Origin of the sequence: Streptomyces sp. NPDC048352, assembly GCF_040651895.1 — a bacterium.
GTDB lineage: Bacteria > Actinomycetota > Actinomycetes > Streptomycetales > Streptomycetaceae > Streptomyces.
On record NZ_JBEZKZ010000050.1, the window covers coordinates 1 to 52,610 of the forward strand.

40 protein-coding genes are annotated in these 52,610 nt (G+C 74.0%); 19 read left to right on the forward strand and 21 right to left on the reverse strand.

Annotation, left to right across the window (positions count from 1 at the left end):
- Window positions 1-144 precede the first annotated feature (144 nt).
- A complete protein-coding gene (locus AB0D45_RS23580) occupies window positions 145-1,542 on the reverse strand; it encodes an STM4012 family radical SAM protein (RefSeq protein WP_362462211.1) in 1,398 nt (465 codons plus the stop codon).
- Between the two features lie 236 nt (window positions 1,543-1,778).
- Between AB0D45_RS23580 and AB0D45_RS23585 the strand changes: the two genes are divergently transcribed.
- Window positions 1,779-2,891 (forward strand): DUF1152 domain-containing protein, encoded by a 1,113-nt coding sequence (locus AB0D45_RS23585; protein WP_362462214.1) that lies wholly within the window; start codon window positions 1,779-1,781, stop codon window positions 2,889-2,891.
- Window positions 2,892-2,949: 58 nt separating this feature from the next.
- Window positions 2,950-4,956 carry a DNA helicase RecQ gene (recQ, locus tag AB0D45_RS23590; protein ID WP_362462217.1) on the forward strand — a complete coding sequence of 669 codons (2,007 nt, stop codon included), beginning with the start codon at window positions 2,950-2,952 and terminating at the stop codon, window positions 4,954-4,956.
- A 273-nt stretch (window positions 4,957-5,229) separates the two neighbouring features.
- Here the strand turns inward: recQ and AB0D45_RS23595 are convergent, their stop codons facing one another.
- Both AB0D45_RS23595 and AB0D45_RS23600 read right to left on the reverse strand, forming a co-directional pair.
- The gene (locus AB0D45_RS23595) at window positions 5,230-7,611 is read right to left on the reverse strand and encodes an excinuclease ABC subunit UvrA (RefSeq protein ID WP_362462219.1); all 2,382 of its coding nucleotides are present in this window, start codon (window positions 7,609-7,611) and stop codon (window positions 5,230-5,232) included.
- A gap of 133 nt (window positions 7,612-7,744) precedes the next feature.
- Window positions 7,745-8,776: a saccharopine dehydrogenase NADP-binding domain-containing protein gene (locus AB0D45_RS23600; protein WP_362462222.1), complete on the reverse strand. Its 1,032-nt coding sequence runs from the start codon at window positions 8,774-8,776 to the stop codon at window positions 7,745-7,747.
- A gap of 97 nt (window positions 8,777-8,873) precedes the next feature.
- On the opposite strand from AB0D45_RS23600, the gene AB0D45_RS23605 reads away from it, so the two are divergent.
- The 3 genes from AB0D45_RS23605 to AB0D45_RS23615 all read left to right on the forward strand — a co-directional run bounded on the left by AB0D45_RS23605 (window position 8,874) and on the right by AB0D45_RS23615 (window position 14,191).
- Window positions 8,874-9,821, forward strand: a complete 948-nt coding sequence (locus AB0D45_RS23605) for a helix-turn-helix domain-containing protein (protein WP_362462225.1) — start codon at window positions 8,874-8,876, stop codon at window positions 9,819-9,821.
- A 96-nt stretch (window positions 9,822-9,917) separates the two neighbouring features.
- Window positions 9,918-10,859 (forward strand): NAD-dependent epimerase/dehydratase family protein, encoded by a 942-nt coding sequence (locus AB0D45_RS23610; protein WP_362462228.1) that lies wholly within the window; start codon window positions 9,918-9,920, stop codon window positions 10,857-10,859.
- Window positions 10,856-14,191, forward strand: a complete 3,336-nt coding sequence (locus AB0D45_RS23615; protein WP_362462231.1) for an aminotransferase class I/II-fold pyridoxal phosphate-dependent enzyme — start codon at window positions 10,856-10,858, stop codon at window positions 14,189-14,191. The genes AB0D45_RS23610 and AB0D45_RS23615 overlap by 4 nt, the downstream gene beginning before the upstream one ends.
- A 7-nt stretch (window positions 14,192-14,198) precedes the next feature.
- On the opposite strand, the gene AB0D45_RS23620 is transcribed toward AB0D45_RS23615, so the two are convergent.
- The 10 genes from AB0D45_RS23620 to AB0D45_RS23665 form a co-directional block, all read right to left on the reverse strand.
- Window positions 14,199-14,774, reverse strand: coding sequence for a toxin (locus AB0D45_RS23620; protein ID WP_362462234.1), 576 nt, complete (start codon window positions 14,772-14,774; stop codon window positions 14,199-14,201).
- Window positions 14,771-15,223, reverse strand: a complete 453-nt coding sequence (locus tag AB0D45_RS23625) for a helix-turn-helix domain-containing protein (protein WP_361609143.1) — start codon at window positions 15,221-15,223, stop codon at window positions 14,771-14,773. Before AB0D45_RS23625 ends, AB0D45_RS23620 begins: the two co-directional genes overlap by 4 nt.
- Before the next feature lie 305 nt (window positions 15,224-15,528).
- The gene (locus tag AB0D45_RS23630; protein ID WP_362462237.1) at window positions 15,529-16,683 is read right to left on the reverse strand and encodes an MAB_1171c family putative transporter; all 1,155 of its coding nucleotides are present in this window, start codon (window positions 16,681-16,683) and stop codon (window positions 15,529-15,531) included.
- Between the two features lie 38 nt (window positions 16,684-16,721).
- Window positions 16,722-17,450 carry a TetR-like C-terminal domain-containing protein gene (locus AB0D45_RS23635; RefSeq protein WP_362462241.1) on the reverse strand — a complete coding sequence of 243 codons (729 nt, stop codon included), beginning with the start codon at window positions 17,448-17,450 and terminating at the stop codon, window positions 16,722-16,724.
- A 112-nt stretch (window positions 17,451-17,562) separates the two neighbouring features.
- A complete protein-coding gene (locus tag AB0D45_RS23640) occupies window positions 17,563-18,972 on the reverse strand; it encodes a serine/threonine-protein kinase (protein ID WP_362462244.1) in 1,410 nt (469 codons plus the stop codon).
- Between the two features lie 11 nt (window positions 18,973-18,983).
- Window positions 18,984-19,781: a serine/threonine protein kinase gene (locus AB0D45_RS23645; protein WP_362462247.1), complete on the reverse strand. Its 798-nt coding sequence runs from the start codon at window positions 19,779-19,781 to the stop codon at window positions 18,984-18,986.
- A gap of 105 nt (window positions 19,782-19,886) precedes the next feature.
- The gene (locus AB0D45_RS23650; protein ID WP_362462250.1) at window positions 19,887-21,911 is read right to left on the reverse strand and encodes a glycosyl hydrolase family 32; all 2,025 of its coding nucleotides are present in this window, start codon (window positions 21,909-21,911) and stop codon (window positions 19,887-19,889) included.
- A 13-nt stretch (window positions 21,912-21,924) separates the two neighbouring features.
- The gene (locus AB0D45_RS23655) at window positions 21,925-23,391 is read right to left on the reverse strand and encodes a hypothetical protein (protein WP_362462253.1); all 1,467 of its coding nucleotides are present in this window, start codon (window positions 23,389-23,391) and stop codon (window positions 21,925-21,927) included.
- A 13-nt stretch (window positions 23,392-23,404) separates the two neighbouring features.
- Window positions 23,405-24,916 carry a peptidoglycan DD-metalloendopeptidase family protein gene (locus AB0D45_RS23660; protein WP_362462256.1) on the reverse strand — a complete coding sequence of 504 codons (1,512 nt, stop codon included), beginning with the start codon at window positions 24,914-24,916 and terminating at the stop codon, window positions 23,405-23,407.
- Window positions 24,917-24,930: 14 nt separating this feature from the next.
- Window positions 24,931-25,920 carry an esterase family protein gene (locus AB0D45_RS23665; protein WP_361610000.1) on the reverse strand — a complete coding sequence of 330 codons (990 nt, stop codon included), beginning with the start codon at window positions 25,918-25,920 and terminating at the stop codon, window positions 24,931-24,933.
- Between the two features lie 276 nt (window positions 25,921-26,196).
- On the opposite strand from AB0D45_RS23665, the gene AB0D45_RS23670 reads away from it, so the two are divergent.
- The 5 genes from AB0D45_RS23670 to AB0D45_RS23690 all read left to right on the forward strand — a co-directional run bounded on the left by AB0D45_RS23670 (window position 26,197) and on the right by AB0D45_RS23690 (window position 31,759).
- Entirely contained in the window at window positions 26,197-26,619 is a 423-nt protein-coding gene (locus tag AB0D45_RS23670; RefSeq protein WP_362462259.1) for a CBS domain-containing protein, read from the forward strand.
- A gap of 58 nt (window positions 26,620-26,677) precedes the next feature.
- Window positions 26,678-26,914 carry a DUF6213 family protein gene (locus tag AB0D45_RS23675; protein WP_362462262.1) on the forward strand — a complete coding sequence of 79 codons (237 nt, stop codon included), beginning with the start codon at window positions 26,678-26,680 and terminating at the stop codon, window positions 26,912-26,914.
- 102 nt (window positions 26,915-27,016) lie between these two features.
- The gene (locus tag AB0D45_RS23680; RefSeq protein WP_362462265.1) at window positions 27,017-28,447 is read left to right on the forward strand and encodes an amidase; all 1,431 of its coding nucleotides are present in this window, start codon (window positions 27,017-27,019) and stop codon (window positions 28,445-28,447) included.
- A 150-nt stretch (window positions 28,448-28,597) separates the two neighbouring features.
- Window positions 28,598-30,142, forward strand: coding sequence for an alpha/beta fold hydrolase (locus tag AB0D45_RS23685; RefSeq protein WP_362462268.1), 1,545 nt, complete (start codon window positions 28,598-28,600; stop codon window positions 30,140-30,142).
- A 12-nt stretch (window positions 30,143-30,154) separates the two neighbouring features.
- Window positions 30,155-31,759, forward strand: a complete 1,605-nt coding sequence (locus AB0D45_RS23690; RefSeq protein ID WP_362462271.1) for an alpha/beta hydrolase — start codon at window positions 30,155-30,157, stop codon at window positions 31,757-31,759.
- A gap of 6 nt (window positions 31,760-31,765) precedes the next feature.
- Here AB0D45_RS23690 and AB0D45_RS23695 read toward each other — a convergent pair whose 3' ends face one another.
- The 3 genes from AB0D45_RS23695 to AB0D45_RS23705 all read right to left on the reverse strand — a co-directional run bounded on the left by AB0D45_RS23695 (window position 31,766) and on the right by AB0D45_RS23705 (window position 34,088).
- Entirely contained in the window at window positions 31,766-32,977 is a 1,212-nt protein-coding gene (locus tag AB0D45_RS23695; RefSeq protein ID WP_362462274.1) for a PP2C family protein-serine/threonine phosphatase, read from the reverse strand.
- A 217-nt stretch (window positions 32,978-33,194) separates the two neighbouring features.
- Complete coding sequence (locus AB0D45_RS23700; protein ID WP_362462277.1) at window positions 33,195-33,425, reverse strand: DUF6480 family protein; 231 nt, start codon at window positions 33,423-33,425, stop codon at window positions 33,195-33,197.
- Between the two features lie 99 nt (window positions 33,426-33,524).
- Window positions 33,525-34,088 carry a hemerythrin domain-containing protein gene (locus AB0D45_RS23705; protein WP_361606213.1) on the reverse strand — a complete coding sequence of 188 codons (564 nt, stop codon included), beginning with the start codon at window positions 34,086-34,088 and terminating at the stop codon, window positions 33,525-33,527.
- Between the two features lie 154 nt (window positions 34,089-34,242).
- Between AB0D45_RS23705 and AB0D45_RS23710 the strand changes: the two genes are divergently transcribed.
- The 5 genes from AB0D45_RS23710 to AB0D45_RS23730 all read left to right on the forward strand — a co-directional run bounded on the left by AB0D45_RS23710 (window position 34,243) and on the right by AB0D45_RS23730 (window position 42,402).
- Complete coding sequence (locus AB0D45_RS23710) at window positions 34,243-34,767, forward strand: hypothetical protein (RefSeq protein ID WP_361606210.1); 525 nt, start codon at window positions 34,243-34,245, stop codon at window positions 34,765-34,767.
- A gap of 438 nt (window positions 34,768-35,205) precedes the next feature.
- A complete protein-coding gene (locus tag AB0D45_RS23715; RefSeq protein ID WP_362462280.1) occupies window positions 35,206-36,729 on the forward strand; it encodes an FAD binding domain-containing protein in 1,524 nt (507 codons plus the stop codon).
- Window positions 36,726-39,119 carry a xanthine dehydrogenase molybdopterin binding subunit gene (gene xdhB / locus AB0D45_RS23720; protein ID WP_362462282.1) on the forward strand — a complete coding sequence of 798 codons (2,394 nt, stop codon included), beginning with the start codon at window positions 36,726-36,728 and terminating at the stop codon, window positions 39,117-39,119. The genes AB0D45_RS23715 and xdhB overlap by 4 nt, the downstream gene beginning before the upstream one ends.
- Before the next feature lies 1 nt (window position 39,120).
- Window positions 39,121-39,930: a xanthine dehydrogenase accessory protein XdhC gene (xdhC, locus tag AB0D45_RS23725; protein ID WP_362462285.1), complete on the forward strand. Its 810-nt coding sequence runs from the start codon at window positions 39,121-39,123 to the stop codon at window positions 39,928-39,930.
- Window positions 39,931-40,902: 972 nt separating this feature from the next.
- Complete coding sequence (locus tag AB0D45_RS23730; protein WP_362462288.1) at window positions 40,903-42,402, forward strand: DHA2 family efflux MFS transporter permease subunit; 1,500 nt, start codon at window positions 40,903-40,905, stop codon at window positions 42,400-42,402.
- A 57-nt stretch (window positions 42,403-42,459) separates the two neighbouring features.
- Here AB0D45_RS23730 and AB0D45_RS23735 read toward each other — a convergent pair whose 3' ends face one another.
- Complete coding sequence (locus AB0D45_RS23735; RefSeq protein ID WP_361606196.1) at window positions 42,460-43,983, reverse strand: aldehyde dehydrogenase family protein; 1,524 nt, start codon at window positions 43,981-43,983, stop codon at window positions 42,460-42,462.
- Window positions 43,984-44,038: 55 nt separating this feature from the next.
- Window positions 44,039-45,325: a GAF domain-containing protein gene (locus AB0D45_RS23740; protein ID WP_362462291.1), complete on the reverse strand. Its 1,287-nt coding sequence runs from the start codon at window positions 45,323-45,325 to the stop codon at window positions 44,039-44,041.
- Between the two features lie 196 nt (window positions 45,326-45,521).
- Between AB0D45_RS23740 and AB0D45_RS23745 the strand changes: the two genes are divergently transcribed.
- On the forward strand, window positions 45,522-46,172 hold the full coding sequence (locus AB0D45_RS23745; protein WP_362462294.1) for an MOSC domain-containing protein: 651 nt from the start codon (window positions 45,522-45,524) through the stop codon (window positions 46,170-46,172).
- Window positions 46,173-46,205: 33 nt separating this feature from the next.
- Here the strand turns inward: AB0D45_RS23745 and AB0D45_RS23750 are convergent, their stop codons facing one another.
- Both AB0D45_RS23750 and AB0D45_RS23755 read right to left on the reverse strand, forming a co-directional pair.
- Window positions 46,206-46,667, reverse strand: a complete 462-nt coding sequence (locus AB0D45_RS23750; protein WP_362462297.1) for an SAM-dependent methyltransferase — start codon at window positions 46,665-46,667, stop codon at window positions 46,206-46,208.
- A gap of 44 nt (window positions 46,668-46,711) precedes the next feature.
- A complete protein-coding gene (locus AB0D45_RS23755) occupies window positions 46,712-47,500 on the reverse strand; it encodes a hypothetical protein (protein ID WP_362462300.1) in 789 nt (262 codons plus the stop codon).
- A 134-nt stretch (window positions 47,501-47,634) separates the two neighbouring features.
- Between AB0D45_RS23755 and AB0D45_RS23760 the strand changes: the two genes are divergently transcribed.
- Window positions 47,635-48,549 (forward strand): oxygenase MpaB family protein, encoded by a 915-nt coding sequence (locus AB0D45_RS23760; protein ID WP_362462303.1) that lies wholly within the window; start codon window positions 47,635-47,637, stop codon window positions 48,547-48,549.
- A 64-nt stretch (window positions 48,550-48,613) separates the two neighbouring features.
- On the opposite strand, the gene AB0D45_RS23765 is transcribed toward AB0D45_RS23760, so the two are convergent.
- Window positions 48,614-49,222: a methyltransferase domain-containing protein gene (locus AB0D45_RS23765; protein ID WP_362462312.1), complete on the reverse strand. Its 609-nt coding sequence runs from the start codon at window positions 49,220-49,222 to the stop codon at window positions 48,614-48,616.
- A gap of 169 nt (window positions 49,223-49,391) precedes the next feature.
- On the opposite strand from AB0D45_RS23765, the gene AB0D45_RS23770 reads away from it, so the two are divergent.
- Both AB0D45_RS23770 and AB0D45_RS23775 read left to right on the forward strand, forming a co-directional pair.
- Entirely contained in the window at window positions 49,392-50,246 is an 855-nt protein-coding gene (locus AB0D45_RS23770; protein WP_362462306.1) for an MHYT domain-containing protein, read from the forward strand.
- Between the two features lie 66 nt (window positions 50,247-50,312).
- Window positions 50,313-52,610 (forward strand): ATP-binding protein (locus tag AB0D45_RS23775; protein WP_362462309.1); only part of this gene is annotated, 2,298 nt, incomplete at its 3' end.

The following is a 52,610-nucleotide window of genomic DNA, read 5'->3' on the forward strand; positions in this document are numbered from 1 at the left end:
GGGGGCGGCGGGCGCGGCGCCCCGGGTGCGCGGGCTGGACCGGGTGTCCCTGCCGGAGCGGCGCCGCGCCGGCCGGCCGCGCCCGGCCGGACCGGAGCCGGAACCGCGCGCGGTCCAGGCCGTCTCTTCCGGACCGGAGACGGCCTAGCGGTCCTGGTAGGTGCTCATCCGGGTGCGGACGCGGTCCGAGAAGAACATCGGGCCTATCGCGTCCGCCCACGCCATGCCGTCCGGGGTCAGCGCCAGGGTGCCGCCCTTCTCCCGCAGCCAGTTCCGCTTCAGCAGGGAGTCGAGCTGCGGTCCGAAGTCGTCCTCGAAGCGCGTCGCGAACTGCTGCTCGTAGGCGGCGGTGTGCAGGCCCGTGGACTCCAGCAGGTGCTGGAGCACGTACATCCGGCGCCGCTCGCCCCCGTCCATCCGGAAGGCCCACTGCGCGCGCCGGAACCGGTCGGTGGGGGTGGCGATGTAGTCGTCGATGATGCGCCGGACCTCGGGCACCGCGACCGCGTAGTCGGTGGTGTAGTGCAGGTCGGTGGTGAAGGAGCGGGCGCCGACGCCCAGGCCGACCATGCCGGCCTGCTGGTTGTACTCGCTGATGCTGCTGCCGTCGGTGTCCTCGACGGCGGCCGTGCCGGTCCGGCGGAAGACCCGCATGGAGGTCTGCTCGTACCCGGCGGAGAGCAGGTGGTCGCGGCCGTAGCGGTACAGCCGCAGCCGCTGGTCGTTCCACTCTTCGAGCGTCTTCGCGTGGCGGGTGATCAGGCCGGTCAGCGGGCGCACGTACAGCGGGTAGAGGTAGACCTCCTCCGGCTCCCAGGCGAGGGCCGCGTCCAGCGAGACCTTGAAGGTGCGCTCGGTCTGGCCGTCGATGCCGTAGATGAGGTCGATGTTGAGGATGGGGAAGTCCGCCTCCTTGAGGCGGGCGAGCGAGGCCTCCACCTCCGCGCGCTTCTGGGGCCGTACCGCCGCGCGGGCCTCCTCGTCGATGAAGCTCTGCACGCCGATGCTCAGCCGGGTCGCGCCGCGTTCGGCGAGTACGGCGATCCGGTCGGCGGTGGCCGTCGCGGGTGAGGTCTCCACCGACCAGGAGGCGGCCTTGAGGTCGGCCCCCATGATGTTCTCGCTGATGTCGCACAGGCGGGTGAGCTCGTCCGCGGTCAGGTAGGTCGGGGTGCCGCCGCCGAACGCGGCGAGGGTGAACCGGATCGGCTCGCCCTTGGCCTCCAGCGCCTCGCGGGTCACGCGGGCCTGCCGCTCCAGGGTCCCGAGGAAGTCGCGGGTGACCTCCTCGGGGGCGCCGGTGCGGGTGAAGAGGTTGCAGAAGCCGCAGCGCATCTCGCAGAAGGGGATGTGCACGTAGAGGGAGAGCGCGTCGAGGCGTTCCCCGGACCACAGCTCGCTCAGCAGCGGGCCGTCCTCCAGGAGGCGGTAGGCCTTCTGGTGCGGGTAGGCGTACACGTACTGCTCGTACGGCGTTTCCGGGTCCGTGCCGGGAGCGGTGCCGGGAACGGTCGGCGTCGGAAGCAGAACAGGCGCGTTCATCAGGGGAATTGACCCTCTCTCAGGAAACGGGCGACGCGTCACCCTTCGTGACAAGGCGTCACCTTAGGGTCGTGCCCGGTCCGATTTCCGTAGTGCAATTCCCATGAGATGGGTTCCGGCGTGTAGAGGTTCATATGTACTTTTTTGCGGAAGAGTTGATTCCGTACCGGTTCGCCCCCTTCTGTACGGATGGCTGGTTCGCGGCGGCGGGGCGCACTGGGGTATCCGTGTCCGGCATGGAGAACACGAAGAACACGAGGAGACTCCTCATCGCCGCGGGCGGCGGCGGCGACGCGATCACGGCGGCCATGGTCCACGCCGCCCTGTACGGCGCGGACACCCCGGCGCTCGTCCTGACCTACGCGTGGGAGCGGCTGGTCGTCGACCCGGTCCCGGGACCCCGGCGGGCCACCGACTTCCACGGCACGGAGCCGGCCGCGCCGGACCTCGCCCTGGTCACCCCCGCGACCCGGCCCGTCGCCCCGGCCGGCTCGCTGCTGCCGCGCCTGTCCGGCGAACTGCGGCCGCGGCTCGGGCTGCTGGACCCCTACGGCGGCACGCTCGGCCTGGCCCGCCAGATCGCCGCGGCCGCCCGCTGGTGCCGGGCCGACCGGATCGACCTCGTCGACGTGGGCGGCGACATCGTGGCCCGCGGGGACGAGCCCACCCTGCGCAGCCCGCTGGGCGACGCCCTCGCCGTCGCCGCCGTCGCGGCCACGGGACTGCCCGCCACCGTGTACGTGGCCGGGCCCGGGCTGGACAACGAGGTGCCCCTGACCGCCCTGCTGCCGAGGCTCGGCGACCCCCTGTTCACCCTGGACGCCGCGCACACCGGCGTCGTGTCCGGGGTCTTCGGCTGGCACCCGTCCGAGGCCGGAGCCCTGCTGGTCGCCGCCGCCCGCGGGGTGCGCGGGGTCTGCGGCACCCGCGACGCGCCGCAGCCCGTCCACCTGGACGCCCCGGCCGCCGGCCTCCACAGGCTCACCCTCGACCGTGTCCTCGCGCTCAGCCCCCTGGCCAGGGCGCTGGCCGGCACCACCGGCCTGGAGGAAGCCGAGGAGGCCTCCCGCGCCGTGTGCGGCTTCTCGGAGATCGAGCGCGAACGCCACCGCGCGGCGGCCCTGCCCGCCGCCCCGACCGCCCCCCGCCCGGACCGCCGCCCCGAAGAGGTCCGGGCCGGTTTCGCCGCCTGGGAGCGGGCGGCGCGGGCGGAGGGGCTCGCGTACGTCACCACGCGCAGGATCGTCGAGGAGCTCGCCCTGAGCGCCGGGGAGGCCCGTGCCCTGTTCGCGGCCCTGGGCGACCGCGCGGCGGCGCCGCTGTGGCGGCTGGGGCCCGCCGCCGGGTAGCCGACGGGCTGCCGCCGTCCCGGGCGGAGGTGTCGGTGCGGGCCGCTAGGCTTCTCGAATGGCCCTTCCGGACGCTTCCCCCGAGATCTCCGACTCCCTGCAGGTGCTCCACCGCGTATTCGGATACAACTCCTTCCGCGGCGAGCAGCAGGAGATCATCGAGCAGGTCGCCGGGGGCGGCGACGCCCTCGTGCTGATGCCGACCGGCGGCGGAAAGTCGCTCTGCTACCAGATCCCGGCGCTCGTCAGAGAAGGCACCGGCATCGTCATCTCGCCGCTGATCGCGCTGATGCAGGACCAGGTGGACGCCCTCACCGCCCTCGGGGTGCGGGCCGGGTTCCTGAACTCCACGCAGGACCCGTACGAGCGCCAGGCCGTCGAGCAGGCCTTCCTCGACGACGGGCTGGACCTGCTCTACCTGGCCCCCGAGCGGCTGCGCTCGGAGGGCACGCAGCGGCTGCTCGACCGGGGCAAGGTGTCCCTGTTCGCGATCGACGAGGCGCACTGCGTCGCCCAGTGGGGCCACGACTTCCGGCCCGACTACCTCGCCCTGTCGATGCTGCACGAGCGCTGGCCGAAGGTGCCGAGGATCGCCCTGACGGCGACCGCCACCGAGACCACCCACGCCGAGATCGCCTCCCGCCTGGGCCTGCGGGACGCCCGGCACTTCGTCGCCAGTTTCGACCGGCCGAACATCCAGTACCGCATCGTCCCCAAGAACAACCCGCTCAAGCAGCTGCTGGAGCTGATCAGGACCGAGCACGACGGGGACGCCGGCGTCGTCTACTGCCTCTCGCGGGCCTCGGTGGAGAAGACCGCCGCCTTCCTGGTGGAGCAGGGCATCGACGCCGTCGCCTACCACGCCGGCATGGACGCGCGTACGCGCGCGGCGAACCAGGCGCGCTTCCTGCGGGAGGACGGGGTCGTGGTGGTGGCCACGATCGCCTTCGGCATGGGCATCGACAAGCCGGACGTGCGCTTCGTGGCCCACCTGGACCTGCCGAAGTCCGTCGAGGGCTACTACCAGGAGACCGGCCGGGCCGGCCGCGACGGCGAGCCGGCCACCGCCTGGCTGGCGTACGGCCTCCAGGACGTGGTCCAGCAGCGCAAGCTCATCGACGGCTCCGAGGGCGACGAGGCGCACCGCCGCTCCCTGGCCGCCCACCTGGACGCGATGCTGGCGCTGTGCGAGACCGTCGACTGCCGGCGGGTGCGGCTGCTCGCCTACTTCGGGCAGTCCGGCGAGCCCTGCGGCAACTGCGACACCTGCCTGACGCCGGCCGAGTCCTGGGACGGGACGGTCGCGGCGCAGAAGCTGTTGTCCACGGTGTGGCGGCTGGCGCGGGAACGGCGCCAGAAGTTCGGCGCCGGCCAGATCATCGACATCCTCCAGGGCAAGAAGACGGCCAAGGTCATCCAGTTCGACCACGACGGGCTGTCGGTGTTCGGCGTCGGCGCGGACCTGAGCACCGCGGAGTGGCGCGGCGTCGTACGCCAGCTGCTGGCGCTCGGACTGCTGGCGGTGGAGGGCGACTACGGCACCCTCGTCCTCACGGACGCCAGCGGCGAGGTGCTGGGCGGGCGCCGCACCGTCCAGATGCGCAAGGAGAAGGCGCCGGCCGCCCCGGCCCGCAAGGAGTCCGGTTCGCGCTCCGGCAAGGGCGCCCGAGTGCCGGTCGACCTGCCGGCGGCCGCGGTACCGGTCTTCGAGGCCCTGCGCGCCTGGCGGGCCGCGACGGCGCGCGAGCAGGGCGTCCCGGCGTACGTCGTCTTCCACGACGCCACGCTGCGGGAGATCGCGACGCGCCTGCCCGGCACGGTCGAGGAGCTGGCCGGCATCGGAGGGGTCGGCGAGGCCAAGCTCACCAAGTACGGCGAGGGCCTCCTGGAGGCCCTGGCCGACTGCTCGGCCACCGCGACGGCCACCGCCACCGCGGGCGCGACCGCGACCGCGACCGCCACCGGTGTGGCCGGGCCCCCGCCCCTGCCCGAGCAGGCACCGCCGTACGACGAGGAGCCGCCGTACGACCTGGACGAGGACCCGCCCTGGGACGACTGGCGCTGAACGGCGTACGTCAAGGGAACGTCAAAGATCGGTCTGCATGTGCAAGGGGCACGTCAGGAAGTACCCCCTGGGGAGTCGGCCGGGCACAGACTGGTGATGCGACGGAGCCGGACGACGGCCGGCGGCACGCCGACCGGAGCACGGTCCCACCGTGGGGGTACGGACCGGGGCGCCGGGAGTGCGCGCCGTTTCCGTCGCACAGCAGGGGCCGTCCGGCCGCCCGGTGTGGGGATACCGGGGACCGGACGGCCCCTGTGCCGTCTCGGAGGAGCGTCACGCGCCGGTGTAGGCCGCGAGGTGCTCGGCGGTGAGCGTGGACCCGGCGGCGACGAGGGCGGCGGGCGTGCCCTCGAAGACGATCCGGCCGCCGTCGTGGCCGGCGCCCGGCCCGAGGTCGATGATCCAGTCGGCGTGGGCCATGACCGCCGGGTGGTGTTCGACGACGATGACCGACTTGCCGGAGTCGACCAGCCGGTCCAGCAGGCCGAGCAGCTGCTCGACGTCGGCCAGGTGCAGGCCGGTGGTCGGCTCGTCCAGGACGTAGATCCCGCCCTTGTCGGCCATGTGGGTGGCCAGCTTCAGCCGCTGCCGCTCGCCGCCGGACAGCGTGGTGAGCGGCTGGCCGAGGGTCAGGTAGCCCAGTCCGACGTCGGAGAGCCGGCCGAGGATGCGGTGCGCGGCCGGCAGGCGCGCCTCGCCGGACCCGAAGAACTCCTCGGCCTCGCGCACCGGCATCGCCAGCACCTCGCTGATGTCGCGGCCCGCGAGGCGGTAGTCGAGCACGGCCGCCTGGTAGCGCTTGCCCTCGCAGTCCTCGCACGTGCTGGAGACGCCCGCCATCATGCCCAGGTCCGTGAAGACGACCCCGGCGCCGTTGCAGCCCGGGCAGGCCCCCTCCGAATTGGCGCTGAACAGGGCCGGCTTCACGCCGTTGGCCTTGGCGAACGCCGAACGGATCGGGTCGAGCAGTCCCGTGTACGTCGCCGGGTTGCTCCGCCGGGACCCGCGGATGGCGCCCTGGTCGACGCGGACCACGCCTTCCTCCGCGGGGATCGACCCGTACACGAGCGAGCTCTTGCCGGAGCCGGCGACACCGGTGACCACCACCAGCACCCCGAGCGGGACGTCCACGTCGACCCCGCGCAGGTTGTGCGTGTCCGCCCCGCGGATCTCCAGGGCGCCGGAGGGCGTCCGTACGGTCTTCTTCAGGCCGGTGCGGTCGCCGAGGTGGCGGCCGGTGACGGTGCCCGCGGCGCGCAGCTCCTCCACGGTGCCCTCGAAGCAGACGATGCCGCCGGCCGTGCCCGCCCCGGGGCCGAGGTCCACGACGTGGTCGGCGATCGCGATCGTCTGCGGCTTGTGCTCCACGACGAGCACGGTGTTGCCCTTGTCCCGCAACCGCAGCAGCAGGCCGTTCATCCGCTGGATGTCGTGGGGGTGCAGGCCCGTGGTGGGCTCGTCGAAGACGTAGGTGACGTCGGTGAGCGAGGAGCCGAGGTGGCGGATCATCTTGACGCGCTGCGCCTCGCCGCCGGACAGCGTGCCCGCCGGGCGGTCGAGCGCGAGGTAGCCCAGCCCGATCTCCACGAAGGAGTCCAGGGTGTGCCGGAGCTTGTCGAGCAGCGGCGCCACCGAGGGCTCGTCCAGGCCGCGGACCCATGCGGCCAGGTCGCTGATCTGCAGGGCGCAGGCGTCGGCGATGCTGATCCGCCCGATCTTCGACGACCGGGCTTCGGCGGTGAGCCGGGTCCCCGCGCACTCCGGACAGGTGGCGGAGGTCGTCGCCCGTTCCACGAAGGCCCGGATGTGCGGCTGGAGCGCGTCGACGTCCTTGGACAGCATCGACTTCTGGATCTTCGGGATCAGTCCCTCGTAGGTGAGGTTGACGCCGTCGACCTTGATCTTGGTCGGCTCCTTGTGCAGGAGGTCGGCCAGCTCCCTCTCGGTGAACTCGCGGATCGGCTTGTCCGGGTCGAAGAAGCCGCAGCCGCCGAAGATCCGGCCGTACCAGCCGTCCATGCTGTAGCCGGGGATGGTGAGCGCACCCTCGTTGAGGGACTTGGAGTCGTCGTAGAGCTGGGTGAGGTCGATGTCGGATACGGAGCCGCGGCCCTCGCAGCGCGGACACATGCCGCCCGTGCGGTTGAAGGTCGCCTTCACCGTCTTCTTGGAACCCTTCTCGACGGTGATCGCCCCGCTCGCCCGGACCGAGGGGACGTTGAAGGCGTAGGCGCCGGGCGGACCGATGTGGGGCTCGCCGAGGCGGCTGAAGAGGATGCGCAGCATCGCGTTGGCGTCGGTGGCGGTGCCGACGGTGGAGCGCGGGTCGGCGCCCATCCGCTGCTGGTCGACGATGATCGCCGTCGTCAGGCCCTCCAGTACGTCGGCGTCGGGCCGCGCCTGCGTGGGCATGAAGCCCTGCACGAAGGCGCTGTAGGTCTCGTTGATCATCCGCTGGGACTCCGCGGCGATCGTGTCGAACACCAGCGAGCTCTTGCCCGACCCCGAGACGCCGGTGAAGACCGTCAGCCGGCGCTTGGGGATCTCGATGCTGACGTCCTTGAGGTTGTTCACCCGTGCGCCGTGGACGCGGATGAGCCCGTGGCTGTCGGCGATGTGCGGCGCGGGCGGCCGCGTGTCCGTCCCTTTGGGCATGCTCTTCGTGTCTCCGTCGTTCGATCCGGCACCGTAGGCCGCCACGCTATGCGGGGTGGGCCCCCGGCGCTTCTCGATTCCTGATCCGTGTGACGGCCGGTTCCCGCGGGGGCCGCCGGGTACCCGTCGGGGATCAGTGCGGGATCTCCACCGACACGTGTGGGGCCAGTGCCCCGAGGAAGTCGGCCGCGTCGAACAGCGCGCCCGCGGAGGCCACACCCGTCGTGCGCGTCCGCCCGGTCAGGACCCGTTCGAGGGCCTCGGCCACCAGCGGCGCCGTCACCGCGTAGATGTCCCGGCCGCGGGCGGTGGCGCGTCGCTCGCCCCCCTGCGCGCCGACCACGACGTCCACCACGAACGTCTGGTCCGAGCGCCCCAGCGCGTCGGCCGCCTCCGGCGCCGGGGTGTCCGCCCCGGCCAGGTCCCGCGCGGCCTCCACGGCCATGTAGGTCCGGACCTCGGGCACGGCCAGGTGGCTCGGCACGGTCACGACGTCGGCCATCGTGAACTCCGCGATCACCTCGCGCCGCCCCAGCGGCTCCGGGAAGTGCCACTCCTGCAGCGCCGGCTCCTCGTCGTGGTAGCGCAGCGCGCCGTCCGCGAAGCGCACCCGGCGGCCGCCGCGCCGCTCGTGGGACACCGCCCCGGCGGCCCGCGTGCCCGCCGTGGGGTGCCAGCTGCTCAGCCCGTACGCGACGTGCGCCACGTCCGCCGAGGTCCGCCCGCCCAGCGCGGCGGTGACCAGCAGGTCGCCCAGCCCGCCGAAGAACGCCATCGCCGGCACCACCGGCGTACCGGCCTCCCGCGCCGCCCGGGCGTACTGCGTGAACATCGCCGCGTTCGCCTCGATCTCCGCCGCGACGTCCAGGTACGGGATCCCCGCGCGCAGGGCGGCCTCCACGACCGGTCCCGCCGTCACGGCGAACGGACCGGCGCAGTTGACGACGGCGGCCGTCCCCGCGAGGGCCCGGTCCAGCGCGGCCGGGTCGTCCACCACCGCCGGTCGCACCACCACGTCCCCCCAGCGCGCCGCGAGCGCCTCCAGCCGCGCCGCGTCCCGGCCCGAGACGACCGGTACGAAGCCGCGCCGGCGCAGTTCGGCGACGACGAAACGGCCGGTGTGCCCGGTCGCCCCGTACACCAGGACCGCAGTGTCCTTGCTCATGTCTTCCCCGCTCTCGATGTGCTGGTGAGCCCAGTGTGGCCGCGGGCGGAGGCCGTTCGTGAGCGTCCGGAACGACACCGCCCGTACACTTTCGGACATGACCACCGTCGCGTTGCTGACCGCCGGTCACCTGCTGCACTTCGAGCTGGCCGTGGCCCACGAGATCTTCGGAAACCCCCCGCGGGAGGCGGTGCGGGGCTGGTACGACGTACTGCTGTGCGGGCCGGGGCCGGTACGGGCCGGTCCCTTCACGGTCGAGCCCGACCACGGCCTGGAGCGCGCGGTCGGCGCCGACCTGGTGATCGTGCCCGCGCTGGCGGACATCGACGTACCCCCGCCGGCGGAACTGGTGGACGCCGTACGCGCCGCCCACGCCTCGGGCGCCCGCGTCGCCTCCCTGTGCACCGGGGCGTTCGTGCTCGGCGCGGCGGGCCTGCTGGACGGCCGGCGGGCCACCACCCACTGGGCCCACGCCGCCGAGCTGAGCGCACGCCATCCGCGGGCCGAGGTCGACCCGGACGTGCTGTACACGGACAACGGCAGCGTGCTCACGGCCGCCGGCAAGGCCGCCGCCCTGGACCTCTGCCTGCACGTGATCCACCTCGACCACGGCGCCGGCGTCGCCAACGCCGTCGCCCGCCGCCTCGTCGTGCAGCCGCACCGGCCGGGCGGCCAGGCACAGTTCGCCGCCACGCCCGTGCCGGTCACGGGCGACCACACCCTCTCCCACGTCCTCGCCTGGGCCCGGCAGCGGCTGGACCGGCCCCTGACCGTGGCCGACATGGCGCGCCGGGCCAACACCAGCCCGCGCCACCTCGGACGGCAGTTCCGGGCGACGGTCGGGCAGACCCCCCTGCAGTGGCTGCTGACCCAGCGCGTCCGCCGCGCCCAGGAGCTGCTGGAGTCCGGCGACCAGACCGTCGAGGCGGTCGCCGCCGCCACCGGCATGGGTACGGCCACGACGCTGCGGCGCCAGTTCAAACGGATCGTCGGGGTGCCGCCCGACACCTACCGGCGCGCGTTCCGCAGCGCAAAGCCGGACTGAACGCCGCGGCTCCCAGGGCGTGTTCCGGCCAAACGAACCGGTGCGACCCAAGGGCACCGTGCGGGGTGGGGACACCGCTCGCGCTAGTGTGCGTCCGTGAACTCTCATGTCGTCATAGGTTTTGGGCCCGCCGGGGCCGCCACCGCGCGGCTGCTGGTCGAACGGGGCCATTCAGTAAGGGTCGTCACCGCCTCAGGCCGGGCCCCGGAGCCCGGTATCGAACACGTCGCACTGGACGCGAGGGACGGCGAACGGCTGACCGAGGTGGCGCGCGGCGCGGCCGCCCTCTACCACTGCGCGGCGCCGCCCTACCACCGCTGGGCGGCCCAATGGCCGCCGCTGACCGCGTCGGTGTGCGCCGCGGCCGAGGCCACCGGGGCGGTTCTGGTCATGCTCGGCAACCTCTACGGCTACGGCCCGGTGGACGCCCCCATGACGGAGGAGCTGCCGCTCGCCGCGACGGGCCCCAAGGGGCGGGTGCGCGCGGCCGGCTGGGAGCGGGCGCACGCCCTCCACGCACAGGGCCGCATCAAGGCCGTCGAGGTGCGGGCCTCGGACTTCTTCGGACCCGGTGTCACCGACGGCGGCCACCTGGCCGCCCGGGTGGTGCCCCCGCTGCTGCGCGGCAAGCCGGTCTCCACCCTCGGCGACCCGGACGCCCCGCACAGCTGGACCTACCTGCCCGATGTGGCCCGGGCCCTGGTGGAGGTCGCGGGGGAGGAGCGGGCCTGGGGCCGGCCCTGGCACGCGCCGACCGGACCGGCGCTGTCCGTGCGGGAGATGACCCGCCGGCTCGCCGCCGAGGCGGGAACCGCCCCGGTCCCGGTGCGCGGACTGCCCCCGGCCGTCCTCGGCGTGGGATCCCTCTTCTCCCCGCTGCTGCGCGAACTGAAGGAGATCCGCTACCAGTTCGACCGGCCGTTCGTCGTCGATGCGAGCGCCTACGAAGCCGCGTTCACGGTGCGGGCCACCCCCGTCGACGAGCAGGTGAAGGTGACCGTGGCCTGGTGGCGCGAGCGGCTGGCAGCCACCGGATGACCCCTGTGACGCGCGATGACATCGCTGTCGTCGGGATGGCGTGCCGCTTCCCCGGGGCCCGCGACGTGAACCAGTACTGGCGGCTGCTGACGGACCCGCAGCCGCAGTTCACCGCCGTACCCGACGAGCGCTGGCGCAGGGCGGCGTTCCTGAGCGACGACTTCCGCGACACCTCGGCGGCGTACACCGACACCATGGCGCTGCTGCCGGACGTGGACCGCTTCGACGCCGCCCACTACGGCATCCCGCCCCGGCGCGCGAGGGCGATGGACCCCCAGCACCGGCTGCTGATCGACCTCGCCCGCGAGGCCGTCCAGGACGCGGGGTGGGAGGCCGACGGCTTCGACCGCGAGGAGACCTCGGTGATCACGGCGCTCACCGAGAGCGGCTACCGCCAGCTCAGCACCATGCAGCTCCGGATGCGCCAGCTGGCCGGCGGCGAGTTCGGGGCCCGGGCGGCCGACCCGCGGTGGCGGGAGACGGTCCGCGCGGTCGACGGACTGCACGGCACCTCCGCCGCGGGGCTCCTGCTCAACATGGGGCCCAACACGATCAGCTCGGTCTTCGACCTGCACGGCGAGAGCTACGCCCTGGACTCGGCCTGCTCCGGCGGCCTCATGGCCGTCGCCAACGCCGTGCACGCCCTGCGCGCGGGCCGCTCCCGCATCGCGCTCGCGGGCGGCGCCCAGATGGTGCTCACCCCCGACCTGCTGGTGGGGCTCTGCCGGATCGGCGCCATCTCGCGCAGCGGCAGGTGCCTGCCCTTCGGCGCCAAGGCCGACGGCTTCGTGCTGGGGGAGGGCGCCGGGGTGCTGGTGCTGCGGCCCCTATCCGACGCCCTCGCGGCCGGCGACCGCGTCTACGCGGTGATCCGGGGCGTGGGAACGGCCAACGACGGCACCGTGCAGGGCGGCATGCACCCCCAGGCGGCCGGTCAGCTGCGCGCGCTGCGCCGGGCGTACCGGGACGCGGGCCTGGCACCGGACGCGGTGGACTACCTGGAGGCGCACGGCACCGGCACCACGGTCGGCGACCCCGTCGAGCTCGACGTCCTGCGCGAACTGCGCGGCGAAGGGGCCCGGCCCGCCTACCTCGGCGCGGTGAAGGCGGTGGTCGGGCACTCGCTGAACTCCGCCGGCCTGGCGGGACTGATCAAGGCGGTCCTGGCCGTGCACCGGGGAGTGGTGCCGCCCCAGCCGGAGTTCGAGCCGGCCGACGGCTCCCTCCTCGACGCCGCACGGCTGACCGTCCCCGCGGCGCCCGTCTCGTGGCCGCGGACCGGTGCGCCGCGGCGGGCCGGAGTGAGCGCGTTCGGGTTCGGCGGGACCGGGGTGCACCTGGTGGTGGAGGAGCACGCCGCGGCAGCGGCCCCCGCCGCGGCGGGAGAGGGGCCGCACGTGCTGGTGCTCAGCGCCCGCGACCGGTCCGGGCTGGCCCGGTACGCACGGGAGCTGGCCCGGACCATCGCCGAGGACCGGCCGGAGCCGGCCGCGGTGGCGGACACCCTGGCCCGCCGGGCGCCGCTCGGGGAACGCCTCGCGGTGGTGGTGGAGGACGCCGACGACGCCGTCGCGAAGCTGGTCCGGGCGGCGGCGGAGGTGGAAGCCGGCCGTACGGGCGACCCCGGAGCGCAGCCGCGCGCGGTGCGGGGGGAGCGCGTCCCCCCGTGCACGCTGCCGCCGAGCCCGCTCGCGCCGCGCCGCCACTGGGCCGTGGACGAGTCGGCCCGGGAGGCCGCCGGCCCGGACGCGCGCGGGGACGCGTACGGGTGGGGGCGGCCGGAGGCGGCTGCCGCGGTCCCGTCCGACGGCGGTCCGGTCGCGGCCGTCGTGCTCGAAGAGGTGTCGCGGGCCGGCGTCTTCCCGCTCACCGACCTGAGCCCGCGGATGACGCTCGTGGAGGACCTGGGCTTCGACTCCCTGATGCTCCAGGAACTGGAGGTGAACATCGGCAGGCGCGTCCCCGGCTTCCGGGCCGAGGAGCTGTTCACGCCCGGCCTCACCATCGGCCGCCTGATCGCGCTGGCCGGCGGCGAGGACGCCGTGACGCCGGGCCTCGCGCCGGTGCAGTCCGCGCCGGCACCCCTCGAAGAATCGTTTCCCCTGGCCGGGCCGCCTCGGTGGGGCGCCGACACCGCGAGCGTCGACGCGTTCCCCGAGGTGACCCGCTTCGAGGAGCGGCTGGAGGAGGTCACCCGCGGTGCGGGCTCCCCGTACTTCCGCGTCCACGAGGGCACCGTCTCCGACACCACGGTGATCGGGGGCCGCCCGTACCTGTCCTTCGGCAGCTACAACTACCTCGGCATCTCCGGGCACCCGGCGGTCAACGAGGCCGTGCACGAGGCCGTCGACCGGTACGGGACCTCCGTCTCGGCGAGCCGGGTCCTGTCCGGCGAACGGGACCTCACCGTCCGGCTGGAGCGGGCGCTGGCCGGCTTCCTCGGCGTCGAGGACTGCCTGACGCTGGTGAGCGGCCACGCCACCAACGTCACCGCGATAGGCCACCTCGTCGGCCCGGGGGACCTCGTGGTGCACGACGCCCTCGCCCACGACAGCATCCTCCAGGGCTGTGCCCTGTCCGGGGCGGCCCGGCGCCCCTTCGCCCACAACGACACGGGCCGGCTCGAGCAGATGCTGAGGCTCAACCGGTCCCGGTTCCGGCGGGTCCTGATCGCCGTCGAGGGCGCGTACAGCATGGACGGCGACCTCGTCGACCTGCCCGCCGTGATCGAGCTGAAGAAGCGCTACGGCGCCCTGCTGATGGTGGACGAGGCGCACAGCATCGGCACCGTGGGCGAACGCGGCCGTGGAGTCGGGGAGTTCTACGGCGTCGACCGCTCCGACGTGGACCTGTGGATGGGCACCCTCTCGAAGGCCTTCGCCGGCTGCGGCGGATACCTCGGCGGCTCGGCCCGGATGGTGCGCTGGCTGCGGCACACCCTCCCCGGCTTCGTCTACAGCGTCGGCATGACCCCGCCGAACGCGGCCGCGGCGCTGGCCGCGACGGAGCTGATCGTCGCGGAGCCGGACCGGGTCCGTGCGCTGAGACGCAACTCCGAGCTCTTCCTGGGGCTCGCCGCCTCGGCCGGCCTGGCGACGGGCTCCAGCGCCGGCACGCCGATCGTGCCGTGCCTCCTCGGGGACTCGGCGCGGACCCTGCGCGTGGCGCGCGGCCTCTTCGACCGGGGCGTCGTCGCCGACCCCATCTTCCACCCCGCCGTGGAGGAGGGGCTGTCGCGGCTGAGGTTCTTCATCACCAGCGCGCACCGGGAGGAGGACATCCGGCGGGCCGTCGCCCTGCTGGCCGAGGAGGTGGCGGCCGCCGGGACGTGAAGCCACCTCAGATCAGGGTGCGTGCGACCCGGCTGAGGGTGGCGTCGCTCTTGGCGGGGCGGCCGTCCTCGTCCGAGTCCGGGGCCGGGCCGTGGCGCTGCTCGCCGCCGCCCATCCGCTGGGAGAGCAGGTAGGCGATGATCTCCGCCTCCTGCTCCTGGACGTCGTCGTAGGTCGCGCGCAGGAGCATGTCGCGCACGATGTCGGGGTCGAGGTCGGGGAACAGGAGGCGGGCGGCCGCCTCGTCCAGCCCGCCGGCCCCGCGGTGGCAGCAGATGATGTGACCCAGCTCGTGCAAGATGATGTGCTCCTGATGCGCGCTGGTCGTGTTGGCGTCGTAGAAGATCAGGTCCTCGTCGCGGGCGGCGACCCACATGCCGCACGGGTGCGACGAGGGCATCTGCATCGGGACCAGGATGATCGGGCGGCCGCGCACCTCGCCGAGGTGGCGGCAGAGCTCGGCCACGTCGGTGGTGTCGGGGAGGCCGAGTTCGGCGATCCGCCGGGCTCCGGCCTTCCGGAGCTTCCTGAGCCGGCTGCGGCGGTCGTGGTCGGCGGCCCGCTCCTTCCAGACGCCCTTCATCCGGGCTCGCCGGCGTCGGTGACCGGGGGAAGGCCCTGCAACTGCCGGTACTGGTCCATGATGGCCGTGATGGCCGCCAGGTTCTCCTTCTTCATCCCCGCCGCCCGCATCGCCACGGCGCGGACCCCGGACTGCCGCAGCGCCTCGATGGCGGCGACCTGGCTGAGCACGGACTCGGCGACTTTGTCGTCGAAGAAGTAGGCGACCGAGACGCCGAAGAAACGGGCGAGGGCCGCCAGGAGGTCGGGCGAGGGGTTGGAGCGCTTGCCCGTCCGCAACTGCGACAGGTACACGCCCCCGACCTTGAGTTCCGGATTGGCCCGCTTCAGCTCCTCCGCCACCTCGGCGTTGGTCCAGTGTCTGCCCTTGGGGCGGACGGTCTTGAAGAGGTCGTCGAGGCGCACTGCGAGCAGGGGCCGTTCGCAGGCCCCGGTCTCGGTCTCGTTCATGGTGATCCTTCCTCCCGTCACCTCCTCGGTATAGCCCTTGGCTATACGTCAGTTTCACAGATTAGCGGTTAGTTGACAATTGGCCGGGACTCCGCCAACGTTGGGTCTCGCCGATAGCTGGCAGCTAACTCGACTCACGGGGGGCTCGTGGGTTGGCAGCCGGTGAAAAGCGGACTGGCCCGGCCCTCGGGGGATGGGCCGGGCCAGTCCGGGCGGTGACCGCCCGTCCCGCCCCGTGCGGAGACGGGGGGCAACGGGGGAGCCACCCGCCCGGTTTGACGGGGGATGCAAACCGGGCGGGAGCTTCAACTCGCGGTGCCGAGCTTACTGTAGGCGGCCGCGACTTTGGTGAGCCATGCCACCTCCGCCGTGAAGTTGTCGGTGTCGCGGTCGTCGAAATCGCCCGCGTCCTTGTTGTCGCGGGGGACGGTGCCGGCCCGCTTGGCGAGCAGGGCCTGCTTGATCTGCGCCGCCTCCGTGAACGCCTGCCGCGACTCCTCGCCGGCCTCCTTGCCCGGGACCCCGGTGCCGGGGGCGCTGCGGTCGATGTACGGACGCAGTTCCCGCCATCCGTCGCGTATCTCCACCACCCGCCGGTGCAGACGGTAGGTCAGGTCGGAGACCGAGGCGCCCGGCGGCTCCAGCGCGATGTCGGGGGAGGACTCGTACAGGTCGCGCCAGAGCGGGTAGAGGGACCGGTAGGCCCGGTAGTGGCGCGCCCACTCCAGCAGCCTGGTGGCCGAGGGGCCCCAGGAGGAGTTGGTCAGGCTCAGCGACAGGATCGCGATGCCCGTCGCGCTGAAGACGTTCGAGGCGAGCTTCCACACCCCGATGTCGACGCCGGCCGCCGCCGTCAGGATGTTGACCGTCCGCGCCGAGCAGTACAGGAAGAGGACCACCGCGGCGACGCGGAGCATCCGCAGCGCCTGCCGCAGCGAGGCGTTGTCGGTCATCCGGGCGTAGGGGCCGCACTGGCGGAAGATCGTGACGCACGGGATGGCCTGCGACACGATGAAGGCCAGCAGGTACGTCAGCACCAGCGGCCGGCCGCTGCCGGTGTCGAAGTCGGAGGCCGGCCGGCCCGGGCCGTCCGCGAGCAGGAACAGGGCCGTCAGGAGCACGTCCAGCGCGACACCGGTGACCATCCACCAGCGCGCCCTGCGGACCGCCTCCTCGCCGGCGTCCGCCCACTTCAGCAGGATGATCTGCGAGCTCACGCAGAAGGCCACCGCCGTCAGGTGCATGCAGAGGATGGCGAGGTTGCCGACCCCGAGGAAGCTGCCGCCGCCCATGGCGACGGCGCCCATCGTGAAGGTCAGGGACTGGAGCAGGAGGGTGGTGATCAGCGCCCGGTAGGCGCTGTCCTTCCAGCTGCGCCGGGCCTGGCACAGCCGGTAGACGAGCGCCGCGTACGAGGACAGCGCCGCTATGACGAAGCAGAGGGTTCTGGTGGTGTTCACGTCCTGGATTTTCTGCGCGTGCCGCGGAGGCGGACGGTTCAGTCGGTGGGGTCGGCCAGGGGGACTTCGAGGCCGATGCCCTCGGCCGCCACGGCGATGGCGTAGTCGAAGAAGGCGGCCTCGTCGCCGACGCTGTCGTGGGTGCGGCTGAAGACCTGGAAGACCAGCAGGCCGATCAGGTTGCTCCACAGCACGATGCCGCGCTCGATGATGTCCGAGAACGGAGCCTGCGGCACCCCGCCGAACGCTTCGACGGCCGCGGGCAGGAGCAGCTGCCGCGCGGGCGGCGTCCGCCGGGGCGGGGTGAGTTCACCGGCCTCCAGCGCCGACCGGATGATGCCGGCCAGCACGGCGGGCGTCCGCGAGGCGGGCGGGACGGTGTCCTGCGGGGCGTGGTACCCCGGCACGGGTGAGCCGTAGATCAGCGTGAACTCGGCCGGGTTCTCGAACGACCACCGCCGCAGCGCCCGCGTCGCCGCGAGCAGCCGCGCGTCCGCCGAGGCGCCCTCGGCCGCGGCGGCCGCGTCGGCCCGCTCCATGGCGGCGCCCGACGCGTCGTAGGCGTCGACGACCAGGGCCGTCAGCAGGTCGTCCCGGTGCGGGAAGACGGCCTCCACGTCGGTGACGGCGAGACCGCTCTCGCGCGCCACGGTTTCCGGGGACAGTCCGGCGGCGCCCAGCTTCGCCAGCAGCTGACGCGCGGCGGCCAAGACCCCGTTCTCCGGGCCCGACTGACCGGCATTCGAACTCGTTGCGGAAACGTCCATGCCGGAACCGTACCCGCCGCCCGGCGGGCGCCGTGAGCGCGGCCTCGCGGCCACCCCGTCCGGGCGCCGGGTTCCGGCCACGGCGCCCCGCCCGAGCTGCCGCACCGTCCGGTCAGCGCGCCGCCGCAGGGGCCGGGCAGTGGGGGAGTGCCGGGCGGTCCTTCGTCCGCACCTCCGGCAGCCAGGCCCGCTCCCGGGCGTCCGCACCGGGCAGGCGGACACGGAACCAGTGGGTGGAGCGCATGTCCGACTCGTCGATGACCACCTCCCCGCGCGTCAACCGGCAGTCCGCCTCGAGGACGTCGCCGTGCCACACCCGGGCCGGCGCCACGTTCCCCGCGGTGTAGGGGCGCGTCGGGTCCACCGCCAGGCCCAGACTGCACTGCGGGTCCCGGTCCGCGCGCTCCTGGCAGGCCCGTTCGGCGTTGAACACCCGGATCCGCGAAGGGCCCGCGCCGGAGCCGTCGGCCGTGCCCGGGGCCCCCGGCCGCCCCGCGTACGACCACACGGCGGCGCCCACCGCACCGCATGCCGCAACCGCGAGGACGGCGGCCCGGGCCCACCGCCGCAGCCCCGCGGGACGCCGTGCCGGGGCGGCCTCCCGCTGCCCCTGCCGCCCGGCGGCGATGCGCGCGAGCAGGCTCTCGGCGGTGTGCTCGGCGCGAGCGGCGTGGGTCGGCGCCAGGCAGTCCGCCGCCAGATCACGCCAGAACGGCGGAACCCCGCCGTCCATGCGCAGGGGCGCGCGTCCGGCCGCGTACTCCTGTACCGCCGCCCCGCGCGCCATGGGCGTGGCACCCGGGAACAGCGGGGCCCCGGAGGTGAACACCTCGTGGATCACGATGCCGAGGGCCCAGACGTCGGCGCTGGGGCGGACCTGCACCCCGAGCTCGCCCAACGGCGCCTTCCAGCGCTCGGGCGGCAGGTAGTCCAGGGTGCCCATCGGCGGCGCGTATCCGTGCGTACCGGTCAGTTCCGTGGCGAGCCCGAAGTCCGAGAGCTTCACCGAGCCGTCGTCGCCGATCAGTACGTTCTCGGGCTTGAGGTCGGCGTGCACCCAGCCGCTGCGGTGCAGATGGGCGAGCCCCTCGCAGATCCCGGTGACCAGCCGGCCGCCCTCGGCCTCGTCCACTCCCGCGTCGAGGAGGTCCCGCAGGCTGCGCGCCGCCCGCTCCATGACGAGCACGATCGCACCGTCCAGCAGCGGGTGGTCGGGGGCGCGGAGCACGACGGTGTCCAGCAGCCGGATGAGCCGGGGATGGCCCGCCCGGCGCCCGAGTTCGACCTCCCGGCGGGCGGATTCGGCCACGCTCCGGGCCTGGCGCGGCGCGAGCCCCGCCGTCGGCAGCACCTTCAGGGCCACCTCGCCCGGCCCCGCCCCCGCCCGGGCCGGCCGCCCCGCGTAGACGGTCGCCCAGCCGCCGGCCCCGATCGGCTCGGCCACGACCCAGTCACCCACCCGGCGGCCCGGGGGCAGCAGTTCGGTGTGGTCGCTGCCCCAGGAGGCGTCCAGGCTGCGCACCCGCGTCACCTCTACCGCCCCCGCGTGCCCGGTTCGGCCCGCGGCGGCAGCAGCGCCAGGTGCTCCTCCCGTACGATGCCGAACTTCAGCGCGAGCCCGACGACGGCGTCCCGCTTGCCGTTGCGGCGGTCGCCGCGGCCGGCTTCGGGCACGCCGGGAGCCTCGATCCGCAGCTTCTCCTCGGCCAGGTAGTCGATGTGGGAGCTGACCGCGCGCGCCGTCAGCCTGCCGCAGGCCGGGTGTGCCCGCAGCCGCTCCACCACCTGCGGAGTGGTCGGCACCGACACCGGCGACTGGTCCCTCAGCCAGGGCTCGCACAGCGCGACGAGGACCAGGAAGTAGGTGGCCGTCTCGTCCAGCGAGTACGCCGTGACCGTACGGCTCGCCCCCGGACCGGCCGCGCCCCGCGGGTCCAGGTAGACGTGGTCGGGGGCGAACACCTGGAAGGAGACGGTGGTTCCGCGGCGCGTGGGCAGCACCACCCGGGCGAACTCGAACGGGATGGGCGCCCCGGCCCGTCGGGGCGGCACCCGCAGGTATTCGCCGGCCCCCTCCGGGTTCTCCACCAGGTAGCTCTGGGCCGCGCTGTGGTTGGTCAGCTGCCAGTGGTCCTCGGTGACCCGGATCTCCCCCGCCAGACGGGAGATCGCCTCGTCGGCGAGGCGCAGCTCCACCGGCGTGCGGGAGGAGCCGCGTCCGAACCGCGCGACCTCCCCTGGGCCGAGGCGTAACGTCACGGCCGCACCGCCCGGTTCCCCGCCGGCCGCGCCGCCGCTGCCCTGCGGCAGATGGACGACTATGCCGCTCACCGTTCCCCCTGTACGACGTGTTGACGGACGTCACCGCAGGGAACGTTACCGGCTGCGTGCGGGGCTGCACCGTGTGACATCAGCCAATCAGCCGGGCGGCGCGACTCAGTAGGCGGGGCTCCCGGGACGCTGCGGTGCGACCGGGCGCTCGCCGAAGGCGGTCCACGGACGCCAGCCCCCACCGGGCCGCTCCTGTACGCGGGTGCGCATCCGGCCGTCGGCGGTCACGGCGAAGAGGTGGATCCGCCCGCCGGCGTCGGCGGCGGCCGAGGGCGTCCCGGCGAGCACGACGCCGGGTTCGCCGAACTCCTCCTCCGGGCTCCAGGCTCCGCCCGGGTCGAGGTGCCGGCGGTGGCCGAGCCGGTCCCCGCCGGGGGACAGGGCGAAGGCCTCGAGCCGGCCGTCGGCACCGGGTACGAGCGTCGGGGCCGCGGCCGCCCAGCCGAACAGCGGCTGCCAGTCACCCCAGCCGCCGCTCGGTGCGGTCTGCCGCCGGTGGAACACGGCCACGCCCGACGGGGCGGTCGCGGCGACGGTGAGCCTGCCGCTGCCGTCGCGGGCCACGCGCGGCGCCGAGCCGGCCGCCGTACCGAAGACCTGCCAGGGCGACCAGGCGCCGCCGGGCGTCTCCTGCCAGCGGTGGTGGATCGCGGAGCCGCCGGGCGCGAGGGCGAACACCTCGAGCCGGCCGTCGGCGTTGGCGGCGACGACCGGCGGGGCGCCCACCGGCCCGCCGAAGGCGCCGTCCCACGCCTCCCAGGCCGTCGCGCCGGGCGCGCTCTGCCGGCGCCGCGCGAGGGAGGCACCCGCGGGGGCCGGCGCGTGGACCTCCAGCCGGCCGTCGGCCCCCGCGGACACGGCCGGGGCGGCGCCCGCCGGGCCGCCGAACTCCTCCCAGTCGTACCAGCCGCCGTCGGTCCGCTGCACCCGGTGGTGCAGGTTGGCCCCGCCCGGGGCGAGGGAGAACACCTCCAGCCTGCCCCGGGTGGTGCGGCCGAGCGCGGGAACCGCCCCGGCCGGGCCGCCGAAGGGCTCCCACTCCGTCCAGGTGTCGGACTCCGCGTCGAGCTGGACGCGCCGCAGCATCGCGCGGTCCCCGGCGTCGAGCGCGAACACCGTCAGGCGGCCGTCCGCGTCCTGGCCGGCGACCGGGTTGTCGGGGCTCTGCCAGGGCGGCGGTGTGTCCCGCCAGTGCAGCGGCGCCAGGTACAGGCCCCGGCGGAACCAGCCCGCCGCGCTGGCGAGCCAGTCCCGGCCGTCGTACAGCACCTCGACGGCATGACCGGGCACGTGGCCCGCGTACCCGCCGAGGTCGAAGCGGAAGGGGTCGCGGGACGCGAACACGTCGGTGCCGTCGTAGCCGCCCCGCGGTCCGATGAAGAGGTAGAACCAGCCGTCCCGCTCCACGACGAACGGCGACTCGGTGACCGACACCGTCGTGTCGGTGCTCGCGTCGGCGAACGCGGTGCCCGGATCACTCCAGTGCACCAGGTCGGCGGAGCGCCGGAAGGACACGACGTGCCGGCCGTGCGGGCCGGAGAGCTCGGTGTAGTACATGACCCACTCGCCGCCGACGCGCAGCACCATCGGATCACGCGCCACGAGCCCCCGGAACAGCGGGCCGGACGGCACGCGGGTCCAGGTGAACAGGTCGGTGGAGACGGCCAGGTTGACCGCGGCCCCGGTCCTGCCGCCCGCGGCGTAGAACATCCAGTGGTTCCCGCCGGCCTCGATGACGTGCGGCGCCCACAGGTGCTCCTCGCCGAAGTAGCCGGGGTCCACGGTCAGCGCGTCGGCGTGCGTGGTCCAGGGCCCGTACAGGTCGGGCGCGGAGGCGTGGCCGAAGGAGACCTCGGCCGCGCTGTCCGGGGACTCGCCCGGCCGTGCGCGGTCGCCGACGATGCCGAACAGGTGCCACCGGCCGGCGGCCCTGATCAGGGTGTGGTCGTTGAGGTAGCGCGGCCGGCCGGAGGTGGAGGGGTCGTAGGCGTGGCCGAACGGCGTGGCCGTACCGACCCACTGGTGGGCGGGGGACCCGGCCGCTCCCGCTCTGCCGGACCCCGGCAGAGCGAGCGCGCCCGCTCCTGCTGCGGCGCCCCGCAACAGGTGGCGTCTGCTGATCGGATGCACGGATCTCCCCGGGTCAGGTGACGGGCGGGCCGGAGGTGCTGCTCAGCCAGGCCCACTCGGACCAGCTGGAGAAGCCGGTCTGCCATTTGTGGTGGACGCCGGCGCTGCTCGTGCCGAACACCTCGATGCGTCCGTCGGCGTTCGCGGCCGCGGTGATCTCGGTGCCGCCGCCGCCGAAGGTGTCCCACGGGCCGTAGGGGGCGTTGACGCCGGTCTGCCAGAGGTGTTGTGCGGTGGTCCCGTTGATGGCGAAGACCTCGACCCGGCCGTCCGGTGACCGTCCACTGGTGAGTTGGGATTCGGCTGGGCCTCCGGTGGGTTCCCAGTCGGACCAGGTGGAGGGGCCGGTCTGGTATTTGTGGAAGACGCCGACGGGTCCGGAGGCGAAGACTTCGAGGCGGCCGTCCTGGTTGTGGTCGACGGTGAGGTCGTGGCCTCCGCCGCCGAAGGTGTCCCAGGTGGACCAGGTGCCGTTGGGGGCGGTCTGGTAGAGGTGTTGGAAGGTGTCGCCGTTGAGGGCGAAGACTTGCAGGCGGCCGTCGGGTGCCTTTTCCATTTCGATGCGGCTGTTGGCGGGGCCGCCTGCGGCGGGTTCCCATTCGGACCAGTTGCTGTTGGGGGCCGTCTGGTACTTGTGGAAGACGCCGGCGGGTCCGGAGGCGAAGGCTTCGAGGCGGCCGTCGGCGTTGGCGCCGACGGCGATGTCCTTGCCGCCGCCTCCGAAGGTTTCCCAGCCGGACCAGCCGCCGGAGGGTGAGAGTTGGTAGCGGTGTTGGAAGGTGGTGCCGTTGAGGGCGAACATCTCCAGCCGGCCGTCGGCGTTGGGGCCGATCGCGAGTTCGGCGCCGCCGGGGCCGCCGAGGGGCTCCCATTCCGACCAGGCGCCGTTGACGCCCGTCTGCCAGGCGTGGTGCACGCCGTCGGCCCCGGCCGCGAAGACCTCCAGCCGGCCGTCGGCGGAGCGTGCCGAGACGACCCGGCCCGACTCCGCCGGATACGTCAGCGGGCCCGGTCCGGGTTCGTGGTGGCCGAGCCGGTCCACCGCCGCCCGGGCCTCGTCCATGTGCCGCCGGTGGACGCCAGCGTTGTAGGTGGACCAGGGCTGCCAGTTCGTGCCCCCGGAGGAGATCTCGAACGCGGCGTTGGCGTTGCACTGGGCGTCGTAGGCGCAGGCGTCGTCGACCTCAGGGTGCCAGTAGTCGTTGATCTGCCACAGGCCGCGGTCCCTGGAGGGGGGCGTGTTGTTCTGGACGTTGGTCGCCGACGGGTTGCAGCTGGACTCCGCGAGGGCGACGGCGACGGCGGTCACCAGGCCGTCACCGCGGAAGCCGGCGTTGTAGCCGGTCTGCGCGCACAGGTCGCTCGACGCGGCGGATGCGGGCGAGGCGCCGGCCAGGGCGCCCGCCGCGAGCAGGAGGGAGGCGAACGCCGACACGACGGCGCGACGGGGCGCGCTGCGAGCGCGCTGCACGGGGGTCACCTGTGGGGTCTCCTCAGTTGACGGCGGGGCCGGAGGTGCTGTTGACCCAGGCCCACTCGGACCAGGTCGCGAAGCCGGTCTGCCATGTGTGGTGGACGCCGGCGCCGCTGGTGCCGAACACCTCGATCCGTCCGTCGTCGTTGGCCGCCGCGGTGATCTCGGTACCCCCGCCGCCGAAGGTGTCCCACGGGCCGTAGGGGGCGTTGACCCCGGTCTGCCACATGTGCTGGGCGGTGGTCCCGTTGATCGCGAAGACCTCCACCCGGCCGTCCGCGGTCGGCTGGCTGGTCAGCTGCGCGTCGGCGGGGCCTCCGGTGGGTTCCCAGTCGGACCAGGTGGAGGGGCCGGTCTGGTATTTGTGGAAGACGCCGACGGGTCCGGAGGCGAAGACTTCGAGGCGGCCGTCCTGGTTGTGGTCGACGGTGAGGTCGTGGCCTCCGCCGCCGAAGGTGTCCCAGGTGGACCAGGTGCCGTTGGGGTTGGTCTGGTAGAGGTGTTGGAAGGTGTCGCCGTTGAGGGCGAAGACTTCCAGGCGGCCGTCGGGTGCCTTTTCCATTTCGATGCGGCTGTTGGCGGGGCCGCCCGGGGCGGGTTCCCATTCGGACCAGTTGCTGTTGGGGGCCGTCTGGTACTTGTGGAAGACGCCGGCGGGTCCGGAGGCGAAGACTTCGAGCCGTCCGTCGGCGTTGGCGCCGACGGCGATGTCCTTGCCGCCGCCTCCGAAGGTTTCCCAGCCGGACCAGCCGCCGGAGGGCGAGAGTTGGTAGCGGTGCTGGAAGGTGGTGCCGTTGAGGGCGAACATCTCCAGCCGGCCGTCGGCGTTGGGACCGATCGCAAGTTCCGCGCCGCCGGGGCCGCCGAGGGGCTCCCACTCCGACCAGGCGCCGTTGACGCCCGTCTGCCAGGCGTGGTGCACACCATCGGCCCCGGCCGCGAAGACCTCCAACCGGCCGTCAGCGGAGCGTGCCGATACGACCCGGCCCGACTCCGCCGGATACGTCAGCGGGGCGGGGCGCGGGCCGGTCCCGGGGGTGCACGGAAGCTCCACGCCGCGTTCGGCGAGGTAGGGCTCGGGGTCGATGCCGTACGAGGCGGACGGGTCACCCCAGATCCGCAGGTGGAGGTGGGGCCCCGTCGAGTTGCCCTCCTGGCCCATCAGGGCGATCCGCTGGCCGGCCACGACGCGGTCGCCGACGGACACGTCCCGCTGGTACATGTGGCCGTACTCGGAGATCCTCCCGTCGGGATGCTGGATGCGGATCCACTGGCCGTAGTCGCCGGAGTACCCGGAGATGGTCACCTCGCCGTCACCCACCGCGTAGATCGGCGTTCCGATCGCGTTGGCGATGTCCACGCCGTTGTGGCCGCTGTGGTAGTGCTGCGAGACGGGGCCGGCGGCCGGGCACGCCGCGGCGGGAGCGGCGGTCCGGGCGGTGGCCGCCGGGGCCGCTCCCAGCGCGGGCAGCAGGGCCGCGGCCGCCGTGAGCAGGACGCGCAGGGCGCGCCCGGAGAAGACGGGCAGCATCAGAGGTTCCCCCGTCACGCTTTGCGCAGGCGGCCGATGACGCCGTCGATGTCGCGCTGGAGCAGGTCGTGGCGGACGAAGTGGCCGCCGGGGACCTCGTACGACTCGTGCGGGATCCCGGCGCGGTCGAGGAGCGCCCGGAACTCCCGCTGACCGGCCAGTACCTGCGTCTCGTTGACCGTGTCGAACCAGTTGACCGGGTCGGGGCTGGTGCCCGCGACCAGGAAGACCCGCTTGTTGCGGTAGCTCTCGATGCGCTCCACCGGGTTGTCGGCGCTCACCCGGGCCTGGTCCCAGAAGGGGGCGCCGTAGATCGTCCCGCCGCCCAGGTCCAGGGCCGCCGCCGAGGCGTTGGCCCAGTGGCCCACGAGGCCGCCGTCGCGGCGCAGGCTGGCCGGGCCGGAGTGGGCGCTGACCGACGCGAAATGGCCGTAATACTTGGCGGCGTACTTCAGCGCGCCGAAGCCGCCCATCGAGAACCCGGCCACCGCCCGCCCGTCGTACTCGGCGTAGGTACGGAAGTTCGCCTCGACCCACGGCAGCAGCTGGGCGATGTGGAAGGTCTCCCAGTTCCGCGGGCCGACGTTGGAACTCACGGGGTTCGAGTACCAGCCCGCGTGGCCGCCGTCCGGCATCACCACGATGATCGGCTTGCCGGCCGTCCAGTCGCGGATGCGCTCGCGGTCGAAGGTGATGAAGTCCTGGTCCGTCCCGCCGCCGTGGAAGAGGTAGAGCACGGGATAGGTGCGCCCGCTCCAGTGGTAGTCGTCCGGGAGCAGGACGTTCACGGCCGGGTCCCAGCCGATGGCCTCGGTGTCGAACCGGTAGTACCACATCCGGGGGTCGCTCTCGTTGCGGTCCACGATGCGCAGGCCGAAGCCGTCACCGGCCGCCGAGGCCGGGGCCGCTGCGGCCAGGGCGCCCCCGGCTCCCAGGGCCATCGCCGCCGAAAGGCCGCCGGCGGACTTGAGGATGCTCCTGCGGGTGGGGTGCTGCGCGCTCAACGGGGCCTCCCGGTCGGAAAGGTACGGGCGTCACCGGGTCGGCTGAGGGGCCCGGCGCGGCCGTCGGAACTGGCGCTCGGGAACGTAGCAACGGAGCTGCGGCCGAGGGATCCGGAACATTCCGGGATGACACCCGGGCCGCCCTGGGCTAGGCCGCCTCTTCCGGATCTTGCTCCCCCAGCTACCGCTGTGCCGATCCCCGCCGGGGCGGGCGCGTACCGCACGCCGGGGCGGGTAGGCGCCCCGCAGCAACCGCTTCCAGCAGCGGGAGGAGTCATGACCCGACGCGTCCACGAGGTGATGACCGCGAATCCGGTGACCGTCGAGAAGCTGACCTCACTGGCAGAAGCCGCACGCGTGATGCGGGACGCCGACATCGGGGACGTCCTCGTCGTCGACGAGGGCCGGCTCCTCGGCATCCTGACCGACCGCGACCTCGTCATCCGGGGCATGGCCGAGGGCCGGGACCCCGCCGAGACGACCGTGCACGCGATCTGCAGCACCGAACCGCTCACCGTCCAGCCCGGCGACGACGTCACCCAGGCCGTCACCCTCATGCGGCGCAACGCCCTGCGGCGCCTGCCCGTGCAGACCGGCGAGGGCGAGCTGGTGGGCGTCGTCACCCTGGGTGACCTCGCGGTGGAGAGCGACCCCGGATCCGCCCTCGCGGCCATCGCGGCCGCCGAACCCGACAGCTGAGGTCCGCCGGGCCCGTGCGCGGGCCCGCCGACCGCCCAGGAGACGAGGAGGTGCCGCCGTGAACACGTCCGTCCCCCTGATCTCCCTGCCGGGCGGCCAGGTGCTGATCCCCGCCGACGAGGTCACCGCCCTGCTGCGGCACCTCGCGGGGGCCTGGCTGCACTCCGTGTACGAGGGGGAGACCGCTCTCGATCCGCGCACGACCCTCGGCCTGGCCGGGATCCTGATGTCCTACGCCGACCGGATCGACGCCGAATGCATCGCGGCCATGCCCGCCCGTGAGGACCCCGGCTGACGGTGCCGCGCCCGCGGGTCCGTGGGCCCGCACCCCTCCCGTGTTACTCCGCAGTAGGCAATGATGGCGGCGACCACTCACACGGCGGGGGACGGGACAGAAGTGACCACTTTCGACGCAACCACTTTCGACGGCCGGACCAGGGTGCACGCGTTCCGGGACGACGCCCTGGGGGAGCACGACGCCGTCGGCCTCGCCGCGGCGATCCGGCGCCGCGAGGTGTCCGCCGCCGAGGCCGCCCGGGCCGCGCAGGAGCGGGTACGGGCCGTCGAGGCACGGCTCAACGCGGTCCAGTGGCACGTCGACGCCCCGGCCCCCGACCCCGCGGCGGCGGGCGCCTTCGCCGGCGTGCCGACCTTCGTCAAGGACAACACCGACTACCGCGGGCTGCCCACGGGCCACGGCAGCGCGGCCTTCCGTCCCAGGGCGGCGCGGCGGCACGCGCCGTTCGCCCGGCAGTTCCTGAGCAGCGGGGTCACCGTCCTGGGCAAGACCAGGCTGCCCGAGTTCGGATTCAGCCCCAGCACCGAGTACGAGGGCGCCGAGCCGGTCCGCAACCCCTGGCACACCGGCCACTCCGCCGGCGGCTCGTCGGGCGGCAGCGCGGCGCTCGTCGCCGCCGGAGCGGTGCCCGTCGCCCACGCCAACGACGGCGGCGGCTCCATCCGGATCCCCGCCGCCTGCTGCGGACTCGTCGGCCTCAAGCCGACCCGCGGCCGCCTCGTCGCGAACGCCCAGAGCCGCCAACTGCCGCTCGACCTCGTCTGCGACGGCATCGTGAGCCGCTCCGTGCGGGACGCCGCGGCCTTCCTCGCCGCCGCCGAGACGTACTGGCGCAACCCGAAGCTGCCGCCCCTGGGTCTGGCCGAAGGCCCCTCGGGGCAGCGGCTGCGCATCGGGTTCCTGCTCGACTCGCCGAACGGCGTCCGCTCCGACACCGCCACCCGGGCGGCGGTCACGCAGACCGTGACGGCGCTCCAGCGGCTCGGCCACACCGTGGAGCCGGTGGAGATGGCCATCGACCCCGGTTTCACCGACGACTTCCTCACCTACTGGGGGATGCTGTCCTTCCTCCTCGGCGCCACCGGCCGCACCCTCGGCGCGGACTTCGACCGGCGCCGCATGGACTCCCTCAGCCGGGGGCTGCGCGAGACCTACCTGGAGAACTGGCAGCGCACCCCCGGCGTGCTGCGCAGGCTGAAGCGCACGAGGGAGGCGTACGCGGCCGCGTTCCGGGGGCTCGACCTCGTGCTGTCGCCGGTGCTCGCCCACACCACGCCGCCGGTCGGCCACCTAAGCCCGGCCGTTCCCTACCCGACGCTGATCGAACGGATCCTCGCCTACGTGGCGTTCACCCCGGTCGACAACGTCGTCGGCACACCGTCCCTCTCGCTGCCCTCCGCCACCGCGACGCGGGAGGGCCTGCCCGTCGGCGTCATGTTCTCGGCCCGACCCGGCGCTGAACGCACCCTGCTGGAGATCGCGTTCCAGCTGGAGGCCGAGCACCCGTTCCCGCGCATCCAGGACATGTGACACGGCCGCCGCGGCCCGGCCGGCCGCGGCCCCGGCCGACGTGCAGGGGGTCGGGACGCACGGTAGCGTCGGTGGTGTGCGTGTGATCCGCACCGCTGGGCGCCGCCCAGCCGGGCAGGCTCGGGGACGTCGGCCGAGGAGCGGGATCGTATGGCGCAGCACACCCTCCACGCGGCGGCCGCCGCGGCCGCCCTCGCCTGCCTGTCGGCGCTAGGCCCGGCAGCGGGCGGCAGCGCCGTCCCGGCACCGGTGCGGCCCGGCGCGGCGTCCGGGGCGCGGTTCGTGCCCGGCCCGTGCCCGAAGACGCCCGAGCCGGTCGCCGCCCTGGCCAAGGCCCGGTGCGGCACCCTGGAAGTCCCCGAGAACCGGGCCCGTCCCGGCGGCCGGACCATCAAGCTGGCCGTGGCGCGCATCGCGGCGGCCTCGGCGAAACCCGCGGCGGACCCCGTGGTGTTCATGGCGGGCGGTCCCGGCGGTGACACGTTCGACGACCTCCCCTTCGTCATCGACTCCGGTCTGAACAAGGACCGCGAACTGATCGTCATGGCGCAGCGCGGGAACCTCTACGACCAGCCGAACCTCGCCTGCCCGGAGATCGACCGGTCCAACGAGAAGGCCGTCGGCCACGGCTGGGACGCCGCCCCGGCGAAACAGCTCATGCTGAAGGCGGTGAAGGACTGCCGGGACCGCCTGACGGCCGACGGCACCGACCTGAACGCCTACAACAGCGCGGAGAACGCCGCCGACTTCGCCGACCTGCGCACCGCCCTCGGCATCGCGCAGTGGAACGTCTACGGGTACTCCTACGGCACCAACCTGGCCCTCACCTACCTGCGCGCGCACCCCCGCGGGATCCGCGCGGTGGCCCTCGACTCGCCCAGCCCTCCGCAGGTCACGGTCCTGCCGTGGGGCTGGAGCAGCGCCCGCGAGGGGGCCGGCAGCATCTTCGACGCGTGCGCGGCCGAACCCCGCTGCAAGAGCCGCTACCCGGACCTGCGCCGGACGCTGGACGAGCAGGTGCGCATCCTGGAGGCGCGGCCCCTGACGCTGAACACCCGTCCGCCCGGCGGCGGAGACCCGGTGAAGGTCGTCCTCGACGGAGGCGCCCTGCTGAACCTGATGGTCGGCTCCAACGTCAAGCCCGCCGACCTCCCCGCGGCGCTCGACGAGCTCGCCGGGGGGAACCCGCAGCGCTTCGCGCAGGGCCGCGCCAAGGACTCCGTCCAGCCCGTGGGCCAGACCGCGCACGGCCTGACGCAGTCGGTGGCGTGCAGCGAATGGGTGCCCGGCACCTCGGAGCCCGACGTGCTGGACGCGGGCCGCCGGGCCTTCCCCGGGTGGCCGGAAACGGTCCTGGCCCAGGTGCCGCAGCTGCCCTTCCAGTACGACGTCTGCCGGACGTGGAACGTCGAGAGCCAGGCGGCCGAGCACCGGGTGGCCACCGTGAGCGCGGTCCCCGCGCTCGTCATCTCCGGGTCCTTCGACATGAAGACGGGAGCGGGCTACGCGAAGGACGCCTCCCGCACCCTGTCCCGCTCCACCTCCGTCCTGGTCCCCGGGATCGGACACTGGGTGGTTCCCCAATCGCCCTGCGCCCAGCGGGTGCTGGCCTCGTTCCTCGCCGATCCGACCGCTCCCGACACCGGTTGCGTCGCCGGTCTCACCCCGAAACCGTTCACCATCACCCCGAAGTGACCGGGAGGGCAGATGGCTCCCCACACCCCGACCCACCGCTGCCGCACCGTGCGACGGCTGCCCGCCGGACCGGCCGCGGTGGCGGCGGGCGTCCTCGTCACGGGCCTGCTCGCCGCACCCGCCCACGCGCGGCCCGGCCCGGGCGCCGACGACGGAGCACCACTCGGAACGGTGGCCCGCACGGTGGGCGACGCCCGCTACGAGCCCGGCCCCTGCCCGAAGACCGCGGACCCGGTCGCCGAACTCGAAGGCGCCCGCTGCGGAGCCCTCACCGTGCCCGAGAACCGCACCAAGCCGGGCAGCCGGAAGATCACCCTCGGGGTCGCCGTCGTCGCGGCGACGGCCGGGAAGCCCACATCCGACCCCGTCGTGTGGCTCGCCGGCGGGCCCGGCGACGACGCGGTCGGCGAGGCGAAGATGGCGGTCGGCGGCGGCCTGAACCGCGACCGCGACCTGATCCTCATGTCCCAGCGCGGAACGTACTCGGCCGATCCGGCCCTCACCTGCCGCAACGTCGACGAGTTCAACGCCCGCGCGACCGGGCTCGTCTACGACGCGTCCTCCACCGAGCGCCTGCACGTCGAGGCCACGAAGGCCTGCCGCGACCAACTCGCGGCGACCGGCGCCGACCTCAGCGCCTACAACGACATCGAGAGCGCCGCCGACCTCGCGGACCTGCGCGCCGCCCTGGGCCTCGCACAGTGGAACGTGTTCGGCATCTCCTACGGCACCCAGCTGGCGCTGGTCTACATGCGCCTGCACCCCGAGGGCATCCGGTCGGTCGGCCTCGACGGCATCCTGCCCCCGTCCACGGGCGGGTCGGCCGTGACCTGGAACGCCGCCAAGCAGGGCTTCGGCGGCCTCTTCAAGGCCTGCGCGGAGCAGCCGGCCTGCAACCGCCGCTACCCGAACCTGTCGGCCACCTTCGAACGCCTCGTCCGCGACCTCGAAGCCAAACCGGTCACCACCACCGTCACGCTCCCCGACAGCAGGAAGCAGGTGAAGGTCGTCCTCGACGGCGGCGCCCTGGTGAACTGGATGACGGCCGCCACCCACGTCGCACCCCAGGTGCCCCGCGCCCTCGACGAACTGGCCCACGGCCGACCCCAGCGCATCGCCGAGCAGTGGGCGAGCGGCAAGTACAGCCCCCAGGCCGTCGGCCGGCTCTCCCACGGACTCGTCTACGGCGTCTTCTGCAGCGAGTGGACCCCCTACGAGACCCAGGCCGAAGCGCTCCGCGGAGGCCAGGCGGCCTTCCCGTCGTTCCCCCGCTCGGTACAGGCCCAGGCCCCGCTGCTCACCTTCCTCCGCCCCGACTGCGACGTCTGGAAGGTCCCCGCGGCACCCCGCTCCATCCGCGACGTCACCAAGAGCGACATCCCCACCCTCGCCCTCTCGGGCGGGTTCGACGCCCAGACCGCGGCGGCCAACGGCCCGTACGTGGCCCGGACGCTGAGCAGGGCCACCGTCCTCACGATCCCCTACGAACCCCACGTGGTGTTCGCCACCTCCAAGTGCGCGCAGGAGATCACCGTCTCGTTCTTCGACACCCCGAAGGCGCCGAAGACCGGATGCCTGGGCGGGCTGGAGGCGCCCGCGTTCGAGATCGGCCCCTGACCCCGCTCACCCGGTGGGATGCCACTCCGACAGGAGGATGGTGGCGTCGTCCAGCAGCCGCTGGTCCTGGTGGTTGAGGAGGTCCAGGATCAGCCGGCGCAGGGCCTCGGGGGCGGTGGCACCCGAGGCCATGGAGCGGATGACGGTGTCGGCCAGCCGCTCCTCGCCGAACAGTTCGCCCGCCGCCGAGCGGGCCTCGATGACCCCGTCGCTGTAGATCAGGACCCGGTCGCCGGGCTGGAGGCGCACCCGGTACTGCCGGGGGGCGTCCTGGCCGTGGAAGCCGACGCCGAAGGGCAGCTGGGCCGCCCGTTCCAGCGCCTCGGGCAGGACGTGGCCGTTGCGGATCAGCAGGGGCGGCGGGTGGCCGCAGTTGACCCAGGTGAACTCCCCGTCCGCGGTGTCGAGATTGGCGAGGATCCCGGTCATCAGCCGGTCGGGAATCCACTCCTGCAGGGTCCGTTCGATGGTGCCGGCGATGTCGGTCAGCGTGCCGCCGGACCGGCGGGTGGACCGGCACGCGGCCAGACCGGCCGAACTGGCACCTCCCGACGCCAGGTCGTGCCCCATGGCGTCCAGCAGGGTCAGGTGCAGCACGCCGTCACTGAAGTTGTGGTCGAAGGCGTCCCCGCCGATGTCGTACGCCGGCTCCAGCACGGCGGTCGAAGTCGCCTGGCTGGTGCCGATGGTGCGTGGCGGCAGGAACCCCCACACGAGTTCGGCCTGCAGGGTCATCGGCCGGCTGCGGCCCCTGACGACCAGGATGTCGTTGTGGGAGGACTTGGAGACGACGACCAGCGTCGCCAGGCTCGCCAGGGCCCCGCACACGTCGAGCTCGGCCCGGCCCAGCTCCGCGCCGGTGGCCTTCATGACCCCGATGCGCTCCACTCCGTCGATCATCGGCACCCAGGCGGTGGTGCGGTCGCGCGACAGCTGGGTGCGCTGCGTGCGGTAGGCCATGCCGGCCAGCGACCCGTCGATCTCCAGGACCTCCGCCTCGCGGTCCGCCTCGCTCGCCTCGGCCGGGCCCGGCCGGGGGGCGGCCAGCTGGGGCAGTGCCAGCAGGCGGACCTGCTGGACGTCGGCCAGGTACAGCCGGGTGCCGCCGAGCCCCAGCCGTCGGGCGGCCTGGTCGGTGAGCGCCGGGATCTGGCGGGCGGAGGCGTCGTGGGAGCGTTCCAGCAACCACGCCAGGACGGTGCCGGTCGCGGAGGTCACCGGCGCCGCTTCCCGTGCCGCCGCGGGCCCCGGGGGCCGCGGTTCCCGCCCGCGCGGGCGGTCAGCCGTCTCTGCATGGCAGGCACCGCCTCATGTGCTCCGTACGCCGCCCCGCCGGGGGCGGGGCGGCGGCCGTCGCGGGGCGCCTGCCCGGCGCGCCCGCGTCCATGCGCGCGGCCGGGCGGGCGGGCCCGCGACGGGCCGGGCACGGCCCGCGTCACAGGGCCACGATGATCCCGTACGCGAGGAAGAACAGCGCCACCAGGATCGCCAGGATGACGATGAGCGCGAGCGGACCCTTGGCCCAGCCCCGCGTGAGCGGGCGGTAGGGGCCGGCGCCGGAGGAGGTGCTCGACTCGCCGGGAGGGGTCTCGCCCGGCGGCACCGAGCCGCCTGGGTCCAGACCGGGGGTGTTGCGGGGGTCGGGGTCCGGGTTGTGGGTACTCATGCCCGGCGCCTCCCCGCAATCCGGACGCCCATGCCCGCTCGGGCGGACAACCCGGGACGGGTGCGCCGGCGCTCGCGTACGGGCCACGCAGCAAGCGCCTCAGGACTCCTTGCCGCGTCCGCTCAGCGCGTCGCGCAGGCGGTCCACGAGGCCCATGCCGGGCGCCAGGAGCTTGTTGGCGGGTGGGGTGTCGGGCGCCGACGGGTGCGGACGGGTCGGAGCGGTCTTCTTCGCGGTGCGCACCTTGTCGCCGAGCTTGCCGAGCATCTCGGGGCTGCACGCCGTGCGCAGCCGGGGGAACAGGTTCCCCTCCTCGTCGGCGATGTGTTCCCGGATCTCCGCCATCAGCTGCGTCATCAGGGCGTCGAAGCGGGGGTCGTCGGCCTCGCAGCCCTCCAGGTCCTTCATGATGCGCTCGGCCGTCGCGTGGTCGGCGAGCTCCTTGTCGGCCATGGCGTCGCCGTCCGGCAGCATGTCCCGTACGGCCGGGTACAGGTAGGACTCCTCCGCCACCGAATGGCGCACCAGTTCCATGATCGCCTGGTCCGCGAGGTCCTTCCTGCGCGAGTCGCCCGGGGGCAGTGCCTCGATCCTGCCGAAGATCTCCTCCACCTCCCGGTGGTCGGTGGTCAGCTCTGCGATGACGTCGCCGCCGTGTCCCATCGTGTCCTCCTCGATCCGTTCCTGGCTCCGCCGGGCGGTCCGTCGCCCGGAATCCGCCCGACCCCTCCGCATGATCCACGCTTATCGCCTCCCATGCCGCGTATCCGGTCATTAGGGTGAGAGAAGGACACCCGCTCGGCCCTGGAGGACAGCCGTGACCACGGACCTCTCCCTGGCGCCGCTCATAGCGGCCACGGCGCAGTGGCTCGACCGCGCCTACCCGTCAGGACGCGGAGCCCTCCAGCGCGGACTCGCCCAGGCCCAGTCCCGCCAGGCCGTCACGCTCGCCGCCTGGCTCCGCTACCCGACGCGGATCGACGCGCACCTGGTGGCCCTGACCGGGCCCGGCGGCTCCGTCCGGCTGGACTGGATCGCCGGGTCCGACCTCGCCCGGGCGGCGGAGCCCGCGGACCCGCAGGACGGCGCCTGGCGGACCTGGGTGGACGAGGTGGTCGCGAGCTGGGCCGCGTGCCTGCTGACCACGCCGTCCCTCGCGGAGGCGGCGGCGCGGGCCGTCACGGCCACGGAGCACGTGGGCACGGTGCCCGTCTCCTTCCGCCGGCTGACCGAGCCGGACCCGTACGACCACCGGGCCGCGGCGCTGCTGCGCCACCCGGACCTGGTGGCCCCGGTGGCGGACCTCCACCGGTCCCGGCTGCTGGCCCGTCTGGCGGCCTGACGCCGCGGCGGCTGCCGGTCGGCGCAGGTGTCCCGGAGGGCATCCGGAACATCCGTACCGACACCGGAAGAACCGGTTCACCGGCCCCGAACGGCCGCTTGACCGAAGGACCTGCGACAACGTAGCTTCTGGCGGACCGACTCGTGAGCTGATGGAAGGAGGCGCTGTCGGATGTCGACCCTCTCCGCACCGCGTCGCCTCGCTCACGAGATCGCCTGGGCTCCGGGCCGCGTAGCACACGGCTGCTGAACAGCCCCCTCTCCGGCGTGCCCGATTGCGGCCCCGGCACCTTTTCGTTTTTCTGTCACCGCCTGCGGCACGCCGTCGCGTGCCGATGTGCGCTCTCCGGGTTCTCGAGCTGCGCCACCGAAACAGAAAGTCCTGAAAAATGGCGACTAGGACAACCAGATCCACCGCGCACCGAAATGAGGATCTGCCATGGTAGCGGCGCGGATCACCGTCAACGGGAAAGAAACCCCGATCTCACCCGCCGCGCCCCACACCACCGTGCTGGACTTCCTGCGCGAGCGCGGCCTCACCGGCACCAAGGAGGGCTGCGCCGAGGGCGAATGCGGCGCCTGTTCGGTCCTGGTGGCGCGTCCCGGGGTGGACAAGCCCACCGACTGGGTGGCGGTCAACGCCTGCCTGGTCCCGGCCGCGGCGCTCGACGGCCAGGAGGTCATCACCTCCGAGGGTCTCGCCACCGCCGGCGGGCCCGGCACACCGGCCGGCCTGCACCCCGTGCAGGAGGAGATGGCGGTCCGCGGCGGTTCCCAATGCGGTTACTGCACACCGGGCTTCATCTGCAGCATGGCCGCCGAGTACTACCGGCCCGGCCGCTGCGCGCACGCCGCCCCGGCCGGCGGCACGGACTGTGACGGTACGTCCCCCGGCAGCGCCGACTCCGGCAGCACCGGCTTCCGCAGCGCCGACCCCGAGCACGGCCCGAACGGCTTCGACCTGCACGCGCTCAGCGGAAACCTCTGCCGGTGCACCGGCTACCGCCCCATCCGCGACGCCGCGTACGCCGTCGGCGCGCCCACCGGCGACGACCCCCTGGCCCAGCGCCGCGAGCAGTCCCCGCCCGAACCGGCCGCCACCGCGTACACCCGGGACGACAGCACGTTCCTGCGCCCCGGCACCCTGGCCGACACCCTGCGGCTGCTGCGCGAGCAGCCCGACGCGGTCGTCGTGGCCGGCAGCACCGACTGGGGGGTGGAGGTCAACATCCGCTCCCGCCGGGCCCGTTGCGTGATCGCCGTCGACCGGCTGCCCGAACTGCGGGAACTGCGCGTCGAGTCGGACCACATCGAGATCGGGGCGGCGCTGACGCTCACCGAGATCGAACGCCGCCTCGACGGCAGCGTCCCGCTGCTGGCGGAACTGTTCCCGCAGTTCGCGTCCCGGCTCATCCGCAACAGCGCGACCCTCGGCGGCAACCTGGGGACCGGATCGCCCATCGGTGACAGCCCGCCCGTGCTCCTCGCGCTGGAGGCGTCGGTGCTGCTGGCCGGCGCCGACGGCGAGCGCGAGGTCCCGCTCGCGGACTACTTCACCGGCTACCGGCAGAGCGTGCGCCGCCCCGGAGAGCTGATCCGAGCGGTGCGCGTCCCGCTGCCGCTGTCGCCCGTCACGGCCTTCCACAAGATCGCCAAGCGCCGCTTCGACGACATCTCCAGCGTGGCGGTCGCCTTCGCGCTCGACATCGAGGACGGGACCGTCCGCAAGGCGCGCATCGGCCTGGGCGGCGTGGCCGCCACCCCGATCCGCGCCCTCGCCACCGAGGCCGCCCTGGAGGGCGAGCCGTGGTCGGCGCGGACCGTCGAGGCCGCGGCGCAGGTGCTGCGGGCCCAGGGCACCCCCATGGACGACCACCGCGCCAGCGCCGAGTACCGCTCCGCGATGCTCGGCCAGAGCCTGCTGAAGCTGTACGCACAGACCACCGAGGCGGTGTCGTCATGAGCCAACTGTCCGAGCGCCCCGAGAAGCCCGTCGTCGGGGTCTCCGTACCGCACGAGAGTGCCGGCCTGCACGTCACCGGCGCCGCGCTCTACACCGACGACCTGGTCCACCGCACCAAGGACGTACTGCACGCCCACCCGGTGCAGGTCATGAAGGCCCGCGGCAGGATCACCGCGCTGCGCACCGGGCCCGCGCTGGCCGTACCCGGCGTGGTGCGCGTCCTCACCGGCGCCGACGTGCCCGGCGTCAACGACGCCGGCATGAAGCACGACGAACCGCTGTTCCCCGACGAGGTCATGTTCCACGGCCACGCGGTCGCCTGGGTGCTCGGCGAGACCCTGGAGGCGGCCCGGCTCGGTGCGGCGGCCGTCGAGGTGGAACTCGACGAGCAGCCCTCCCTGATCACCCTGCGGGAGGCGATCGCGGCCGAGAGCTTCCACGGCGCCCGGCCAGTGATGCTGGCCGGCGACGTCGACGCGGGCTTCGCCGACTCCGCGCACGTGTTCACCGGCGAGTTCCAGTTCTCCGACCAGGAGCACTTCTACCTCGAGACGCACGCGGCGCTGGCCCACATCGACGAGGCCGGGCAGGTGTTCGTCCAGAGCAGCACCCAGCACCCCTCGGAGACGCAGGAGATCGTCGCGCACGTGCTCGGCCTGCACAGCCACGAGGTGACCGTGCAGTGCCTGCGCATGGGCGGCGGCTTCGGCGGCAAGGAGATGCAGCCGCACGGGTTCGCGGCCGTCGCCGCGCTCGGCGCCAAGCTGACCGGCCGGCCGGTGCGGGTGCGGCTCAACCGGACCCAGGACCTGACCATGTCCGGCAAGCGGCACGGGTTCCACGCCACCTGGAAGATCGGCTTCGACGCCGAGGGCCGCATCCAGGCCCTGGACGCCACCCTGACCGCCGACGGCGGCTGGAGCCTGGACCTGTCCGAGCCGGTGGTGGCCCGCGCGCTGTGCCACATCGACAACACCTACTGGATCCCCAACGCGCGCATCGCCGGCCGCGTCGCCCGCACCAACAAGGTCTCCAACACCGCCTTCCGCGGCTTCGGCGGACCCCAGGGCATGCTGGTGATCGAGGACATCATGGGCCGGTGCGCACCCCTGCTCGGCCTGGACCCGGCGGAGCTGCGGGAGCGCAACTTCTACCGCCGGGGCCAGCACACCCCGTACGGGCAGCCGGTCCTCCAGCCCGAACGGATCTCCGCGGTCTGGGAGCAGGTCAAGGAGAACGGCGCCGTCGCCGACCGCAAGAGGGAGATCGCGGCCTTCAACGCCGCGCACCCGCACACCAAGCGGGGGCTCGCGATCACCGGCATCAAGTTCGGCATCTCGTTCAACCTCACCGCCTTCAACCAGGGCGGCGCGCTGGTGCTGATCTACAAGGACGGCTCGGTCCTGATCAACCACGGCGGCACCGAGATGGGCCAGGGCCTGCACACCAAGATGCTCCAGGTGGCCGCGACCACGCTCGGCATCCCGCTGCGCAAGGTGCGGCTGGCGCCGACGCGCACCGACAAGGTCCCCAACACCTCCGCCACCGCCGCCAGCGCCGGGACCGACCTCAACGGCGCGGCGGTGAAGAACGCCTGCGAGCAGCTGCGCGACCGCCTGCTGCACGTGGCCGCCTCCCAGCTCGGGGCGAACGCCTCGGACGTGCGGATCGTCGAGGGCGTCGCGCGCGTCCTCGGCAGGGACGAGGAACTGGCCTGGGACGACCTGGTGCGCACCGCGTACTTCCAGCGGGTCCAGCTGTCGGCGGCCGGCTTCTACCGGACCGAGGGCCTGCACTGGGACGCGAAGACGTTCCGGGGCTCGCCGTTCAAGTACTTCGCGCACGGCGCCGCGGCGACCGAGGTGGAGGTGGACGGCTTCACCGGCGCGTACCGCATCCGGCGGGTCGACATCGTCCACGACGTCGGCGACAGCCTCTCCCCGATGATCGACATCGGCCAGGTCGAGGGCGGCTTCGTGCAGGGCGCGGGCTGGCTGACCCTGGAGGACATGCGCTGGGACTCCGGTGACGGACCGAACCGCGGCCGGCTGCTGACCCAGGCCGCGAGCACCTACAAGCTGCCGAGCTTCTCGGAGATGCCCGAGGAGTTCAACGTCACGCTGCTGCAGAACGCCGCCGAAGAGGGCGCGGTCTACGGCTCCAAGGCGGTGGGCGAACCCCCGCTGATGCTGGCGTTCTCCGTGCGCGAAGCGCTGCGGCAGGCCGCCGCGGCCTTCGGGCCGGCCGGGGTCAGCGTGGAGCTCGCCTCCCCGGCGACACCGGAGGCGGTGTACTGGGCGGTCGAAACGGCCCGCGGCGGCCGTGCCCGCGACGGCGGCGGGGTCCCCGCCGGCACGAGCACCGACACGAGCGCCCTGAGCAATGCCTGACATGACCTGGGTGGCCGCGGTCGCGCGGTTGCGGGCCCGCCGGGAACCCGGCGCGCTCGTGACCGTCGCGACCGTGCGCGGCCACGCACCCCGCCGGGCCGGCGCCAAACTCGTCGTGGGGCGGACCGAGACCTGGGGCTCGATCGGGGGCGGCAACATCGAGGCCGTCGCCATCGACCGGGCCCGCGAGGTCATCGGCACGCCCGACCAGGAGCCGGAGCTGATGGAGTTCGCCCTCAACGAGAAAGTCACCGGCCGGCACGGCGTGCAGTGCTGCGGCGGAGCCGTCAGCGTCCTGCTCGAACCGCTGCCGGTGGTACCGGCGGTGGCGGTCTTCGGCGTCGGACACGTCGGGCTGGAGCTGGCGCGCATCCTCGCCCGCCACGACCTGGACCTGCACCTGATCGACACCCGCCCCGGGCAGCTCACCGAGGAACGGCTCTCCGTGCTGGCGGACGCGGTCGCGCAGGTCCACGTGCACCACACGCCGCTGCTCCCGGAGGACGTCCTCGCGGAGCTGGCACCCGGTACCCACGTCCTGATCATGACCCACGACCACGCCGAGGACGCCGCACTGTGCGACGCCGCCCTGCGCACCGCGGGCCTCGGCTCGATCGGGCTGATCGGCTCGGCCGCCAAATGGGCCCGCTTCCGCTGGCGCCTGGCCACCGAGGGCGGCCACGACACCGCCGCGATCGACCGGATCAAGTCCCCGATCGGAATGCCCGAGCTCACCGGCAAGGAACCCGCCACGATCGCGGTGGGCGTCGCGGCGGACCTCCTGCGCACCTTCGAACAGGAGGGCCGCTGACCGGCGCCGGACCCGCCGGCGCCGGCTCGGCCTGACCAGGGGGCGCGTCACACGGTGAGCTCGACCCGACGCGCAGGACGGCGGCGCCGCGGGTCCGACGGCGGGAGTGCCGGGGCGGTCCCCGATCCCGGGACACGACCCCGGAGGGGACAGGATGCCCGGCTCTGCTTGACCGTCCCGTCCTTCCCGGGGCACGGGAACGGCGACGGGCCGGCGCGCTGTCCCAGAGGCCGGGCCTGAGCCTCGGCACCGTCACCATCAGCACCGCCGCCAGGCGCGGGACCTGCGCGTGCTGCCCTGGCTGGGGCGCCGTGGGGAGGCGAGAACGCCCTCGGGGACCGGTACGGGCGCGGCCTGCGGCGTGGGGGAGCTCGCGGGCGGGCGACCGGAGGGCGGGATAACGGCGTCGGGCCGGCCGACGGAGGGGTAGTGCCAGCGGTGTCGCGAGTGGCGCCGGCTGTACGGCGATTGCGGGTTGTGCTCCACGTGCCGCCGCTGTGGCGAAGACGCCGGCCAGGATGACGCAGAGCCCTGGCAGTTCGGCGACGACAACCGCAACGGCGGCTCGAACCGCGATGGTTCCGGCAGCGACGGCTGGTTCGGCGGGCAGGGCGGCGGCAACCCAGGCGGCCCCTCCGGCGGTTCGGGCGGCGGTCGCGGGTCCGGGTCCGGTGGCTCTGGTGGTTCCGGCGGTGGCTCGGGTGACGGCTGCGAGCGGCGGTGGCTGCTGCAATCCGTGCAAGTGCTGCTGCGACTGGTGCGACTGAACGACGGATGAGCCCGCCCGCCCCGGGCTTCGGCAGCCGCCTGCTCGAGGAGGTCATGCCGTGGCCGTTCCGGTTCGGCAAAATGGTTTGAGCTCGGGCGGCGGCACCGTCACGATCGGAGGACACCGATGAGTTCTTCCCGGCGCCGCAGTCTGTCAGTGTGACCTGCCCCCGTGCGGAGGACACTCACATGACGGAAGGCGCCATGCCCGCACCACACGAAACGCCCACCCCCTCGCCCGCCCGCGTCACCGCCGTGCTGCGGATCCTCGTGCTGTCCACGTTCGTCGTCCTCCTCAACGAGACGATCATGGTCAACGCCATCCCGCGGCTCATGCGCGACTTCGAGGTCACCGCGGCCGCCGCAGGGTGGCTGTCCACGGCCTTCATGCTCACCATGGCCGTCGTCATCCCGGTGACGGGGTGGTTCCTCCAGCGCGTGACGACCCGGACCGCCTTCGGCCTCGCCATGGCACTGTTCCTCGCCGGCACGGCCCTGGCCGCGGCCGCGCCAGCCTTCCCCGTACTGCTGGCCGCCCGCGTCATCCAGGCCTCCGGCACCGCCGTCATGATGCCGCTGCTCATGACGACGCTGATGACCCTCGTGCCCCCGCACGACCGCGGCCGTGTCATGGGCAACATCACCCTCGTCATCTCCGTCGCACCCGCCCTCGGCCCCGCCGTCTCCGGTGTGCTGCTGCAGCTGGGGTCATGGCGCCTGCTGTTCCTGGCGGTGCTCCCCATCGCCGGGGCCATGGCCGTGTTCGGCCGGCGCAAACTGGTCAACATCGGCGAGCCGCAGGCCGGCCCGATCGACTGGCTGTCCGTCCCCCTGGCGGCAGCGGGCTTCGGCGCCCTGGTCTACGGCCTGAGCGGCCTCGGTGCCGGGAACGCGGACCAGGCCCCCGTGCCCCCGGAGGCCACGACCCTGGCCGGCGCCGTGCTGGTGGGGCTGTTCGTATGGCGACAGCTGGCACTGCAGCGCTCGTCCGCACCGCTGCTGGACCTGCGCGCCCTGACGTTCCGCCACTTCTCCGTGGCGCTCGGCCTGATGTGCCTGTCCTTCATGGCCCTCATGGGTGCCTTCATCCTGCTGCCGATCTACCTGCAGGAGGTGTGCGGCCTGACCTCGCTGCAGACCGGGCTGCTCCTCATTCCCGGCGGCTTGACCATGGGGCTGCTCGGACCACAGGTCGGCAAGCTCTATGACCGGCTCGGCGCACCGCGCCTGGTCGTGCCAGGGGCCGTACTCACAGCGCTGTGCCTCGCGCTGTTCGCCCTCACGGGCGAACAGACCTCGCCGTGGCTGGTGCTCGCCCTCCACGTGGCCCTGAGCGCGGGCATGGCGTTCGTCTTCACCCCCGTCTTCACCTCCGGCCTGTCCGTACTGCCGCCGCACCTCTACCCCCACGGCTCCGCCATCCTGGGCTCGCTCCAGCAGGTCGCGGCCGCCGCCGGCACCGCCCTGGTGATCAGCGTCATGTCGGGACGGGCCGCCACGGCGGCAGCCGGGGGTGCCGACACCACCGGCGCGCTCGCCACGGGCATCCGGTGGGGATTCGGCATCGGCGCCGTGCTCGGCGCCCTCGCCGTGCTGGTCGCCTTGCTGATCCGCACCCCGCCCGCTCCGCAACAGCCCGCAGCGCCGGAAACCCAGGAGGAAGAAGGCACCACGACGAGCAAGACCGCGCAGACGCCCACCTGACGCCTGGACGACCCGCCCCGTGCCCCCGGCGACGAAGGGGGCACGGGGCGGGTCGGCTCAGAACAGGCCGAGCTTCTTGGGGGAGTAGCTGGTGAGGATGTTCTTCGTCTGCTGGTAGTGCTCCAGCATCATCTTGTGGGTCTCGCGGCCGATGCCCGACTGCTTGTAGCCGCCGAAGGCGGCGTGGGCCGGGTAGGCGTGGTAGCAGTTCGTCCAGACGCGGCCCGCCTGGATCGCGCGGCCCGCGCGGTACGCGGTGTTGATGTCGCGGGTCCAGACGCCCGCGCCCAGGCCGTACGACGTGTCGTTCGCGATGCGGACGGCGTCGTCGAAGTCCTGGAAGGAGGTCACCGACACCACCGGTCCGAAGATCTCCTCCTGGAAGATCCGCATCCGGTTGTCGCCCTCGAAGACGGTCGGCTCCACGTAGAAACCGCCCGCCAGGTCGCCGCCGTGGTCGATGCGGTCGCCGCCGGTGAGGATCTTCGCGCCCTCCCGCCGGCCTATCTCCACGTACGAGAGGATCTTGCGCAGCTGCTCCTCCGAGGCCTGGGCGCCGATCATCGTCTCCGTGTCCAACGGGTGGCCCGGGACGATGAGTTCGGTGCGGGCGACCGCCGCGTCCAGGAAGTCGCCGTACCGGCCCCGCTCGATCAGCGCGCGTGACGGGCTCGTACACACCTCGCCCTGGTTCAGCGCGAACATCGTGAACCCCTCCAGGGCCTTGTCGCGCAGGTCGTCGTCCAGCGCCCAGATGTCGTCGAAGAACAGGTTCGGGCTCTTGCCGCCGAGTTCGAGCGTGACCGGCTTCAGGTGCTCCGCCGCGTACTGCATGATCAGGCGCCCCGTGGAGGTCTCCCCGGTGAAGGCGATCTTCGCCACGCGCGGGCTCGACGCCAGCGGCTTCCCGGCCTCCTCGCCGAAGCCGTTGACGATGTTCACCACCCCCGGCGGCAGCAGGTCCGCCACCAGGCTCAGCCAGTAGTGCACCGAGGCCGGCGTCTGCTCGGCCGGCTTGAGGACCACCGTGTTGCCCGCGGCCAGCGCCGGCGCCAGCTTCCACACGGCCATCAGGATCGGGAAGTTCCACGGGATGATCTGGCCCACCACGCCCAGCGGCTCGTGGAAGTGGTAGGCGACCGTGTCGTCGTCCAGCTGGCTGAGGGAGCCCTCCTGGGCGCGCAGGGCGCCCGCGAAGTAACGGAACTGGTCGACGGCCAGGGGCAGGTCGGCGGCGAGGGTCTCGCGGACCGGCTTGCCGTTCTCCCAGGTCTCCGCGACCGCCAGGGCCTCCAGGTTCTGCTCCATCCGGTCCGCCACCCGCAGCAGGACGGCGGAGCGCTCCGCGACGGACGTGCGGCCCCACGCCGGCGCCGCCGCGTGCGCGGCGTCGAGCGCCCGCTCCACGTCCTCCGCCGTCCCGCGCGCGACCTCGGTGAAGGGCCGGCCGGTGACGGGGGAGGGGTTCTCGAAGTACCGGCCGCGGGCGGGCTCCACGTACTCCCCGCCGATGAAGTGGCCGTAGCGGGACGCGTACGACATCAGCGAGCCCTCGGTACCGGGTGCGGTGTAACGGACCATGGGTGTCCTCCCCTGCCGGGCGCCGGCCGCCGTCGGACAGCGCTCGGTGCGGAGGCTAGGAGCGGGCAGGTTGCGGGGACGTTGCGCGCCGGACGCCGAACTCCTCGTCGAGGGCGCGTACGCGGGCCAGGGCGGCCGGCCGGCTCTGCGGCGGCAGGGCCGCGGCCAGCGCCCGCCACACCGCCGGGTCCTCGGCGCCCCACGGGCTGCACACCCAGTCGGTCAGCAGCCCCGCGTCCGCCCGGGCGATCACCGCCGCCCGCGCCTGCTCCTCGATCCGCCGGCGCAGCCGGACGACGCCGGGGGCCGAGGAGGCCGGCAGCAGCGGGCCGCGGTAGCGGGTGAGGGCGGCCGAGACCGCTCCCGCCGCCAAGTGCCGCGTCACGGCGGTGAAATCGGCCTCCAGGGGAGCGGCGGTGCGGTAGGGACGGGAGAGCAGGTTCCCGGTGCCGAGCAGGGCGCGCAGCCGGGACATCTCCGCCCGCAGCGTCACCGCCGCGACCGACTCCTCCTCGTACAGGGCGAAGGCCAGCTCCTCCCCCGACAGACCCCCGGGGTGGTGCGCGAGCAGCGCCATGATCTCGCTGTGCCGCCGCCCCAGCGGGATCCGGCGGCCGCCGAGCACCAGCAGCGCCTCGTCACGCCCGAGCGCGTCGAGGGTGTCGCGGGAAGCGGGCGGCTCCGGTGCCAGCAGCGCCAGCTGGGCCTCCGCGGCCCGCGCCACCGCCTGGACGAACGCCAGCGAATGGGGGTGGGCCAGCCCGTCGCCGCCGGTGATGTCGACCGCGCCGAGCACCCGGCCGGTGCCGGGGTCCCGTACCGGGGCGGCCGCGCACGTCCAGGGGTGCACCCGGCGGCTGAAGTGCTCGGCGCCGAAGACCTGTACGGGCTCCCCGACGGCGACCGCCGTGCCGGGAGCGTTGGTCCCCATCGCCGTCTCCGCCCAGCGCGCGCCCGGTACGAAGCCGAGCCGCTCCGCCCGGCGCAGGGTGGCCGCCTCCCCCTCGACCCAGAGCAGCTCGCCCCGCGCGTCGCACACCGCGAGCAGATGGGCGCCGTGCGCCGCGAAAGCCCCCACCAGATCCCGGAACAGCGGCATCACCCGGGCCAGCGGATGCTGTTCGCGGTAGCCCAGCAGCTCCGCCTCCGCCCGGTCCAGGCGCGGCGCGCACTCCGGGCTGACCCGCGCCCGCGCGCACCGCCGCCAGGACTTCGCGATCACCGCCCGGACCGGCGGCTCGACCCGCCCGTCCCGGGTGAAAGCCTCGTGCGCCCGTCGCAGGACGCGCGTGCGCTCGACGGGATCGGCCCCGCCCGGCAGCGCCAACGACGGATCGCCCATGTCACCCTCCCGAGGGACCGTGGAGCCGCGGTACGCGGAGCGGCCCCCATCGTCATGCGGCTCCCGGACCCCGGCAAGCGCCACGTCGGCCAGTCGGTGCCGAAACCGGCCGGGAACGCGCCGCCGCGTCCGCGCGTTGACCGAGGTGGCAGCAGCAATCGGCCGACCAGGGCCGCAGGGGGATGAGGACGTTCCGATGAGCACCGCCGAGAAGACCATCGAGACCACCGTCGCGGCCACGGCCGGGACCACCGCCGGGGACACCGCCGAGACCGCCGCCGGCCGTCGCGAGGGGGACGGCACGCGGGTCGCACGCGTCGCGGCGGTCAGCAGCAATGCCGAGTACTCGTTCACCAAGCCCAACCGGGAGAGCATCACGCTCCTCGCCGGCCTCGGCGTCGAGGGCGACGTGCACGCGGGGGTCACCGTCAAGCACCGCTCGCGGGTGGCGCAGGACCCGACCCGGCCCAACCTGCGCCAGGTGCACCTGATCCACCGGGAACTGTTCGAGGAGGTGGCCGGAGCCGGCTTCAGCGTCTCCCCGGGCCAGCTCGGGGAGAACGTGACCACCGAGGGCATAGACCTGCATGCCCTGCCGACGGGCACGCTGCTGCGCATAGGCCAGGAGGCGGTGGTGGAGGTGACGGGCCTGCGCAATCCGTGTCCGCAGATCAACGCCTTCCAGGACGGACTGCTCAAGCAGGTCGTCGGCCGTGACGAGGAGGGCCGCCTGGTCCGCAAGGCAGGGATCATGGGCGTGGTCCGCCAGGGCGGCACGGTCCGCCCCGGCGACCCCGTCGAGGCCACCCTCCCGCCGCTGCCGCACGTCCCGCTGGAGCGCGTCTGACGGGCGGGGCAGGCGGGACTTCGCGGACACCCTCTAGTAGTAGTCCCGCATGAGGGCCGTCGCCCAGGGCGGCTGGCGGGTCTCGCCGCGGGGGCCGAACTCCGCCATGTACGGCTTGAGGTCGAGCACGGGCGTGCCGTCCACCGCGTCCAGCCCCTCGACGTGCACCTCCAGGCCGTCCACCTTCAGCACCCTGCACCGGGAGAGGCCGATCCGGTTGGGCCGGTTCTTGCCGCGCTGGGCGAAGATCCCGACCAGGGGCCAGTCCTGGTTCCCCCGCGGGTGCCGCGCGCCCGTCTCGATCTTCTCCACCGGCACCCGGTCGAAGTGGTAGACGACCTCGACGTGGGAGAAGTCCTCGAGCCCGTACAGAGCCTCGGGGCCGAACCGGTCGGCGTCCAGCCGGATCACCGCCCGCTCCCGTCCCCAGTCGTCGTCCACGACCTCCGCCCGGCCCCCGACGACCACACCGACAGGCTCCGATTCCACCCTCATCCGTTCCCCCGTCTCCCTCTCGCGTGTCCCGGCCTTGGCCCGGCTCAGGCCGGCCGCGCGGCCACGCCGTCCAGTGCGGTCAGCAGGCCGGCCAGCCCGGGCAGGCCGGCGCCCGGCTCGCGGGGGACCGCCAGGACCTCGCCCGGTTCCTCGTCCAGCAGGACGAAGGCCGGGCCGCCGGTACGGGCGACCAGCGACCACCCGGGCCCGTCGGCCCGCAGCGTCCGTACGCCCTCACCCGCGAAGGCCGACCGGACCCGGCCCGGCGGCGGCGCCTGCCGCGCGTAGTCGGCGGCCTCCCGCAGCGCCCGCGCCAGCCCCGGGTGCGCGGCGGCCGCCGCCCCGCCGTCCTCCGCGACGCGCCCGCTCCAGTCCGCCCACTCCCGGGCGATCTGGTCCGCGCCCAGGCGGCGCTGCACCGGCCCCCACCCCTCGGCCGAGGGCGGCGCCAGCGGCACCCGCCCGGTGCCGTCCGCCCCCTGCTCCGGATCGTGCGGCTCCGCGATGCCCGACGCCGACACCGTCAGCTCCAGCGGCCAGCCTGCCAGCGACGCCACGACCGTGCGCTCGTCGGGAGACAGGTCGTACTCCATGCCGCAGTCCCAGGCCGCGATGGCGCCGGCCACGAGCGAGACGTCGTCCACGACGACCGTCCAGCGCGCGCCCTCCTCGTCCTGGCCCAGCACCAGCCCGTACCCGTCGGCGGCCGGCGGTACCCCCAGCAGCGCGCAGGCCTGCGGGAAGTCGTCGCCGAACACCGCCGGGAACTGCGTGGGGGTCAGCAGCACGGCCGTCAGCACGTACAGCGAGCCCCCGTCCTCCTCGTCGGACACGTGGCCTCCCGATCGCGTTCTCGTCGGCGCACCTTAACCAGCGGGTAACTCGCACGTCGAGACCCGACGGGGACCGATTTCCAAGCCCGCTACCTGCACGTAGAGTTGGGGACCCGCCACAGAAAGGGAGACCGGTGCAGCGTTACGACCGGCTGAGGGAGATCCTCCGGCTCGACCCCGAGAAGGACTTCCTCGCCATCTACCGGCTCACCGCCACCTACGAGTTCCCCTGGGACTTCACCCGCGCCCTGGAACTCGCCCTCTTCAGGACATACGCCGTGCCCTCCATCGGCGCCCTGCTGGCCGAGACCGCCGAGTTCACCGACCGCGCCCAGAAGCGCTACGACGACACCGCCCTCCTCCTCGACGCCGTCGTGGAACACGGCTTCGGGAGCGACACGGCCCGCACCGCGATCCGCCGCGTCAACCAGATGCACCGCAGCTACGACATCTCCAACGACGACATGCGCTACGTCCTGTGCACGTTCGTGGTGATTCCCGCGCGCTGGGTCGACGCCTACGGCTGGCGCCGGCTGACCCACCACGAACGCCGCGCCTGCGCCCAGTACTACGCCACCCTCGGCCGACACCTGGGCATCACCGACATTCCGGACTCCTACGAGGAGTTCGAGGCCACCCTCGACGCCTACGAGCAGGCCCACTTCGGATGGGACGAGGGGGGCCGCGCGGTCGCCGACTCCACCCTGGACCTGATGGCCTCCTGGTACCCCGCGCCGCTCGCCCCCGCCGTGCGCCGCGCCGGCCTCGCCCTGCTGGACGAGCCGCTGCTCAGCGCGTTCCGGTACGAGTCCCCCCGCCCCGGCGTCCGGCGCCTGGTGCGCGGCGCCCTGCGGCTGCGCGGACGCGCGGTACGGCTGCTGCCCCCGCGCCGCGCACCGCACTACGCCCGCCAGAACCCGGAGATCAAGGGCTACCCCCACGGCTACGACGTCGGCGAACTCGGCACCTTCCCCGTGCCCGGCGCGGGCGGCTGCCCCGTGCCGCACCCGCGCCGCCCGGCCGAAGCCGAGGCCCAGCCCCCCGCGTAGCCCCCGGTACGGGCGGGCGCGGGCGCGCGGGGCGACGTACGAAAAGGCCCCCGCGCCGGGTGTCTCAGGCGTCGCGCAGGGCCAGGACCAGGAAGCGGGTGTCCTCGTCCGCGTATGAGGTCATCCGCCAGCCGGACCCGGACAGGAGCGGGCCGAGGTTGTGCTCCGCCCGCAGGTCGTCCGGGGTCAGCTCGCGACCGTGGCGCGCGGCCAGCGCGGCACGCCCGATCGGGTGAAAGAGCGCGAGCCGGCCGCCCGGGCGGACGACGCGGGCGAGCTCGCGCAGGTTGGCGGCCGGATCGGGCAGGTGGGCGATCAGCCCGGCGGCGAACACCGCGTCCAGGGCCCCGTCGCGCAGCGGCAGGCGGGCCACGTCGGCGCGCAGCAGCGTCCCCTCGCGGTCACGCCCGGCCCCGCGCGCCGCGGCCAGCATCTCCTCGGTGAGGTCGACGCCGAGCACGGTTCCGGACGGCCCGACGGCCGCGCGGAGGGGGACCAGCGCCCGGCCGGTCCCGCAGCCCGCGTCGAGCACCCGGTCGCCGGGGCCCACGCCGAACTCCGCCACGGCGGTCGCGAAGGCGGGCGCGTCCTCGGGGAACTTGCCGTCCCAGGCGGCCGCGCGCGCCCCGAAGAACTCCTGCACGCGCGTGTGGTCTTCGTTCATACGGCTCATACGGCTCATGCGCCCATGATCCCGCACCCCGCGGTTCCCGCGGGCCGTGCGCAAGGTGGCACGCGGCGTGATCGGAGACGAACGTAGCTCTGTCATATTCCAGCAGTTACAGCGTCTTTCGAAATGCGCCCCTTGTTCGCGCCCTCACCCGGACTAGCGTCCCGTGGCCATGGGACACCTGGACCACGCCGCCTATGGCTGGCTGACACCCGCACTGTCATATGTGATGGCATCGATCGGCGCCGCCCTCGGCCTGCGCTGCACCGTCCGCGCGCTCGCCGCGATCGGCGCCTCCCGCCGCAACTGGCTCCTCACCGCGGCCTCGGCCATCGGCACCGGCATCTGGACGATGCACTTCGTCGCCATGCTCGGCTTCCACGTCACCGGCACCGAGATCCACTACGACGTGCCGATGACCCTCCTCAGCCTGCTCGTCGCCGTGGCCGTCGTCGGCGCCGGGGTCTTCGCCGTCGGCTACGGCAGGGACCGGGGCCGCTCCCTCGTCCTCGGCGGCCTGACCACCGGACTCGGGGTCGCGAGCATGCACTACCTCGGCATGGCCGCCCTGCGCCTGCACGGACGGATCGACTACGACCCGCTCACCGTGGCGCTCTCGGTCGCCATCGCCGTCGTCGCCGCCACCGCCGCGCTCTGGGCCGCCCTGAACATCAAGTCGCCGGTGGCCGTCGCCGGGGCCTCCCTCGTCATGGGCGCGGCCGTCAGCAGCATGCACTACACCGGGATGGCGGCCGTCGCCGTCCGCGTCGCCCCCTCGGGCGCCGCGCTGCCCGGAGCCACCGCGATGCAGTTCATCTTCCCGCTCGCGGTCGGGCTCGGCTCCTACCTCTTCATCACCGCGGCCTTCGTGGCGCTCTCCCCGGGGGCGGACGAGGGGGCGGCTCCGGCTCCGGGATCCGCATCGGCTCCGGGATCCCCATCGGCCCCGGCTCCGTCCGCGGCGGGCGCCGGGTACGCGCCCGCCGCCACCCGGAGTCCGGGCGGCGGCCCCCTCTCCTCCCGCTGACCTGCCCTCCCACCCCCCCTGAAGACCCGCACCTGAGGACCCGCACCGCCCCGGAACGAGGAGCCCATGCGCACACCCCGCACCAGACCGGCAGCAGCGGCGCCGCGGCTCCCCGCGCCGCCGTCGCGCGGCCGCCGCGCGCACGCCGGTCCCCCCGCGGCGGAACCCCGGGAACCCGCGTCCCCCCGGCCCGTCCCCGCCGGGGGCGCCGGCGGCCCGACCGGACCGTGGGCCCGGCTGCGGCCCGCCACCGTCCGCGCGAAGATCGTCTCGCTGCTGATGGTCCCGGTCGTCTCCCTGCTCGCCCTCTGGGGCTTCGCCACCGTCAGCACCGCCCAGGAGATGGCCCGGCTCGGCCGCATCCGCCAGGCCGACGCGGAGATACGCACCCCCCTCGCCGCCGCCCTCACGGAGATCCAGGCCGAGCGCCGGGCCGCCGTCCGCTTCCTGGCCGACGCCGCGTCCGGAGAGGCGGCCGCCTTCGAGCAGCAGTCCCGGCGCACCGACGAGGCCGTACGCCGGCTGCGCCTCGGCGACCGGCACACCGTCGCCGACTCCGGCGAGTACCGCCCCGACACGGCCGTGCGGCTCGGCGCCTTCGTCGCCGACGCGCAGGCGCTCGGCTCCGCCCGCAAGGACATCGCCGCCCGCCGCGCCACCCCGGACGGGGCCTACGAGACGTACACCCGCGCGGCCGACGCCGCCCTCGCCGCCGAGGGTGCCCTCTCCGGCGGCTCCGACGCCGAACTCGGCCCAGAAGCCCGGGTCCTGCTGGAGTTCACCCGGGCCGCTGAGCTGCTGTCCCGCGAGGACGCGCTGCTCGCCCTGCCCGGCCCGCGCACCGCCGAGGCGCTGCGCCGCCTGACCGGCGCCGTGGAGAGCCGCCGGACCCTCACCGCCGCCACCGCCCGGGACCTGCCGGCGGACCAGCGGGCCGCGTGGGAGTCCGTGTCGAAGAGCGCCTCCTACGCCGACCTCACCGCCGCCGAGGACAAGGCGCTGGCCGCCGCCCCGGCCGCGCCGGTCCCCGCCGCCGCGACCTCCGCCGCGGCTTCCGCGGCCGCCTCGGCGGCTGCGTCGTCCCCGCGCGAGGCCCACGGCACGCCCGCCGGGTGGGACGCCGCCTACGCCGGCGTGAGCGGCTCGATGCGCGAGATCCGGCAGGCCGCGCACGCCCGTGCCGCCGGGCGGTCCGGTCCGCTCGCCGAAGGCGCGCTCAGCCCGGCCGGCGCCGCCGTCCTGCTCGGGCTGGCGGCGGTGGCCGCCTCGCTGGTGATCTCCGTACGCATCGGCCGCGCCCTGGTGGTGGAGCTGGTGTCGCTGCGCGACACCGCGCTGGAGATCGCCCGGCACAAGCTGCCGCAGGCCATGGAACGGCTGCGGGCCGGGCGCCCCGAGGACATCGACATCGACGCCGAGGCGCCGCCCGGGCCGCCCGCGCAGGACGAGATCGCCCAGGTCGGCGAGGCCCTGTCCACCGTCCACCGGGCCGCCCTCGGCGCCGCCGTCGAGCGCGCCGAACTCGCCGACGGGGTGAGCGGGGTCTTCGTCAACCTCGCCCGCCGCAGCCAGGTCCTGGTGCACAAGCAGCTCAGCCTCCTCGACTCGATGGAGCGCCGCGCCGACGACCCGGGCGAACTCGGCGACCTCTTCCGGCTCGACCACCTCACGACGCGGATGCGCCGCCACGCGGAGAGCCTGATCATCCTCTCGGGTGCCGCCCCGGGCCGGGCCTGGCGGACGCCGGTCCCGCTGACGAACGTCGTGCGCGCCGCCGTCTCCGAGATCGAGGACTACCCGCGCGTGGAGGTCAGCCGGCTCGCCGAGGCCGCCGTGGCCGGCGGATCGGTCGCGGACCTCACGCACCTGCTCGCCGAACTGCTCGAGAACGCCGCCCAGTTCTCCCCGCCGCACACCAAGGTCCGGGTCAGCGGCGAACCCGTCGGCGCCGGCTACGTCCTGGAGGTCGAGGACCGCGGGCTCGGCATGGGCCGTGAGGCGCTCGCGGAAGCCAACCGCCGCATCGAGCACTGCGAGGACCTCGACCTCTTCGACAGCGACCGCCTCGGCCTGTTCGTGGTCAGCCGGCTCTCCGCCCGCCACGGGATCCAGGTGCACCTGCGGCCCTCGTCGTACGGGGGAACCACCGCCGTGGTGCTGCTGCCCAACTCCCTCCTCCAGGGGGCGATCGAGGCCCCGCCGACCCCCGAGCCCGAGCCGGCCGCGGTTGCCGCACCCACCCGCGGCCCCGAGCCGCACGCCGCCCCCGGGCCGCAGGCGCCTCCCGGGCCGCACGCCGCCCCCGGGCCGCAGGTGCCTCCCGGACCGCAGGCCGGTCCCGGGCCGCAGGCGCCCGCCGCCGCG

Bases quoted from the DNA above. Each gene is read 5' to 3' on its own strand.
- AB0D45_RS23750 (WP_362462297.1), bottom strand. From the start codon at position 46,667: ATGAGGGTGGAATCGGAGCCTGTCGGTGTGGTCGTCGGGGGCCGGGCG.
- recQ (WP_362462217.1), top strand. From the start codon at position 2,950: ATGGCCCTTCCGGACGCTTCCCCCGAGATCTCCGACTCCCTGCAGGTG.
- xdhB (WP_362462282.1), top strand. From the start codon at position 36,726: ATGAGCCAACTGTCCGAGCGCCCCGAGAAGCCCGTCGTCGGGGTCTCC.
- AB0D45_RS23685 (WP_362462268.1), top strand. From the start codon at position 28,598: ATGGCGCAGCACACCCTCCACGCGGCGGCCGCCGCGGCCGCCCTCGCC.
- AB0D45_RS23625 (WP_361609143.1), bottom strand. From the start codon at position 15,223: ATGAACGAGACCGAGACCGGGGCCTGCGAACGGCCCCTGCTCGCAGTG.
- AB0D45_RS23700 (WP_362462277.1), bottom strand. From the start codon at position 33,425: ATGAGTACCCACAACCCGGACCCCGACCCCCGCAACACCCCCGGTCTG.
- AB0D45_RS23605 (WP_362462225.1), top strand. From the start codon at position 8,874: ATGACCACCGTCGCGTTGCTGACCGCCGGTCACCTGCTGCACTTCGAG.
- AB0D45_RS23740 (WP_362462291.1), bottom strand. From the start codon at position 45,325: ATGGGCGATCCGTCGTTGGCGCTGCCGGGCGGGGCCGATCCCGTCGAG.
- AB0D45_RS23615 (WP_362462231.1), top strand. From the start codon at position 10,856: ATGACCCCTGTGACGCGCGATGACATCGCTGTCGTCGGGATGGCGTGC.
- AB0D45_RS23715 (WP_362462280.1), top strand. From the start codon at position 35,206: ATGGTAGCGGCGCGGATCACCGTCAACGGGAAAGAAACCCCGATCTCA.
- xdhC (WP_362462285.1), top strand. From the start codon at position 39,121: ATGACCTGGGTGGCCGCGGTCGCGCGGTTGCGGGCCCGCCGGGAACCC.
- AB0D45_RS23690 (WP_362462271.1), top strand. From the start codon at position 30,155: ATGGCTCCCCACACCCCGACCCACCGCTGCCGCACCGTGCGACGGCTG.
- AB0D45_RS23735 (WP_361606196.1), bottom strand. From the start codon at position 43,983: ATGGTCCGTTACACCGCACCCGGTACCGAGGGCTCGCTGATGTCGTAC.
- AB0D45_RS23770 (WP_362462306.1), top strand. From the start codon at position 49,392: ATGGGACACCTGGACCACGCCGCCTATGGCTGGCTGACACCCGCACTG.
- AB0D45_RS23730 (WP_362462288.1), top strand. From the start codon at position 40,903: ATGCCCGCACCACACGAAACGCCCACCCCCTCGCCCGCCCGCGTCACC.
- AB0D45_RS23745 (WP_362462294.1), top strand. From the start codon at position 45,522: ATGAGCACCGCCGAGAAGACCATCGAGACCACCGTCGCGGCCACGGCC.
- AB0D45_RS23670 (WP_362462259.1), top strand. From the start codon at position 26,197: ATGACCCGACGCGTCCACGAGGTGATGACCGCGAATCCGGTGACCGTC.
- AB0D45_RS23585 (WP_362462214.1), top strand. From the start codon at position 1,779: ATGGAGAACACGAAGAACACGAGGAGACTCCTCATCGCCGCGGGCGGC.
- AB0D45_RS23635 (WP_362462241.1), bottom strand. From the start codon at position 17,450: ATGGACGTTTCCGCAACGAGTTCGAATGCCGGTCAGTCGGGCCCGGAG.
- AB0D45_RS23765 (WP_362462312.1), bottom strand. From the start codon at position 49,222: ATGAGCCGTATGAACGAAGACCACACGCGCGTGCAGGAGTTCTTCGGG.
- AB0D45_RS23580 (WP_362462211.1), bottom strand. From the start codon at position 1,542: ATGAACGCGCCTGTTCTGCTTCCGACGCCGACCGTTCCCGGCACCGCT.
- AB0D45_RS23705 (WP_361606213.1), bottom strand. From the start codon at position 34,088: ATGGGACACGGCGGCGACGTCATCGCAGAGCTGACCACCGACCACCGG.
- AB0D45_RS23620 (WP_362462234.1), bottom strand. From the start codon at position 14,774: ATGAAGGGCGTCTGGAAGGAGCGGGCCGCCGACCACGACCGCCGCAGC.
- AB0D45_RS23600 (WP_362462222.1), bottom strand. From the start codon at position 8,776: ATGAGCAAGGACACTGCGGTCCTGGTGTACGGGGCGACCGGGCACACC.
- AB0D45_RS23660 (WP_362462256.1), bottom strand. From the start codon at position 24,916: ATGCTGCCCGTCTTCTCCGGGCGCGCCCTGCGCGTCCTGCTCACGGCG.
- AB0D45_RS23595 (WP_362462219.1), bottom strand. From the start codon at position 7,611: ATGCCCAAAGGGACGGACACGCGGCCGCCCGCGCCGCACATCGCCGAC.